This window comes from Bacteroides stercorirosoris, assembly GCF_900142015.1.
Taxonomy (GTDB): Bacteria; Bacteroidota; Bacteroidia; order Bacteroidales; family Bacteroidaceae; genus Bacteroides; species Bacteroides stercorirosoris.
The window spans coordinates 173,015-230,685 of sequence record NZ_FQZN01000001.1; the positions used below are offsets into that span (position 1 = coordinate 173,015).

Sequence of the window (57,671 nt, forward strand, 5' to 3'; positions counted from 1 at the left end):
CAATGAGAATACTACTTATCAATACCACAGAGAAGATAGGCGGTCCAGCCATAGCCGCCAGCCGCCTCATGGAAGCCCTTAAGAATAACGGTATCAAGGCCAAACTGCTGGTGCGCGACAAACAAACCGAACAGATCACCGTCGTGCAACTGAACCACAACCTGCGCATGGTGTGGAAATTCGTATGGGAACGGATTGTCATCTGGAAAGCCAACCACTTCAACAAAAAGCACCTCTTCGCCGTAGACATCGCCAATACGGGCACGGACATCACCACCCTGCCGGAGTTCCAGCAAGCGGACGTCATACACCTCCACTGGATAAACCAAGGGATGCTTTCTTTGAAGAACATCGAAAAGATTCTTGCCTCGGGCAAGCCCGTGGTATGGACCATGCACGATATGTGGCCCTGCACCGGTATCTGCCACTACTCCGGCGGCTGCACGCACTACGAAGAAGAATGCCATCATTGCCCCTTCATCCACAACGGAAGCCGGAAGCGGGACCTCTCCCACCGCATCTTCCTCAAAAAACAAAAGCTCTATGAAGGGCGGCACATCAACTTTGTAGCCTGTAGCCATTGGCTTGAAGAGCGTGCCCGGAAAAGCGCCCTGTTCAGCGGACACAACATCACAAGCATCCCCAACCCCATCAATACCAACCTCTTCAAGCCGCATAACAAGAAAGCTGCCCGCGAGAAGTGCATGCTTCCGCAGGACAGCAAACTTATCTTGTTCGGCTCGATGAAGATTATGGACAGCCGGAAGGGAGTTGAATATATGATTAAAGCCTGCAAACTGCTGGCAGAAAAGCATCCGGAGCTGAAAGACCAACTGGGACTTGTCGTCTTCGGCAACCAGTCGCAACAGTTACAAAACATGCTGCCTTTCAAGGTCTATCCGCTCGATTTCGTCAGCAACGAACACCAGTTGGTGGATATCTACAACGCAGTAGACCTCTTCGTCACCTCATCCCTGGAAGAGAACCTGCCGAATACCATCATGGAAGCCATGTCCTGCGGCATTCCCTGCGTAGGTTTCAACGTGGGCGGCATACCGGAAATGATAGACCATCTGCACAACGGCTATGTGGCCCGGTACAAGTCGGTCGAAGACTTTGCCAACGGCATCCACTGGATTCTGACCGAACCCGAATACGCCACCCTCGCCGAACAAGCGTGCCGGAAAGCCGTCACCAACTATTCCGAGAGGGCCATTGCCAAGAGATACATCGACGTTTATAACAAAATAACCGGAAGACATGCATAACCGTCCCACCCCGAAGTTCAGCATCATTACCGTGACTTACAATGCCGAGGCCACGCTGGAAGACACGATACTGAGTGTCATCTCCCAAACCTACCACCACGTGGAGTATATCATCGTAGACGGTGCCTCCCGTGACCGCACCCTCGCCATTGCCGAACGATACCGCGACCGCATCACCCTGCTCGTCAGCGAACCGGACAAGGGACTCTACGACGCCATGAACAAGGGCATCCGGCTGGCTACGGGCGATTATCTTTGTTTCCTCAATGCCGGCGACAGTTTCCACGAAGACGATACGCTGCAACAGATGGTGCACACCCTGGGTATCGGTGAACTGCCTGACGTCATTTACGGTGAAACCGCCCTGGTCGACAAGGAACGGCACTTCCTGCGTATGCGCCGCCTCTCCGCTCCCGAAGTGCTGACGTGGAAGAGCTTCAAGCAAGGCATGCTCGTCTGTCACCAGGCGTTCTTTGCCAAACGCAGCCTTGCCATGCCCTATGACCTGCGCTACCGTTTCTCCGCCGACTTCGACTGGTGCATCCGCATCATGAAAAAAGCGCAGACGCTGCACAACACGCATCTCACGCTTATCGACTATCTGGAGGAGGGTATGACCACACAGAACCAAAAGGCATCCCTGCGGGAACGCTTCCGGATTATGGCACAGCATTACGGGCTGGCAAGCACCGTAGCGCATCATGCATGGTTTGTGCTGCGGGCGGTATTGAAGAAGTAAAACTTTGCCAGCAGAGCCCATACTTTCCATCCGATAACAGACGAGTTTTTGCCATAGGCTTGGCATGTTTTTGCCATCGCTTTGGCAAAGTCTTGCCATGCCTATGGCACAGTTGTGCCAATTCGATGGCAAAAGCGTGCCAATGCGATGGCACAACATGGCAAAAGTATCGCTTGTAGTTCGCTCTAACAGTGGCGGTTAACGAAGAAGCTCTTTCGTCAGTTCCTTCACCCCTTCCGAGGCGCCTTTCTGAATGACATGTATCTGCCTCATGGAGTGGGTATCCACAGGTTTCGGGTCAATCAGATAAACCTCTGCCGTCCGCGGCACATAATTCAGAAGACCCGCTGCCGGATACACGTTCAGCGAAGTGCCTATAATCACGAAGATATCCGCCTTCTCCACATAGTTGACGGCTGTCTCTATCTCCGGCACAGCCTCACCGAACCATACTATGAACGGACGCAACTGACTGCCGTCGCCTGCCTTGTCGCCCATCTTCACTTCATATTCCTCCGGCTTCAATTCCCTGACGTAACGGGGATTATAAGGGTCACGAGTGGAACAGACTTTCGTCAGCTCTCCATGCAGATGGATGACGTGCGTGCTTCCGGCACGCTCATGCAGATTATCCACATTCTGCGTAACCACCGTCACGTTGAAGTCCTTCTCCAATTCGGCAAGTCCGATGTGCCCCGCATTCGGCTCTACATCGAGCAACTGCTTGCGGCGTTCATTATAGAAGTTAATAACCAGCTCCGGGTCGCGTACATATCCCTCGGCACTGGCAACCTGCATCACCGGATATTTGTCCCACAGTCCGCCCGCATCACGAAACGTACTGATACCACTCTCGGCACTCATTCCGGCACCGGACAAAATGACCAAGTTCTTCATACCAAGTCTCCTTTCTATTCTATTATTACAGTTAGTTTCTTACAAAAATACGGAAGATTACCGAAGTTGCCGCAGATATAAGAAAATTTAAATCTAAAAAGCATAAATCATTCGAATAAAACACTTACTTTTGCGACTTGTAATTTTGCAACTGGCTGAAAGATAAATCACTTTCAGCCTCAACCCAAAAGATATATGGACAAATTTAGTTACGCTATCGGCCTTGGAATAGGTCAGAATTTATCAAGCATGGGTGCTAAAGGCATCGAAGTAGATGACTTTGCACAAGCTATCAAAGACGTATTGGAAGGAAACAAAACCGCTATTTCGCACGCAGAAGCCCGCGACATAGTGAACAAATACTTCGCAGAACTGGAAGAGAAAATGAACGCCGCCAGCATAGAGCAAGGCAAGAAATATCTGGAAGAGAACAAGAAACGCCCAGGCGTTGTCACCCTGCCCAGCGGCCTGCAATACGAAGTCATCAACGAAGGCAACGCAGGAAAGCATGCAACAGCCACCGACCAGGTGAAATGCCACTACGAAGGCACGCTGATTGACGGAACCCTGTTCGACAGCTCCATCAAGCGCGGACAACCCGCCGTATTCGGTGTGAACCAAGTGATTCCCGGCTGGGTGGAAGCCTTGCAGCTGATGCCCGAAGGCGCCAAATGGAAACTCTACATTCCTTCCGACCTGGCTTACGGCGCACAAGGCGCAGGCGAAATGATTCCGCCTCACAGCACACTGGTATTCGAAGTAGAATTGCTCGAAATATTATCCCAAAAATAAAAATAAACAGTAAAAGCAAAATGAAAAAAGTAACATTTATCATGGCTCTCGCAGTAGGCGCAGGTTTAGCTTCCTGTACTGCACAAAGCCCGAAAGCAAATCTGAAAACAGATGTAGATTCATTATCTTACGCCATCGGTATGGCTCGTACCGAAGGTCTGACTCAGTATCTGATGCAACAAGGCGTTGACACCACTCAGATGGCTGAATTCATCAAAGGTTTCAACGAAGGCGCTGCCAAAACCAGCAAGAAAGACGTTGCTTACATGACCGGTATGCAAATCGGCCAGATGGTAGGCAAGCAATGGGTAGAAGGTTTCAACCAACAGATTTTCGGTAACGACTCTACTCAAAGCATCAGCCGCGAAAACCTGTTGGCAGGTTTCATCGCAGGTATAACGGACAAGACCAACGTGATGAGCAAAGAAGCTGCAACAGCTTACATGCGCGAAGGCATGGAAACCATCAAGGAAAAAGCCCTGGCCGTTAAATACGCTGACAACAAAGCTGCCGGTGAGAAGTTCCTTGCTGAAAACAAGACTAAAGAAGGCGTTGTAACTACTCCGAGCGGTCTGCAATACAAAATCATCACCAAAGGTACAGGTGAAATTCCTGCCGACACCAGCAAAGTGAAAGTAAACTATAAAGGTACTTTGATTGACGGCACTGAGTTCGACAGCTCTTACAAGCGTAACGAACCGACTACTTTCCGCGCCAACCAGGTTATCAAAGGTTGGACGGAAGCTCTCACCATGATGCCTGTAGGTTCTAAGTGGGAAGTCTATATTCCTCAGGAACTGGGTTACGGTGGCAGAGAAACAGGCGGTCAGATCAAACCGTTCTCAGCTTTGGTGTTCGAAGTAGAACTCGTTAGCATCGAGAAATAACAACCGGCTGAAGATTTACCTTCAACCTCACGAACTTGGCGGACGAACAGATGTGAACAAAAACATCTGCTTCGTCCGCTTCTTTTTTACTTATTCCTTATTTTTTCCTCCTTTTATATAGAGAAATTAAAATAAAGTCCTATATTTGCTTACTATTTGATAAAAACAAGAACTTACACTAATTGATATTATGGAAAAAATAGACAATCTTGACCGGCAAATTCTGGAGATAATCTCCCAGAATGCCCGCATTCCTTTCAAAGATGTAGCTGCTGAGTGTGGCGTATCACGTGCTGCCATTCACCAACGTGTGCAACGTTTGATTGATTTAGGCGTAATTGTCGGTTCCGGTTATCATGTGAACCCAAAGTCTCTGGGCTACAGAACCTGCACGTATGTAGGTATTAAGCTGGAGAAAGGTTCCATGTATAAATCAGTGGTTGCCGAGATGGAGAAAGTACCGGAAATTGTGGAATGTCACTTCACTACGGGTCCTTACACAATGCTGACGAAAGTATATGCACGGGATAACGAGCACCTGATGGACTTGCTGAACAACAAGATGCAGGAAATTCCGGGTGTGACCGCTACTGAAACGTTGATTTCGCTGGAACAAAGCATCAAGAAGGAAATTCCTATTTGTCCGGAGAAATAACAGATAATTTATGGAGTTTCTAAACGAATATCATCTTTCGGGACTGTTCATCGGCATTTGTACATTCCTCATCATCGGATTGTTTCATCCCGTTGTTGTGAAGGCCGAGTACTATTGGGGTACCAAATGCTGGTGGATTTTTCTCTTGCTGGGCATCGGAGGCGTTGCAGCTTCACTTTGTGTGGAGAATATCCTGATTGCTTCACTTTTAGGCGTTTTTGCTTTCTCTTCGTTCTGGACGATCAAAGAAGTTTTCGAACAAGAGGACCGCGTAAAGAAAGGATGGTTCCCGAAGAACCCCAAACGCACGTATAAGTTCTAAAAAAACAAAGGAACGAACAACATATTTTACCCGAAAGGTTTGCATATTTCAATAGAATATATTATTTTTGTGCCCGCTATCCGATAAGGATAACACCGGACTTGTAGCTCAGTTGGTTAGAGCAACAGACTCATAATCTGGAGGTCCCTGGTTCAAGCCCAGGCTGGTCCACAAAGTAAGAGGCTCATTCCTAAAGGAATAGAGCCTCTTACTTTGTATTTATCCGATTTATTCATACTTCCATTTCTCTTGATTTCTTTTTACACCGTCACTTTACTTAAAAAAATGAGATGATAGAAAAAGTTCATTTTATGACTTGCTTATCATTCTAAACTTATTATATTTGCCCCATAATCTAAAAAAAACGGTAGGTGATACTAGAAAAGCAACATATTGATTTTGAACAGATTTATCTTTCTTATTTTTCAAAGATGAAGCGTTTTGCCCGGGAATATGTCTTGTCGGATGAAGATGCGGAGAATATAGTGCAAGATGTTTTTCTTGATTTCTGGGAGAAAAAAGGACTATTGCCATTACCTATCAATATCCTGGCCTATTTATTTACTTCTATAAAAAACCGATGCATCGACTTTCTCCGGCATAAAATAGTGCAGAAAGAAGTCGAAGATAAGATGCAAGAAGAGTATAGATTGACCCTACAAATGAAATATTATTCTTTAGGGGAATTAGATGAGGGGATTTTTGAAAAAGACGATGTAGAACAATTGCTTTCTAAAGTAATGAATTCACTCCCTGAAAGATGTAGGGAGATATTCCTGAAAAGTAAACTGGAAGGCAAAAAACAAAAAGAAATAGCAGAAGAGATGAATATTTCAATTAATACAGTTGAAACTCAGATGGGGATTGCCTATAAGAAACTGCGAAATGAATTAAAAGATTACTTTCCTCTCTTTATCTTCCTGTATTATTTGTAAGCGGAATAAAAAAAATGATTTTCTCTTAGCGGATTCTTTTTCTACATCCGTCTATATTATGAATTAAGTCATAAAAAGATGGATGAACGTATACTAAAATATTTCCAAAACGGTCTGGAAGCCAATGAGAGATTGCTACTTCTTCGTGAGATAGAAAAAAACGAGGAATTGAAAAAGCAGTTTGCCGAGTATCAGAATATGCAGGCATTACTGAATCTATCTTCTCACGCAGAAGATAAGGAAGAAGGGAAAACAGGCTATCAGCATTTCCAGAAGCGGATAAGAAGCAAAAAAATGCATATTTGGTTAGTGAAAACGATGAAATATGCAGCAGCAATACTCATCTTAATTATAAGTACATATCAGTTATCCGTTTGGCACATGTCACATCAGCTGCAAGATGACCTCCAAGCGCAAACCAATACTTTATATGTACCGGCGGGGCAACGTGCCTGCATAACTCTACAAGATGGTACTATTGTATGGCTAAATGCCCAGTCCACCTTGATTTATCCCTCACATTTTTATGGAAAAGAGAGAACTGTTTCCATTACAGGTGAAGCTTTCTTTGAAGTATCCAAAGACAAAGAAAAACCTTTCATTGTGACTGCTCAAGATGCAAAAATACGAGTATTAGGAACAAAGTTCAACGTGTACAGCTATCCGGATACGAAACAAATAAAGACAAGTCTGATTGAAGGTGCTGTTCAAGTATTCTACAAGAGTAAGCAAGTGATATTAAGACCTAATGAAGAAAGTATCGCACAAGATGGAAAGTTGACAGTCAGCAATATAAAAAATCCTGATATGCTGTTGTGGCGAAACGGCATTTACAGTTTTAACAATGAACGCTTGACCGAGATTGTTCGCAAATTGGAATTATATTATGATGTCACAATCAATATCGTAAATCCCAAATTACAAGATATTTGCTATACCTGTAAGTTCCGTCAAAGGGATGGAATAGAAAAGATATTATATACCATTCAGAAAATACATCATTTTAAGATTGAAATAAATAAAGAGAAGAATGTGATCACCTTGAAATAATACAATTGTTTAACCTTTAATACATTATCCATATGAAAACATAGAATTATATTAAAAAAGGCGACAAGTGCACCACCACTTGTCGCCCGGAGAAAGTAAACACCAGAAAACATTTTTTTAGTATTCACTCTAAATACAAAGATATGAAAATAAATCCTTTGTTATCACTCTTTATTGTCCAAAATCAAAGCTTTAAAGATTATTTTAGAATTATGAGAATCTCTTTATTCTTGCTATTCGCCTGTGCATTCCAGTTACTGGCAGTAAATACGGAAGCACAAAATTCAATCATTTCCTTTCCTTCTAATTCTATATCTGTAGGTCAGTTAATAGAAGAAATAGAAAAGCAAACAGATTATTTAGTAGTATATAGCAATCGCGAAATAGATACCAATCGTCAGGTTACTATACAAAACAAATCTGCTAAGGTATCTTCGTATTTGAAAGAAACGTTGGCAGAAGTAGGAATTGGCTATAAATTCGAAAACGATTATATCATTTTATCGAAAAATAATAGCCTGTTGGACCGGATGCAACAACAGGAAAAAATAACAGGAATAGTGACTGACGCAAAAGGAGAGCCGGTTATAGGCGCAAATGTCAGTGTAGTAGGTAAATCAATAGGTACGATTACAGATATAAATGGCAAATTTGCCATTCAGGCTTCACAAGGAAACACTCTTCAGATTTCATTTATCGGTTATAAAGCTCAAACCACAAAAGTCACCGGTAAGCATATTGCCATTGTTCTACAAGAAGACATGGAAATGCTTGACGAAGTGGTTGTAATCGGCTATGGAACCGTGAAAAAATCAGATCTGACAGGTTCGGTATCCTCCATTTCACAGAAGAATATAAAGGACCAACCGATGACACGACTGGATCAAGCTTTAAGCGGAAGAATCCCCGGCGTTGTTGTCATAACAAATTCCGGTGCACCGGAGCAGAGTACCCAAATCCGTATACGCGGTGCAAACTCTATTTATGGTGGCAACTCCCCACTTTATATTGTGGACGGAGTACCTAACACAGACTTATTCAACAATCTGGCTCCAAATGACATACAATCAATAGAAGTCTTGAAAGATGCTTCGGCAACTGCGATTTATGGTTCTCGCGGTGCAAACGGAGTAATATTAGTTACGACCAAAAGAGGAGCTGAGGGCAAGACAAATATCCACATGGAAACGGAACAATCAATATCTACTATTGCTAAAAAGCTGGATTTATTAAGTGCAAGCGAGTATGCTGAATTTTACAATGAATATCGTCGGGAAAAAGGGGCAACTCAAGACTTCTTTTCTCAAGATGAAATCACCCAGTGGAAAAAGAATGGTGGTACGGATTGGCAGGATTTAATGTTTAGGACAGCTCATACCCAGAACTACAAGCTATCCATTTCAGGAGGTATTCCGAAACTTCAATATTTAGTATCTATGAATATGATGGACATAGAAGGTATTTTGAAGGAATCGAAAAGCCAGAAATTCAGTTTAAGGTCCAACATAACTGCTGACATCACTAATTGGTTGAAGATGAACTTAGATGTGAATGCCGTGAGACGAAAAACAAATAAAAACGGTCCGCGTGGTGGGGTTGGAACCATTATAGCAGATGCGATTACCTATAGCCCTACCTTGAAATTGAAAGATGAAGAAGGAAACTGGCTGAGAGATAATATCAACTCAACCAAAGATAATCCTTATGGTCGATTAACTCAGGACTTGGATGAAAGTTTCACCAATTACCTGGCTGCAAATCTACAGTTTATGGTGCAACTGCCTGTTAAAGGCTTGAGTATGAATTTCCAGGGTGCCGCTCATTACAAAGACTACAAGAATCGTTGGATGAAATCCAATGCAAACGATTTACGTGCTCAGAACAATTCTGCAAACAATAATCAGAACGACAGTTTTGACTGGTATAATGTAAATCAAATAAACTATGTGAGAGAATGGAAAGACCATAAGTTGAACCTCATGGGAGCAATGGAGTTATCACAATCAACAACTACAGGGTTGTCTAATGAAGTCGCCAATCTAAGAACAGAATCCGTTGAATTCTGGAATTTGAGTTTAGGAAATATGAACCTGTTCAGCAATTCATTCTCACGCTCTTCATTGGTTTCATTTATGGGACGTGCTATGTATCAGTTCAAGGATAGGTATCTGCTGACCGCGACTATCAGACGGGATGGCTCTTCCAAATTCCAAGGTAAGAATAAATGGGGGAATTTTCCATCAGTTGCCGTTGCCTGGAGAATGTCAGAAGAATCTTTTATAAAGAATCTCAATATCTTCGATGTCCTGAAACTGAGAATGAGCTGGGGTAATACCGGTAACCAAGCTATTGGTGCTTATTCTACTTTAGGACTTTTAGCTGAATCAAAGTATGGTTGGGGAGGTACAAGTGATTACCCCGGATACGGAGTTTCCGGACCTGCCACTCCCAACCTGACATGGGAAAAAACCACTCAATATGATTTAGGTTTAGATATGGCATTTGCAAATAACAGAATTCTGGCAAATATAGACGTATATCAAAAGAATACGACGGGCTTATTGCTGAAGAAACCTATACCTTACTATGATGGCGGAGGAACCACTTGGGTAAATCTTGGTGAAGTGAAAAACAGAGGTCTTGAGTTCTCCTTAACCGGAATCCCCATTCAAAGCAAGAATTTAGTATGGGAAAGTACATTCAATGTATCCTACTCAAAGAATGAAGTCGTCAGCTTAGGAGATGAAACGAGGTTGCATCCGGGAACAAAATTAGACCAAGCTTCTCTCAATACAGCCGTACTGCAAGTAGGAAAACCGCTAGGTAGCATCTACGGATACATTTGGGAAGGTTTATGGCGCACTGACGAAGCAGACGAAGCAGCTAAATGGGGACAAAAACCAGGAGATAATAAATTTAAAGAGAAGAACGTGAATTACAAATTGGAATCTGATGATGCAGATATTATCGGGCAGGCATTTCCTGATGTAATATTAGGATGGAGCAATACTATCAAATGGAAGAATTTAGATTTCAACTTATTCTTCCAGGGTTCACTAGGAGCTGACCGTTTGAATTTATCACGCTATCTCACCAATGAAGGTATCAGTGATTCACGTTTCATCACCTCTAAAGAAGGTTATTATAACAGATGGACCCCCGAAAACCAAAATACAAAGATACCGAATCCGTTTAGTTCAACAATCAATTCCAGATTTGAAACTGCCCAATATCTCGAAAAGGCTGATTATCTAAGATTAAAGAATGTAAGCATTGCATATACAATTCCCAGAGCAAAAACAAAATTTGCAGATGTCAGAATCTCTCTGAGTGCTCAAAATTTATTTACGATCACTTCTTACACAGGATATGATCCGGAAGGAACAATGGATATCACAAGCAATGGAGGTAATAGTGACATTAATGCAGGCGTTGATGGCGGTTCATACCCATTGCCAAGAACATTTACTTTGGGGCTTGGATTCTCATTTTAGTTTAACCAATAAAATAGATGTAAAATGAAAAATATATTGATTTATAGCATATTATTATTTGCTTTATGCTCTTGTGACAATTTCCTGGAAGAAGACCCTCGTGGCAAGCTTACTCCTTCTTCTTTCTTCTCAAGTCCGGAAGATTTGGATATGGCTATAACTGGAATGTATAACAAATATTACCAGACTAACGCCCGCGTCTTCAGAGCTATTTATGTGTGGTGTGCAGATGATGTGACAGCGCATAGTGGTGGTAATAAGTCGCGTTTCTCGGAATATGACCGGTTTAATTTCAATTCAGGAAACACTGATATTCTTGAAATGTATCAACTCTATTATCAGACAATCAAAGCTTGTAATTATGTGATTAATAATGCAGAAAGAACACCGGTTGAGAAATCTTTTCTGGAGCCGAGACTGGGACAAGCCTATTTCCTGAGAGCATTAAACTATTTTATGCTTGTACGTATTTGGGGACGTATACCTCTGGTTACAGAGAATGAGATAGATTACAATACCCCCAAAGCAGATGTGCAGAAAATATATGAATTAATAGAATCGGATGCATTAACGGCAGAAAGAATGTTGCCGGATAATCATAAGATAGCACCCTATTTTCAGAACGGAATCAATGTAGCCCCTAATAAAGGTGCTGCTAAAGCTTTATTAGCCTCTGTATATATGACAGAAGCAGGCTGGCCTCTGAAAAAGGGAGCAGAATATTACGATAAGGCAGCTGCAAAATATAAAGAAATTATTGAGAATGAAGCTACTTATGGTTATATATTAGAGCCGGATATACGCACATTGACTAAAGAACCGGAGGCTAATTACTCCAAAGAAATAGTATTCGGAGAGTTCCATAACAAAACAAAAAACTATTTCTCTGGTCCTAAAAGCGAATTACCCGAGGAGTCTGGTGGATGGTGTGATTATATGGTTGAATTGGAATTTTTCAGAAGTATGCCGGAAGGAATACGCAAAGATGCTTGGTTCTTGACTAAAGTGACGATGACCGGACAGGAACGTAATCCGGAAACAGGACGTTATCCTTTACTGGATTGGGACGACCCTGCAACCAATCAGAAACATCCTTATTGGAAGAAGAACATAGAAAGCTCAGACTGGGTATTTAATTATGATGACGGGTATTACGAAACTAAAGGAATTTCAAGTGCAAGCGGGAAAACCAGAATGATATTTAGATATGCTGATATTCTGCTACTGTATGCTGAGGCGGTTGCTTATGGAAGCAAGAATATGGATGATTTAGCATTTGACTGCATGTGGAGAGTACAAAAAAGAGCAGGAGTACCACTCATCTCAAAGGATGTGACTAAGGAATACTTCCAAAAAGCTGTTTTGGATGAGAGACGGTGGGAAACCGCAGGTATGGAACATAGCTGTATGGGGCGTTTCTTCACCATGCAAAGACATGAGATTCTTCATTTGCAAAAGAATTATAGAGATGCAGCCGAGCTTTCTTTAAATCCCAATTTAACATTAAGCGAAGAATTCTATTATTTCCCGATACCAGACAATGAACTCCTGATAGTTCCTGGACTAAAAGATTGATTCTACTTTTCTAATATGAGGGTTTTAAGAGTTTGCGTTTCTTTTGAAACCCTCTTTTATTTATAAAACATTTAATATGAGACACTTCAGTGTAATATTAGTATTATGCTTGTCCCTTTCTATGGTTCAAGCTCAACAAACCTCTTTTGTAAATCCTTTCATTGGTACTTCCGATGATCATGGACAAACTGATCCATCCGCAACCATTCCGTTTGGAATGATTAAACCGGGACCGGAAACGATGCCCCGTGGAAACGGAGGTTATGATTATCAAGCACAGCAGTTAAAGGGATTCTCACAGACCAGAATGTCTGGAGTAGGCTGCATAGGTGTCGGAGGAAATCTGTTGATAACACCTTTTGTCGGAACATCATGCAAGCCCCTAAAGATGGATAAAGCTTCGGAAGTAGCAGTTCCCGGATATTACAGCATAACTTTAGATAATCAGCTTAAAGTTGAAATTACTACAGGCAGAACTGCCGCTATCTATCGCTTTACTTATCCGTCTACAGAAGCAGCAGGCATAAAAATAGATTTTAAACATTCTTACGGTAAACATATCGCCGAAGAGCATAATATTGTAGGAAACAATGCAGTAAGGGGATTCGTACGTTCCGCCTGCACTTGTGATTTAGGTAGTTACAAATTTTATTATTATATTGAGAAAGATAAATCTGCCTGTAAACCGGAAGACAACGATTCTGAATTGCTATGGAAGTTCCAGACAGAGCCTAACGAACAAATTATACTAAAAATAGGATTATCCTCCGTCAGTGCAGAAGAAGCCGAAGCGAATCTCAAACAAGAGTGCTCGGACCTGTCTTTCGAGCAAGTACGCGCCAAAGCGCGTGCCAACTGGGAAAATTTATTGGGGCACATACAAGTAGAGACTTCTGATGAAGACTTAAAGACATCATTTTATACACGGCTCTACCATGCTTGCCAAACTCCTTTCACAATCAATGATTATTCCGGCAGTTACAGGGGAAGTGATGGAAAAGTATATAAAGGCCAGCAGTTACCCTATTATCATGGTTGGTCTATTTGGGACACCTACCGAACAAAATACCCTCTGCTGTCTATTGTTTGTCCCACGGAATACAAACAGATGATTTCCTCACTTGCAGGATTATACAAACAAGGTAAGCCCCGCTCCGCAACGAAAACGGAACCATTTTTGACAACACGTACAGAACACTCTATTATCACTATTTTAGATGCATTGCAAAAGGGGATGTTTGATGGTTCTCTCGACGAACTACTCCCATTGATGCTGAAAGAGGCGGAAGATATCTCCAACGATTCACCGGACAAAGCATTAGAACGAGGATATGATTTCTGGGGAGTTTCCGAACTCGCAGGGAAAATAGGTAATAAAGAGTTAAAAAAAGAGTTCTCTTTACGTTCTAAAGACTACAGACCGATATGGTTACAGAAATTTAAGAACATTGGCCCTACTTCAGATATAATGCACGGCGACGGTTTGTATGAAGGTACTATATGGCAATACCGTTGGTTCGTACCTCATGATTTCGACTGGGTAATTTCGACTTTGGGCAGCAAGAAAAAGGTTTTGAACGAATTAGATTATTTCTTTGAGAATAACTTATTCAACATGGGTAACCAGCCTGATATACACGTTCCATTTCTATATTATTACCTTGAAGAACCATGGAAAACGCAAAAGTTAGTCCGTCAGATATTACTTGAACCTACCACAAATTATTACGGGACACATGAAAAGTGGGAAAAACCTTATATTGGTAAAATCTTCACTACCACTCCACGGGGATATTTGAAAGAAATGGACGACGATGCAGGAACCATGTCTTCCTGGTTTGTGCTGTCCTCTATAGGATTATTTCCGGTCTGCCCGGGTGTACCCTATTATTGGATAAGTGCTCCGGTCTTTGATGCGGTCACATTACACCCAACCTCTCAACAGGAATTTAAAATCCATGTAAATCGCCCTGATGCAGAGTGCATCTATATTCAAAAAGCAGTTTTAAACGGCAAAACTTTAAATAGAAGCTGGTTAAGTTATGAAGAAATCATGCAAGGCGGAGATTTGACTCTGGAGTTAGGAAAGTCTCCCAATAAACGTTGGGGAAATAATACTGATTTTGTAAAGTCACTATTTAAAAAATAAATTAAATGAAAATAAAGGAATGTTTTTGGTGGGTATTTGCTATAATTGGAGTATGCTTTCTGAGCATAAGATGTAGTAATATTGAACAGGATTATTGCTGTTATGTGAATCCTTTTATTGGCAATGCCGATAATGGCCATACATTTCCGGGAGCTTGTGTACCATTCGGAATGATACAAGTAAGCCCGGAAAGTGGAAATGGTTCGTGGAGATATTGCTCCGGCTTTAATATTGAGGATGACTCTATCATGGGATTTTCTCAAAACCATCTGAATGGTACGGGATGTCCTGACTTAGGAGATATATTAATTCTGCCATTTTGTGGTGATATACAAAATGGCAAATATAAAAGTCGATATGATAAAGAGCATCAAAAAGCTTATCCAGGATATTATTCGGTGTTTTTATCTGATTTTGAGGTGGAAGTAGAGTTGACTGCGACACAGCGTACAGCAATGCATCGTTATACTTTCAGAAAAGAAGGATCGGCACACATTCTGGTAGACCTTCAAAGTGGAATTGTAAGTAAGGATGAACAGCTACGAACTCATGTGATAGATGCAGAAATGCAACTTTTAGATCAACATAGCATCGCCGGAAAGAACAGGGTAAAGATGTGGGTAGAAAGAGAGTTCTTCTATGTTATCAAATTCGACAAACCCTATATGGCTGTTGAGGAACTTCAACCCCAGGAAGGGGAAAAAGCCAAACGCCTTCTTCTTTCATTCGATTTAAAACAAGGAGAAAGCGTTCAAGTAAAAGTTGGCCTGTCTACTGTCAGTATAGAAGGCGCACAGGAAGCATTGGAAAAAGAAAATCCGGACTGGAACTTTGAGAAAGTGAAGACTCAAGCTGCCGAAGCCTGGAACAATTTATTATCACGTATAGACGTATCGGGCACAGAAGAGCAAAAAGTAAATTTTTACACTTCCATTTACCACTTGTGTATTCAACCCAATAATATAACCGATGTGGATGGAAGATACAAAGGTCCTAATGACAGCATCCTCCATTCTCCCATAGGAGAATACTATTCTACCTTATCTTTATGGGATACTTATCGTGCCGCTCATCCGCTATATACTCTTTTAGTGCCAGAGAAAGTCAATGGATTTGTCAATTCAATGTTATCTCATTGTGATATACAGGGTTATTTGCCTATATGGGCTTTATGGGGCAAAGAAAACCATTGTATGATTGGCAACCATGCTATACCCGTTATTGTAGAGGCATATCTGAAAGGGTATAAAGGTTTTGACCCGGAAAGAGCTTACGAAGCAATCAGAAAATCATCATTAGAGTCCCATCCGAAGTCTGATTGGGAAACATACAATCAGTATGGATATTATCCTTTCGATCTTATTCCTGAAGAATCGGTTTCCAGAACTTTAGAAAGTTGCTATGATGACTATTGCGTGGCGCAGATGGCAAAAGCATTAGGAAAAAAGGAAGATTATGATTTCTTTTCCAAAAGAGCTCGCGCATATACATCCCTATTTGATCCGGCAACAAAACTAATGCGAGGAAAAGATTCACAAAGCAAATGGAGAGATCCTTTTGATCCTTTCAGATTATCACATGCCGGGACTTCCGGAGGGGATTATACCGAAGGCAATGCATGGCAGTATGTATGGCATGTGCAACACGATGTAGATTCTTTGATTGAGATGATGGGAGGAAATAAAGCATTTGCAGCAAAACTCGATTCACTTTTCTGGCTTGAGAACAAGACTGTAAATACAGGTTTTGTATCGGATGTGACTGGGCTTATAGGACAATATGCTCATGGTAATGAACCCAGCCATCATGTAGCTTACCTATATAACTATGCAGGAGAACCCTGGAAAACACAAGAACTTGTCCGCGAAATCTTTGATCGCTTTTATTTGCCCGTTCCCGACGGATTATGCGGGAATGATGATTGTGGGCAGATGTCCGCATGGTATTTATTCTCAGCCATGGGATTTTATCCCGTAGACCCTATCAGTGGAGAATATATTATTGGTGCTCCTCAATTGAAAGAAATGGTGTTACGTATGGAAGCCGGAAAGAATTTCACCATTCGTGCTGAAAACTTATCAAAAGAAAATAAATATGTAAAGGCAGTCTTCTTGAATGGAAAAGAGTTAAAACGCTTCAGAATCTTTCATCATGAAATCACAGACGGAGGTATTTTAGAATTTATCATGACGGACAATCCGTCAGAAACATTTAAATAACTGATTATGAGAACATATATATTATCAATTCTTTTTTCCCTTTCTTGTTCTTTAGTATGGAGTAAAGAATATAATGCATCTTTCTTTGGCATAAAGTCTGATGGAGTAACGTTGAATACTAATTCTATCCAGACCGGCATCGATTATATTCATAAAGAAGGAGGAGGCGTTTTAGTTTTTAATGTCGGCCGTTATTTAACAGGTAGCATTGAACTCAAATCGAATGTAGCGATACAATTGAAGGAAGGGGCAGTGCTGGTAGGCTCTCTGAACCCATACGACTATAATACGGAAGGGCCTTGTTACAGTATGATTCGAGCTATAAGTCAAAAGAATATAGCTATTTATGGAAAAGGAGTAATTGACGCACAAGGACGCCAAGTATCATATAACATAATCGACCAGGTGCATAAAGGTTTTATCAAAGATCCTCTGGAAAACGACAGGCCGCGTAGACCGCGAGGGATTCATTTCAGGCAATGCCAGGGTATAACTATAGAAGGAATCACTATAAAAAACACCTGTGACTGGACACAGGAATACGAAGAGTGCGACTCGCTATGGGTGAGGGGAATTACAGTCGACAATAAAGCATATTGGAATAACGATGGCATTGATATCGTCGATTGCCGGAACGTAGTAATAGAAAATTCCTTCTTCGACGCTTCGGACGATGCAGTCTGCCTGAAATCCCATAAAGCCGAGGCTGCATGTCGGAACGTAGTGATTCGTAATTGTACCATGCGTTCAAGTGCTAACGGAATAAAATTAGGCACTATGACAGTTGGAGGATATGAAAATATCCGGATTATAAACAATAAGATTTATGATACTTATCGTTCAGCATTAACGATAGCCACTCCTGACGGAGGATATGTCCGAAACATAGTAGTGGATAGTTTGCAAGCTTATAATACAGGAAATGCTATATTCCTTCGGATAGGCAACCGTACACATTCAGATAAAGTCGGTTCTATGGATTCCGTTCTTATTTTTAATTTGTATGTGGAAATTCCCGAAGGGAAACCGGATGCAGGATATGAGTATGAGGGACCAATAGAACATATGCCCAGAAATATATCTCCGGCAAGTATCATTGGACTGAAAGGGCACCCCATAACACACGTGACTCTGAAAAATGTGGTAATCAATCACCCGGGAGCAGGAAAACCGGAAATAGCAAAGGTCGGCATTACTCCGGAAGAATTAGATAAAGTTCCTGAGTTGGCAGATTCATATCCTGAATTTTCATGTTTCAAAGAACTCCCGGCGTGGGGTCTCTATCTCCGACATGTTGAAGGGATTGCTTTAGAGAACGTTACATTTATTGCCCGAAAAAGAGATTATAGACCGGCTATAGTACTGGATGACGCACACCATGTCAACATGAGTAAAATGACAATCCAGGAAGCCGTAAAAAAGAAGCAACAGATACATGTATATCAATCTACTAATATCACTAAATAGAAACTACAATGAAACAATTACTAATAACTTTACTATTATTTTGGAGTATCAATGTTTTTGCACAGCAAACATATGATATTGTTATAGTGGGAGGAACGCCCGGCGGATTGACCACAGCACTTGCAGCTGCCAAGCTTGGAAAAACGTCTGTTATTCTGGAACGTACACAGCATATCGGAGGCCTGCCTTCCAATGGGCTGGGAGCAACGGATATTGTAACCCGGGCAGCTACAACAGGATTATTCAGAGAGTTCACTTGCCGCATCAAAGACTATTACAAAAAGAAATATGGTGTGACTTCCACACAATATCAGAGATGTGATGATGGTTTCCGTTTCGAACCTTCAGTAGCAGAACAAGTATTTACTGACTGGCTGGGAGAATATAAAGGTCTAATCACTGTTTTAACAATGCGGCAATTTGATTCCAGCCCCCGCAATCTAAAAAAAGTAGATGACAAGATTGTGCAAATCAATATACTGAATCGTGATAAAAATACTCAAGAAGAGTATCGAGGCAAGATTTTCATTGATGCAACCTATGAGGGAGATCTGGCAGCAGCAGCCGGAGTGCCTTTTAGAGTAGGGCGAGAAGGTAAAAATGAATTTGAAGAACCCGGAGCAGGCAGTGTTTACAAATACTGGCATGGTCCGGAAATGGATGCTTCCACATTTATTGGAGATAACGCTGTCCAAGCCTACAACTACCGGTTGTGCCTGACCAGGAATCCAAATAATAAAGTCCCCATAACAAAGCCCCAAAATTATGACCGCAATGAATATGCATCTATTATCGATGATGTTTGGACGGGACGCCACACCCAAGCCGAGATGGTGAATGTTACTCCGGAAATGTTAGAAGCCAATAGAAACCACATAGCTAAAGGCAATCCTACTATGATTCCCGGTGACAAATGGGGACTTGGAAAAGTAGTAAACCTGGTTGAGATTCCAAATGAAAAAACAGATGCCAATAACCAGCATGCTGCCTTTGTCTCGTCAGATCTGCCCGAAGAGAACTGGGCATGGCCTACAGCTGGTTGGGCATGGCGTGACAAATTTGCAACAAGACTAAGGGAATATACAGAGGGATTGCTCTGGTTTGCCCAAAACGATAAAGAATTACCCGATCATTTCCGGAAAGCGGCTCGCGAATGGGGGTATGCAAAAGATGAATACACAGATAACGGGCATTTTCCCAGACAAGTATATGTGCGTGAAGGACGTCGATTCGAAGGACTTCACTTTTTCATAGCAAGTGATGCGATGCCTGTAAAAGGTGGTGGAAGACCTCCTGTGTACTTATCAAGTATCACAGCCAGCCATTATGGATTTGATTCACATGCCACCCATAAACGGGAACCCGGCATGGTGCACCTGAATGGTTTTCTGGGCTATCCGACATCACCTTACACTGTTCCTTATGGAGTGATTGTTCCCAAAGATGTAGATAATTTATTGTTTCCGGTCCCTATCTCCGGTTCTCACATCGGTTTCTCTACACTTAGGATGGAGCCATGCTGGATGGCTATGGGACAAGCTGCCGGTGTAGCGTCTTCGGTTGCAATAGATGAAAAGGTAAAAGTCAAGAACATCAATATATCTATGATGCAAGATGTCTTGCTTGAGCAAGGTACTACTCTGATTTATTATAAAGATGTCTCATTGGATGATAAAGATTTCTCAATGGTTCAATACATGGGACTTCGAGGCTTTTTGCCCGAATGGGAAGCAAGATTAGACGAAGCGATAGAGGAACAGACTTTAAGTTACTGGAAGCGCTTGTCTAAATTGAATATAAAAGTCCAGTCGGGAGTTTCTACGCGAAGGGAAGTTTTGAATGAGTTATATGTAAAGATGAAAAAATAATGATTTGATACTATGTTAAAAAGAAAATTACTATATGCTTTGTCGGCTCTATTCCTCTGTTGGACCGGTGTCCGGGGACAAGATTACTCTATAATGGATTTTGGGGCAAAACCTGATGGAGTAACTTTGAACACGCACACCATCCAATATGCGATTGATTATGTCCACACGGCAGGAGGAGGAAAACTCATTTTTGATACCGGAAACTATTTGACCGGCACTATATATTTAAAATCCAATGTTACTTTGCACTTAGCGCAAGGAGCTGTTTTATTGGGTTCATGTAATGCCTTAGATTATAAAAAGGATGAATATATACAACGGACAGCCTTGCTTTTTGCCGTACAGCAAGATAATATCGGTGTGACAGGCGAAGGAACAATTGATGGCAGAGGATTTATAGTAGCGAACAATCTGATTTCACACATCCAGAGAGGACTGATAGATGATCCGTTGCACATGGACAGGCCTGATGAAACAAACCGTCCCCACAATATTTATTTCAGAGAATGCCGGAATGTACGGATTGAAGGGATACGGATGCACGATCCGGCAAGTTGGAATCAAGCCTACGACCAGTGCCGACAAGTCATTATAGACAATATAAATGTTGATTGCAAATCTTACTGGAATAATGACGGGATAGATATCGTAGATTGCGATAGCGTCAGAATCAGCAATTCCTTTTTCGATGCCGCCGATGATGGTATCTGTTTCAAATCACATGAACCATCGCAAATCTGCCAGAATGTGGTAGTTGATAATTGCATCATACGTTCAAGTGCCAGTGGCTTAAAATTCGGAACAGCATCAAAAGGAGGTTTTCGTGACTTTATCATCAAGAATCTTACGGTTTATAACACCTACCGTTCCGCCGTAACATTCGCCACCGTGGACGGAGGCATCATCGAGAACATATTTGTCGATAGCGTACGTGCCGTGAATGTGGGAAATGCATTCTACCTGCGAATAGGAGACCGCTGGAATTCCGGGCAGAAGCCGCTTATGAAGAATGTCACTCTTTCAAACTTCAATGTAAAGTTGGCAAACTCTAAGCCTGATGCGGGCTATCCATATGAAGGTCCGGTAGAGCATCTGCCCCGTAACATTTCTCCTGCAAGCATTATCGGTTTACCTGAAGATCGAATTCAAGGGATTACTCTCAAAAATATAGATATAGAATCTCCGGGAGGAGGCAATCCCTTCTATGCCAAATGCGGATTGACCGCAAAAGAACTGGAAGGAATACCTGAGATGAAAACAGCTTATCCGGAGTTCTCACAATTCAAAGAACTTCCTGCTTGGGGAATCTTCATACGTCATGCAGATGATATCCGGCTGGATAATGTGAAATTGAAAGTCCACTCTTTTGATTACAGACCTGCTATTGTAACGTCGGATGTAAAAGGAGTTATTTTAGAGAGAGTAGATGTACAACCTACCCCCAATGACAAAAGAGAACAGTTTTTTATGTACAAAACATCTAATGTCACAAAATAGATATGCTGAAAAGAATATTGGTCCTAGCTATTATATGTTGGGCTGTAACACTTGCCCATTCTCAGGAAGTATTGTCCGAATGGGAAAATCCTGAAGTAAACAGTATAAATACGGAACCGGCTCATGCCTCTTATATACCTTATCGATCTGTAGCAGAGGCAGAACGAAGAGTATCTTCTATGGTACACTCTCTGAACGGAGAGTGGAAATTTAAATATATCTCCGGAATATATGCCTTACCAGCCGCTTTTTATAGTACGAACTATAATGATGGTTCATGGGATTATATTCAAGTCCCTGGCAACTGGCAGCTACAAGGAGAATATGATCCGCCTGTTTTTACGAATGTGAAATACCCTTTTGAACCTAATCCACCCTATATTCCCCGAGAATCCAATCCGATAGGCCTGTACCGTCGGAACTTTGTTGTTCCGGCTGATTGGAAAGATGAAGAAATCTTTCTGCACTTTGCCGGAGTACAATCTGCCATGTATGTCTGGGTGAACGGGGAAAAAGTGGGATATCATGAAGACGGAATGTTGCCGGCAGAGTTTAACATCAGCAAATATTTGCAGAAGGGTGAAAATCAGTTGACTGTCCAGGTTCTAAATTGGTCTGACGGCAGTTACTTAGAAGACTTGGATTATTGGAGATTAAGCGGCATCTATCGTGATGTCTTTTTGTTTGCACTTCCTAAAGTCCACATCAGGGATTTCTCTATTTCCCCCAACCTGGATATGGAGTATAAGGATGCAGAATTGAATGCAGTCGTTTCCATAAAGAATGAGACAAGAGAACTCGTCAGAGATGGTTGTTTGCGTGTTTCTTTAAAAGAAACATCCGGCAAATTGATATGGACAAGACAGTTTTCGTTCAGTGTAGCCTCGGGGGAAGAACAAGAAATCTCATTCTCAGAGAAAGTATCTTCTCCTTTAAAGTGGACGGCAGAAACACCTGATTTATATCGCTTGGACATAGAACTATCAAGAAAGTATGGAACCGTTCAACAGGTTATTAGCCAGAAGATAGGATTCAGAAAAGTAGAAATTAAAAATGGACTGTTGCTGTTGAACGGACAACCTATAAAAATAAAAGGAGTCAACAGGCATGAGTTCGATCCCTACACCGGACGATACATTACACGCGAGATGATGGAGCGTGATATAAAACTGATGAAATTATTTAATATAAATGCAGTGAGAACATCTCATTATCCCAATCATCCAGATTGGTATGACTTGTGTGACGAATATGGGCTGTATGTAATGAATGAAGCCAATGTAGAGAGTCATGGCCTGTGGGCAAAAGGATTCCATGTCGGAGAAAGGGATGAGTGGAAAAGTGCCATTATCGAAAGGAATGTGAATATGGTGGAAAGGGATAAGAATCACCCTTCTGTCATCTTCTGGTCTATGGGAAATGAATCCGGTTGGGGGAAGAACTTTGACAAGGCCTATGAAGAGATAAAAAGGTGTGATCCAGAAAAACGTCCGGTTCATTATGAGGCAAAGAATCCTGCTTATACTAAAGTACTTTCAAGGTATGACTTCATTTCCAATATGTACAATCCGCTTAATGAGATTATCAGGCAGTATAATGAGGATCAGTCACGTCCTATGTTGATATGTGAATATGCCCACTCTATGGGAAACGGTTTAGGCAATTTCAGAAAGTTCTGGAATTTATTTTATAAATATCCACGTATGCACGGAGGATTTACCTGGGATTGGGTAGACCAGGGATTACGCCTGAAAGACAAAGATGGAAAGGAATATTGGGAAGTAATGAATTATAGCGACGGGGCTAATTCAAATGACGGTTTGGTGAACCCTGACCGGGAAGTCCAACCGGAGATATATGAGTTGAAAAAGGTCTATCAAAATTTCAACGTAGAGAATATAGATATAAACGAAGGCCTTGTTTCAATATCAAACACAAACTACTTTATAGATACAAAGGGGATTACTTTGTGTTGGACATTATTAGAAAATGGAGTCCCTATAGAGCGTGATACCATTACTACTTTGAATATAGCACCCCAAAGCAAGCAATTGATAGAATTGAATTTCTCCAGGAAAAATTTGAAAGCGGGAAATGAATATCATGTAAACTTTAGTTTTTATGATACGAAAAAACGGAACTACTCTGATGGTAGTGTAGAGATAGCTTCAGAACAATTAGCTTTAGACTTGTTTCCCGAACCATTCGTAGAGAAAGGGATCAGCACCGTTTCCCCCCTTCGGGTGGAAAGGGAAAATGGGCTCACAGTTACAGGAAAAGATTTTCATATACATTTTGATAAACTCACAGGAGCAATGTCACAGTTCGTTTACAGAGGAAGTGGTTTGCTTAAATCTCCCCTACTACCATGCTTCTGGCGGGTTCCGACCGACAACGACGAAGGACGTAACAACTCTTATGCAAGTTCGTGGCGCAAAGCAGGACTAGATGATTATAAGATAAAACCGAAGCAACTGGATTTCGTGGTTCTGCCTACCGGATATGTACAAGTCTATACCAATAATCTATTGGACTGCAAAGAAGGCAATATCCTGCAAAAGGCAAATTATACGGTTTCTCCCGAAGGTGAAGTTATCATTGATGTGGTCTTCCATGTAAATGTAGATGTCCTGTCATTGGCAAGAGTCGGGATGGAGTGTGCTTTACCCGTTGAATGGCAAAATCTTACCTGGTTTGGAAAAGGGCCTCATGAAAGCTATGATGACAGAAAAGAATCTGCTTACGTCGGTATCTACAAGGGGACGGTCGGCGAACAGTTCTTTTCACATATCATGCCCCAAGAGAATGGAAACAAAACAGATAACCGCTGGCTAGAAATATACGATGATTCCGGAAGCGGAATACGCATAACCGGAAAGCCACTCTTTAATTTTAATATTCAGAATTACTCCGATAAAGATTTGGAGCGTAGTAAGATAGAACATACATTAATTCGTGGTGAAAAGAACTGGTTGCATATTGATTATAAGCAGATGGGGCTTGGAGGAGACGACAGTTGGTCGCCCAGAGTCCATAAAGAGTTCTTGTTAAAGAATAAAGTATACCACTATACATATACCTTAAGACCTCTCTGATTGTAGGGCTCTCATTTATGAAAATAAGGTTGTAACTTTTATCTAGTTACAACCTTATATTATAGTCCCAAACCTGGAATTTCCAGATTATAAATCTACCCCCTTATTTCGACTCCAGATATAGCACCTCCACCTCCGTCACATTATCATGGAACCACTCGTCCAGCTTAGCTTCCACTTTATCTTTTATCTGAGGTGTGATATACTTCTTCACCTTCTTATAAGCATAAACGGCAGCAAAGCCCTTTCCTACCATAAAAATTTGTCCCAAAACATCTTCTATGCTGGTAGGGAATACAATCGCTACCAGAGCAATCATGATATTGGTTCGCTCACTCTCGGGAGTCGTATCGGCAGTCATCACATAATAGGCTGTCAGTACGGGACGACCGGCGGCACGGCCACCTTTCTTTATATACTCTTCTACTTTAATACGGATTTCATCCATTGAAAAATTCAGTTTCATAGCTCTTCTTTTTTTCTTATTAGACGCAAAAGGATGAACTTTGGTTGCAGTAAATTGCATTTTTTTCAGCAAATAGCCTTATTTTTATCTCCGGATTCACCGATTCATACCCGGAACTCATCGGCTTTTCTACCGTAAATCACCCGCAAGGGCTATTCAGGGACGGATAATTCACTTACCTTTGAGCCATCAATCCATAATAACGGAATATTAATCAATAACGATAAAAACAATGGAAAAGAAACAAAATTTCCTGTCTCATGCAGGGTTATCAGGCAAAGTACTGGTTGCTTCTCTCTTCATCATCTCCGGAATATTGCTGTTCGCCCGCAATGTGGGGTGGATGAGTTACGAGATATTCGACATTGTGGTGTCCTGGCACACTCTCCTTATTATATTAGGTATTTATACAATGACGCACCGCCATTATATAAGCGGACTTATCCTTACACTGGTAGGAGCCTACTTCCTGATTGGAGGATTATCATGGTTGCCGGAGAACTCGCAGGCTTTCGTCTGGCCTGTCGCACTGATAGTGGCAGGTATATTGTTCTTTGTAAAGGCACGCCACCGGGAGCGTTGGATGAAAGACCACATGCACGGAGATTATCATGACTGGGCAAAGGGAAGAGGAAGACACATGCACATGAATATGGGCATGAACAACCAAGAACAACAATGCGAGTCCGATGACGGTTATCTGCGCTCAGACAATAGTTTCGGAGGTGTACGCCACGTTGTGTTAGACGAATTGTTCAAGGGAGCCAGCATCCGAACTTCATGCGGAGGAACGACCATCGACTTGCGCCACACGCACATCGCTCCCGGAGAAACCTATATTGACATTGAATGTAATTTGGGTGGCATAGAACTGTATATCCCTTCGGATTGGAAAGTTATAACCAAATGCAACGCATTCTTCGGAGGCTGTGAGGACAAACGCTGGCAAAGCGCAAACATTAATCAAGAGTGTATATTAGTAATCCGTGGAAAAATATCTTTTGGCGGTTTAGAGATAAAAGACTAACAATATGAGAGCACATCCAATAATAGATTATCCTTACCGTTGGCTTCCGGTGCTTGTGCTGGTATTGGTTCTGGCAATTATCCAGGCGGCTCTGTCGTGGTGGTATGCCGGGGCGGACTGGCTTCCGGCACTGGTAGACGGAGTCACGACTATCGGATGGTTGGCAGCTTTGACATACCTGGCATGGTTTGTGGTAGGTTATGTATCCATGTATCAAACAAATTTCATCACGATTGTGATAGGAGTATTGCTATGGATTGCAGGAAGTTTCATGGTTTGCGACATCATGGCAAAGATAGTGGGAATACCTTATATATCTTTCGCTTCTACACTGCCTTTCCGGCTTCTGTTTGGCATACCGGCATGGATAGCTGTCATACTGTGGTATCACCTGCTGGTAGTGAAGGACTCGATGACACAGGAAGAGGAATTCATTGCACCACCACAGGAGGTAGTGGCAGAACCGGAACAGCAAGAAGAAATAATTGACCGCATCACGATAAAAGACGGCTCACGGATAAACATCATCAAAGTAGATGAATTGTTATACATTCAGGCTTGCGGAGATTATACCACTTTGGTCACCCCGTCCGGAGAGTACATCAAAGAGCAAACCATGAAATATCTTGAGGCCCATCTGCCTGCTGATAATTTTGTACGCATTCATCGTTCTACGATTGTGAACGTAACACAGATATCACGGGTTGAGTTGTTCGGCAAAGAAACGTACCAGGTATCATTGAAGAATGGAGTGAAATTGCGGGTAAGTCTGACGGGGTACAGATTGCTGAAAGAAAGATTGGGGATATAAAAGTATCTCCATTCGCCTCCTCCGGGGAGATACTCTCTATATACAAATGTATCCGTCATTCTGAGCGCAGTCGAAGAATCTACTCTCCTTTATAAAGCTGCGCTATGCTATCAGGAGAAGAGATTCTTCGACTGCGCTCAGAATGACAGATACATTCAGTTAATAGAAGGAATTATTTCTTCTTTTCGTCCTTCTTAGGCTCTTCCTTCTTAGCTTCCGGTTTGTCTTCCTTCCCTTCCGGATGGATAATTCCCTTCACCGTCTCACCGATAGGCAGTTTATCCAATACGCCAAGGCTCGGAGCTACCGTCTTCACCAATGAACTCAGAAAGTTGCTTGTGCTTCCGTTTCCACCGTCGAAGACTGTGATGTTTCCTAAATTCATATGTTCGAAAGCCTTCACCTGCTCGCCGGCAATTTCCTTCCACTGGTCTACCATCTTATACTGGATGGCAATAGCCGGGTTAGACTCTGCCGCACGCACCATTGCCTCGAAACCTTCCGCCTCTGCAAGCAACGATTTCTTCTTACCTTCCGCCTCAGCTTCCAGTTTCATCTGAATGGCCCGTGCTTCAGCTTCGGCCTGTGCCAGAGTTGCCTTTGCGCGTGCTTCGGCTTCACGAATCACCTTTTCGGCAACAGCATCCGCCTGAAGAATCGCTTCCTGTTTGGCCACTTCGGCAGGCACAATCTTTTCCGCTTTCAAAGAAGACTCCACCTTGCGGGCTTTAGCCTCTTCCACTTCCTTTTGTGCAACCTCCCGTGCTGTCTGTACGGCAGCCTCCGAACGTGCTTTGGCTTCACCGGACTGTTTATCGGCATCGGCACGTGTCACGGCCAGTTCGGCATCAGACTGCGCAACCGCTTTCTGCGCCTCGTTTCGTCCGATGGCAGCTTTCTTTCCGGCTTCTGCCTGCTTGATTTCCATGTCAGAGTTCAATTCGGCGATGCGGCTCTCCTTCTCCGTGTTGGCTTGCTCGATTCTGATATTCTTCTCAGCCTCAGCTTTTGCCACTTGCGACTCTTTCTCCGCATTAGCCACAGCCACCTGCGAAATTCTATCCTTATCGGCATTAGCCACCGAAATCTCCTGCAACTTCTTTGTTTCGGCAATGGCTATATCCTGGTCTTTGCGCGTTTCGGCAACTTTTGTTTCACGTTCCTTAATCTGAGTGGCAATCTTGATGGCACCCAGCTTTTCCTGTTCTTCGATGTTTGCCTGAGCCTCGTTCAGCGCCTTGCTTTCGGCTTCTTTACCCAGATTGACGATATAGTTGGCAGCATCACGAATATCACTGATATTGATATTCATCAGATACAAACCGAATTTGCGGAGTTCAGTATCGATGTTATCCTTTACTTTGGAAAGGAATTTATCGCGGTCGGAGTTCAGTTCTTCAATCGTCATGTCGGCAATAACCAGACGCATCTGACCATACACAACATCCGTAATCAGGTTCTGTTTGTCGTCTATCGTCAGCCCCAGCATACGTTCGGCAGCGTTCTGCATCACGTCGGCATCGGTGCTGATGGCAACCGTGATAGTGGTCGGCACATCCACACGGATGTTTTGTGCAGACAGGGCACCGGTCAACTTACAGTCTATCTGCATGGGTTTCATCGACAGGAATTCATATCCCTGGATGATGGGCCACACGAAGGCAGCACCACCATGATACAACTTGGCAGACTTCTTCTCGCCTCCCGTCTTACCATACACTACCAATACTTCGTCACTCTTACACTTACGATAGCGGGAGAGGATACCAACAAAGGTAAGCAAAATAACCGCCACGAGTATGGCAGCCATAATCATCATTTCTTGTGTCATAAATCTATGTTTTTGAGTTTTGTTTATTGGATATACAATGTTCCATCCTTATAGATGGAGATAATAGTTTTGTCACCTGTCTGATAAGTCTTGCCGGCTTCAGACACCACGTCTACCTCGCGCATGGCACCGTCGCGGCTTACCTGTACGATATACTTGCCGTCTCCCTGCTTGAAGTAGATGGTGCATTCACGTCCCACAAGCTGTTCCGTCTTTTCCGTCTTGTTGACCTGCTGCAACTGATAGGCTTTCTTATAGAGAAACCACACCGCAAATACGAAAAACAGACCAATCAGGATAGCGATGCTATAACTCTGAATGTCAGTATTTCCAATCAGATACATGTACCAGCCGAAGCCGATGCCGAAATGCGTAAGTCCTTTGAAAGATACCACACTGCTGATGTCGGTATCTACATCCACATCCGCATCAAGGTCTCCGAAGAAGATAGAGAGGATAAACTGTATCACAAAAATACCAGTTGTGACAAGGGCGATAATCAGGAATATATTAGTACTCATAGGAATTTGGATTACTGTGCCTTACGATATATTTAGATATATTATTCCAAATATACACATTTGCAGGACATGCACAAAGAAACAGTTTCTTATTTAACAAAATTTTCTTGAAGGGAATGCAACATTGCGTCCGATTATTTGTTACGTTTACAGCCGCTATGATGAAACATCTGCACTATACACTCCTGTTCGTGTGCCTTTTCTTAGGATTGCTGGCAATCCTGCATGAGGAACAAACGGATTTTCGGATAACCACCGGAAGCCCGGCAGAGGTTTCCGTCAAGTCTGCAAAGGTTTCTATCGAGCCCGCAAAGGCAGAATGTTCCTTTTCCGCTTCGCCCAACAGCCTTTCATCCATTGCCCACCGTCCGCTTCTCAGCGACGAAAGCAATGAACGTAAAATCAGCGGTATCCTTTTCACGGAAAGCCCGTACAATCAGGCCAATGCTCCTTCAAAGCTATTGAAACTTAAAGTCTATCCGCCAACCGGGCAGACACAGCATTTGTTCCCCGTACACCTGACGGAGGAACGGAGTCCCAACCTGTTTTTCACTCCCAGCGCCATCCGCTATCATTACGGGTACTACGTCTATGCGTTGGAGCGTATATTGATTTAACGCCGCCACACCACGTACTATCAATCTTTTCACCGGAGATGTGCCGTTGCACGTCTCAGGCCAGTCCATTGTTTATTCACTTCTAAACTTAATGTAATAATTATGCTCGATTTATTAGTAGCCACCCTCGAAATGATGGGGCTCACCTTCGTAATCGGCTTCTTTGTAGCGTTCGTCATCAAGATGATTGCCGTTGCTGCCGATACATTCGACTTTTACAGTTCGCACCAGAAAGAACTGGACCGCCTGCGCCGCTTGCGCAAACTACGTCAGAAAGTGGAACTCATGATACGGGACATCCCCCTGGAAGAAAACAGTCTATACAGCGATAAGCGCGAAGAGTTCAGCCGGGGCATCAACCGGGAACTCACCGACTATCGCGGATACTATCACGGTGTGAGCACCGGAGTGTCCCAAGGCAACCTGATGGATTATTATTATCCCGAAGACACACACATGATGTATCTGCGCGAACAGGAAGAAATCATCTATCAAAACAAGAATAAGAAACAGTCTAATAAATCTACCGGTAAGTCAAAATAAGGATATTATGGAAAATATAGATTTCGCAACCCTGTTCCAGGGATTTGGAACGATGATGGAAAGTGGTTGGCTGCTTGCGTCAACCCGTATGTTTTTAGTGGCTTTGGGACTTCTGCTTATATACCTGGGATGGAAAGGCATACTCGAACCGATGGTAATGATACCGATGGGGCTGGGCATGGTTGCCATCAACTGCGGAACGCTGCTGATGCCGGACGGCACGCTGGGCAACCTCTTCCTCGACCCGATGCTCTCGGACACGGACGACCTGATGAACACCATGCAGATAGACTTTCTGCAACCCGTCTATACGCTGACGTTCAGCAACGGGTTGATAGCGTGTTTTGTGTTTATGGGTATAGGTACGCTGCTGGACGTAGGATTCTTGTTGCAGAAACCTTTCGTCAGCCTGTTTCTGGCGCTGTGCGCAGAGTTGGGCACTTTCCTGACAGTGCCCATTGCTTCGGCTCTGGGACTGACACTGAAAGAGAGTGCTTCCGTGGCAATGGTGGGAGGTGCGGACGGACCTATGGTTCTGTTTACGTCGCTGGCGCTTGCCAAGCACCTGTTTGTGCCTATCACGGTGGTAGCTTATTTGTATCTGGGATTGACGTATGGCGGCTACCCGTATCTGGTGAAATTGCTAGTGCCGAAACGCCTGCGTGCCATCAAGATGACGTCGAAGAAAGCTCCGAAGAATTATGATGCCAAAGTGAAACTGGCGTTCTCGGCTGTGCTTTGCGCGGTGCTGTGCTTCCTGTTTCCGGTGGCTTCGCCGTTGTTCTTCTCCCTGTTCCTGGGGGTAGCGGTTCGTGAGTCGGGAATGAAGCATATCTATGATTTTGTTAGCGGGCCTCTGCTGTATGGGTCTACGTTCATGCTCGGTTTGCTGCTGGGCGTACTTTGCGATGCGCATTTGTTGCTCGACCCGAAGATACTGAAACTGTTGGTATTGGGTGTCATAGCACTGTTGTTCTCCGGTATAGGAGGCATTATGGGCGGATATATCATGTACTTCATCAAGAAAGGGAATTATAATCCGGTGATAGGGATTGCGGCTGTCAGTTGCGTACCCACTACGGCAAAGGTGGCACAGAAGCTGGTAAGTAAAGATAATCCGGATTCGTTCATCCTGGGGGATGCTCTGGGGGCTAATATTTCGGGAGTGATTACGTCGGCTATCATTACGGGTATTTACATTACGATTATTCCATATCTGTAGCGGAAATGAATCAATACAGATACGGTCTATCCTACACTGCCTCCTCATGCCAACCTGCAATTATCTGCCCCCCGATATACCAAGATGAGACAATTATCCTTACCTTTGACTTTACATATACAAGCAGACCGGAAACAGCCGGAAAGGATTGAAAACGACATTCAACATAACTCAATAACTAATTACCATGAAAAAGCCCGATTTGAACCTAAAGCGAGCGTCATTATTAACCTCATCGCTCCTATGCAGTGCCTTATTAATAGCCGCCCCGCTTCGGAAAGAACTGAACGAAGGATGGCAATTCAAGCAGGCACGCCTCAGCAACTGGTATCCCGCCACCGTGCCCGGAGTAGTACACACCGACTTGCTGAACAACAAAATCATCGGAAACAGTTCAACGACCAGTACAACGTCACCCCCCAGGTAGTGGCAGAGTATGCACCCGAAAGTTTCTACTGGCCTTCGTCCCCCTTCGCCCGATTTGACGGTGGCAGCGACAACTTCGCCCGTGCGGTCTTCATCGCCACCGGAGACGTGGACAGTTCGTTCAGCGACAATTATTTTGATATTCTTCCCGGCGGTTCCGTCAAGGTAGAAGTCTATACGGACTTGCCGCAGGACAGGTTTGAAAAACAGCTGAAAGTGGTTTCTCTGAGTGATGAATATTAGTAGTATCAAAAATAAGTTTGTGTGTATGTGGGCAAATGATTACTCGCCCACATACACACAAACTTATTTCTGACAGACCTCCTTTCTATATGATAAGGTCTGCATATTACTCAAGGCAATAACTATCGGGTAGCCTTCAAAGCCTCTTCCAAGTCAATCCCCAAAGCTTTGGCCACACCTGCGCCATAAGCCGGATCTGCTTTATAGCAATTGCGCACATGGCGTTGTTTGATGAAGAGTTCGGCATCACCCATGGCGCGGGCAGTGTTTTCAAACAACAGTTGTTGCTCGTCCGCAGGCATCAGTCGGAACAAATCGCCCGGCTGGCTGTAGTAATCATCATCATATTCACGCTCGTTGTAGTTATAGACGTCGCCATGAACCTTCAAAGGCGGTTCTTTCTTCTCGGGAGAATCCTGCCATTCGCCATAACTGTTCGGTTCATAACTTTTGGCTGAACCATAGTTACCATCTACGCGCATGGCACCGTCGCGATGGTAGGCATGGAACGGACAACGGGGCTTGTTCACCGGAATTTGTTCTGAGTTTACACCCAAGCGATAACGTTGGGCATCGCCATAAGAGAAGAGGCGGCCTTGCAGCATCTTGTCGGGAGAGAAGCCGATACCTTCTACAATATTCTGGGGGTTGAAGGCAGCTTGTTCCACTTCAGCGAAGTAGTTTTCGGGATTACGGTTCAGTTCCAGGATACCTACATCCTGCAATGGAAAATCTTTATGCGGCCAAACCTTCGTCAGGTCGAATGGATTGATGCGGTAATGATCCGCTTCTTCCTCGGTCATTAATTGAATCTGGAACTTCCACTTCGGGAAATCGCCTTTCTCAATGCTCTCGTACAAATCCCGCTGATGTGATTCGCGGTCTTTGGCAATGATGGCTTCGGCTTCCTGGTCGGTCAGGTTTTTAATGCCTTGCAGGGTGCGCAGGTGGAACTTCACCCAGATGCGTTTGTTATCGGCATTGATGAAGCTATAGGTATGACTACCGAAACCGTGCATGTGGCGATAGGAATAAGGAATGCCACGGGGGCTCATGGTGATGGTCACTTGATGGAGAGATTCGGGCAGAAGGGTCCAGAAGTCCCAGTTATTGTTCGGACTGCGCATATTGGTGCGCGGGTCGCGCTTGACGGCGTGGTTCAAGTCGGGAAATTTCAACGGGTCACGCAGGAAGAATACGGGGGTATTATTTCCTACCAGGTCCCAGTTGCCTTCTTCGGTATAGAACTTCATTGCAAAACCACGGATGTCACGCTCGGCATCGGCAGCCCCGCGCTCACCGGCCACGGTAGAGAAACGGACAAAGCACTCCGTCTGCTTGCCTACTTCGCTGAAGATGGCGGCACGGGTGTACTTCGTAATGTCATGTGTCACGGTAAACGTGCCGTATGCACCGGAGCCTTTGGCATGCATACGTCTTTCGGGAATCACTTCACGGTCAAAGTGGGCGAGTTTCTCAAGAAACCAGGGGTCTTGCATCATGACCGGACCACGTTGTCCGGCTGTCTGGGTGTTCTGATTGTCGGCGATTGGTCGACCATTAGCAGCGGTTAGTTTTTTCTCTTCCATGGGATTTTGTTTAATGAATGAATTATTATGTAACAAAAGTAGTTCTTCTTAGGTTTACCTCCAACCGACAAAATCTATACACTGATAGACAAAATCTATGTATCTCACAAATATAGGTAATTCCTTGGGAATTCGTACCTTTGCAATCCCTAAAAGAATGGTATGAAACATCTATTTTATCTTTTAATAACCTTCTGGTTCATCCCCCTCGCAGCACAACAAAGCCAGACTGCCCGCCACATGGAAAATCTCGGTTTCGTAAACATTGCCGAAGCGGACAGCACCATTGCCATCGACCTGATGTATACACGTGCCGATAACTTCACCGGACGGGTGTTATACGAAGATTTGCACGAGGCCTATCTGCACCCCGACGCCCTGAAAGGACTGCTACGGGCACAGCAGGAATTAAAGAAGCGGCATCCCCGCTACCGCCTGATTGTTTACGACGCCGCCCGCCCCATGAGCGTACAGCAAAAGATGTGGAACGTGGTGAAAGGCACTTCCAAATATATCTACGTCTCCAACCCGGCACGTGGCGGCGGACTGCATAACTACGGTCTGGCAGTAGACATCAGCATACTGGATGAAGCGGGAGTCCCTCTGCCGATGGGCACGAAAGTAGACCATCTGGGTCCCGAAGCCCATATCACGAACGAAGCCGCCCTGGTGCAAAGCGGAAAAATGACGAAACAGGAACAAGAGAACCGCCAACTGTTGCGCACCATTATGCGTGCCGCAGGTTTCCGCACTCTGCCCAGTGAATGGTGGCACTTCAACTGGTGCAGCCGCCAGGAAGCCAAACAAAAATACAGGGTTATACCGTAAAATCCCCTATATTCCTTATATTTGTGCAGAGAAACCAGGTAAAAACTCATACCGGAACAACTATGAAACAAGCTCTCAAACTTATACTCTCCACCCTGTTCGGTGCATGCATCGGTTTCGGGGCAGTGATGCTTTGCATTACATTCTTTACGGAAACCACACTCAGTGAATTCTTCGGCAACATGGGGAATGTACAGCTAAGCAGATTATTGCTCTCCTGTATCCTGTCGTTGGTATGCCTCATACTTGCTGTCTTCGTACAAATCATCCTGCACGAAGGCGGACATCTGATTTTCGGGCTTGCTACCGGCTACCGGTTCGTCTCTTTCCGTGTGGGCAGCCTTACCCTGATAAAAGAAGGTGGAAAGTTCCGCTTCAAACGCTTCTCCATCTCCGGCACAGGCGGCCAATGCCTGCTTTCCCCACCGGATAAGCCTTACGAACAAATGCCTTACTTCTGGTACAATGCAGGCGGGGTACTGATGAATCTGTTGACGGGAATCATCGCACTTATTCTTTGGATTTCGTACCCTGAATTGCCGTTACCCCTGCATCTATTCCTCCTATTCTCCTTTATCTGCGGTTTCTTCCTGGCGCTGATGAACGGCATCCCATTGAAAATGTCGGGCATCACGAATGATGCCTACAACCTGATATTGATGCACCGCGACCTGAATACCCGGAAGTACCTGGCCCTTCAATTAGCCGTCAACGCTGAAGTTCAGAAAGGCATGAGACTGAAAGATATGCCGGACGAATGGTTCCCGAACGATGAAGTGACAGACTATAAGAATATCATGCAAGTTGCCGTAAAATTACTCTATATCTCGCGCTATGTCGACCGGAAAGAGTTCAAGACAGCGCAGGTCCTTTTCAGCGAGATAGAACAACACAAAGAAGAAATTGTAGGATTATACGTAAAAGAAATCGAATGCGAACTCTTGTTCCTCGAACTGATAGGCGAACGAAGACAAGAAGAAGTGGAGCGACTTTATACAGACAGGACAAAGAGATACATCCAGCGATACAAGACCATGATGTCCTCCAAACAACGCCTGCTGTGTGCACTTGCCTTGTATTGGGAGAACCGGCCGGAGCGTGCGAAGGAGATTTATGAGAAGGTAGTCCGTAAGCGGGACAAGTATCTGCTGCAAGGTGAAGTCAACTCTGATTTGGATATCATGGAGACGATACTTCGGGAAGCACAAATACAGGTTTAAGTGAAGCCATTATTATTTTCTTTGCATTATTACTTTATAATAATTATCTTTGCATAATCATCATAAAGTAAAGAAGCCATGCCAATCATCCGAAACCCTTTCATTATAAACGGATACATATCCCCCGCCTATTTCTGTGACAGGAAAGCGGAGAGCGAGATACTTATCCGCCAAATGACCAATGGTAATAATATCGCGTTAATCTCAACGCGAAGAATGGGTAAGACAGGATTGATACGTCATTGCTTCCAGAGTAAAGAAATTCAAAAGGCATATTACACATTCTTTATTGACATATATGCAACTAAATCTCTGCGTGAGTTTGTGTTTGCCCTTAGTAAAGAAATTATTGAGTCATTAAAATCCTCGGGCAAGAAAGCGATACAGACTTTCTGGGAAACGATGAAGTCGCTGCAAGCCAGTCTGACATTCGACTTTAATGGTAACCCTTCATTCAATTTAGGCTTGGGAGACATCCAGTCTCCGGATGCTACATTGGATGAAATATTTCATTATCTGGAACAGGCCAACAAGCCCTGTATCGTAGCCATTGACGAATTCCAGCAAATTACCAATTATGCAGAAGACAATGTAGAAGCTATCCTGCGTACTTATGTGCAACATTGCAACAATGCCCATTTCATCTTTGCCGGAAGCCAGAGGCACATTATGGGTAATATATTCCTGACAGCATCACGTCCCTTTTATCAGAGCGTATCGATGATGCATCTGGAAAGCATCCCTTTAGAAGAATACATCAAATTTGCTCAGAAACATTTCAAAGAAGCAAATAAGACTATATCCAAAGAAGCCATCGAACACATATACAAATATTTCGATGGTATAACCTGGTACATGCAGAAAGTACTGCATACCCTGTATGACATGACACCTGTCAATCAGGTTGCCGATATTTCGATGGTAGAGGAAGCCATCTGTCAAATCATAGGCTCGTTTCAATATACCTACTCCGAGACCCTTTTCCGGATGCCCGAGAAACAAAAAGAACTGCTCATTGCTATTACCAAAGAAGGGAAAGCAAGTGCCATTACCTCCGGTGCATTCATCAAGAAATATAGATTGCCATCTTCCAGCTCTGTACAATCGGCATTAAAAGGACTGTTGGAAAAGGATTTTGTCACACAAGAGGCGGGAGCTTATCAGATTTACGACCGTTTCTTCGGATTATGGCTTCAAAGAAACTACTAAACGATAAGGTTTATGAAACTGAATGACGAAACCCTTCGTTTTATACACGAACACTGCAAGGATGATGTACGCAACCTGGCTCTGCAAGCGCCGAAATATCCCGGTGTGGATATGCCTGTCGCACTGACACAGATAGCAGGCAGACAGGCGGCGGCAGAGAAAATACCATCCTGGTATGCAGAAGAAGGCATTCTATATCCCCGCCACTTGTCCTTAGAGCAATGTTCCTCGGAAGCTACGGCACGATACAAAGCATCTATCATTCCGGAGTTTTCCTCCGGCACACTGGCCGACTTAACCGGAGGGTTCGGCATAGACTGTGCTTTTCTTTCTCCGAAATTCCATCATGTCACCTATGTGGAACGGCAGGAGGTTCTTTGCGAAATTGCTTCGCATAACTTTCCGCTACTGGCTCTGAAGCATATCCGGATAGAAAACAAAGACGCCATCCGGCATCTGCAAGAAATGTCTTCCGCCGACTGGATATTCATTGACCCCGCCCGTCGAGACGGACATGGCGGTAAGACCGTCGCCATTGCCGACTGTGAACCGAATGTAGCCGAACTGGAATCCCTGCTGCTCGAAAAGGCGCAGCACGTAATGGTGAAACTCTCCCCCATGCTCGACTTGTCTTTGGCTATTCAGGATTTAAAGTACGTACAGGAAGCACATATTGTTTCTGTAAACAATGAATGCAAAGAACTCTTACTCATCTTAGGACACAATACTGTTGCCGCAGAGAATATTCCCATCCATTGCATCAATCTGCAAATGAAGGATGGGAGAAATACAGAGCCAACCGGACAGTTCTTCACTTTCACCCGCGAACAGGAACAATCAAGCTCCAATGAATATACCGATACTTTAGATAAATATCTATATGAGCCCAATGCGTCCATCCTCAAAGCAGGGGCTTTCCGCAATGTAGCCTGTATATATAAGGTGAAGAAACTGCATCCCAACAGTCACCTCTATACTTCCGGTGAACCGATAAAGAACTTCCCCGGAAGAAGCTTCCGGATAACGGGTATATGTACATTGAATAAGAAAGAACTAAAAAGCGTATTAGGAGATCTGAAGAAAGCCAATATCACGGTTCGTAACTTTCCAAGTTCAGTAGCGGAACTCCGTAAACGTATCAAATTGAGCGAAGGCGGAGAAGTTTATCTGTTCGCTACGACCTTGATCAATGAACAGAAAGTTCTGATCCGTTGCGAGAAAATATAAATGCCTTGTAACAGGTATTTTCCTTTTTAATGTAACCTCAGCAAAACAAGATGTAACATCCGGAAGAAATCTGTAACATAGGCTTAACTATCTGAAATACGATTCTTCTTCCAAATCCTCTTTTCTGCCTATTTTTGTAATCGTCATCCACAATGACAAAACAGAAGTCTATTAATAACAATAAAAAGCGCACTAATACCATGAAAAGAAAACTTCAGTTGCTCACCGGAATCGGATGCCTGTGTCTGTGCTTCCTTTCCTGTTCACAACCTCCCTACAAAAACCCGGCACTAAGCCCGGAAGAGCGTGCCAATGATCTGGTAGGCCGACTCACACTGGAAGAGAAAGCCGCCCTGATGCAAAACACATCTCCCGCCATTCCCCGACTGGGCATAAAAGCCTATGACTGGTGGAACGAAGCGCTGCACGGCGTAGGACGCGCCGGACTGGCAACCGTATTCCCGCAAGCCATCGGTATGGGAGCTTCTTTCAACAATGAACTGCTTTACGATGTATTCACCGCAATTTCGGATGAAGCACGCGCCAAGAATACCGAATTCAGCAAAGAAGGCGGATTGAAGCGTTATCAAGGGCTCACCATGTGGACACCTAACATCAACATCTTCCGTGATCCGCGTTGGGGACGGGGGCAAGAAACTTACGGAGAAGACCCTTACCTCACCAGCCAGATGGGTATGGCAGTGGTACGCGGTCTGCAAGGTCCTGAGGGGGAAAAATATGACAAGTTGCATGCCTGCGCCAAGCACTATGCCGTACATTCCGGTCCGGAATGGAACCGCCATAGTTTCAATGCCGAAAACATCGACCCGCGTGATCTTTGGGAAACCTATCTGCCTGCTTTTAAAGACCTGGTTCAAAAAGCGCATGTGAAAGAAGTGATGTGTGCCTACAACCGTTTTGAAGGTGAACCCTGTTGCGGAAGCAACCGCCTACTAATGCACATTCTGCGTGACGAATGGGGATATAAAGAAATCGTAGTATCGGATTGCTGGGCAATCAGCGACTTCTACAACAAAGGTGCCCATGAAACCGATCCCGACAAACAACACGCTTCCGCCAAGGCCGTACTCTCCGGAACAGATATAGAATGCGGAGATAGCTACGGATCACTGCCCGAAGCTGTGAAGGAAGGGTTGATTGACGAGAAACAGATAGACATCTCTCTGAAGCGCCTGATGAAAGCCCGCTTTGAGTTGGGCGAGATGGACGAACCTTCGCAAGTGTCCTGGGCACAGATTCCTTACAGCGTGGTAGATAGTAAAGAACATCGTGAACTGGCACTCCGCATGGCACGCGAGAGCCTTGTATTGTTGCAAAACAATCAGAGTTTACTGCCTTTAAATAAAAACCTGAAAGTGGCCGTGGTAGGACCTAATGCCAATGACTCCGTAATGCAATGGGGCAACTACAATGGTTTCCCCTCACATACCATCACTCTATTGGAGGGTATCCGCGAATATCTGCCCGAATCACAGATCATCTATGAACCCGGATGCGACCTGACCTCCGATGTTACTTTGCAAAGCGTATTCCAGCAATGTAGCATGGATGGCAAACAAGGTTTCAGTGCCAAATACTGGAATAATACGAAACAGGAAGGAACACCGGATGCAACCAATCACATCAGCACCCCCTTCCACTTCATCACCACCGATGCCACGACCTTTGCAGCCGGCATCAACCTGCAAGATTTCTCTGCCAGCTACGAATCCGTATTCCGCCCCGTCAAGAGTGAAGACATCGCCTTCCGCTTCCAGACTCAAGGGATAACGAAACTCTCCATTAACGGTAAGGAAGTGGCTGCAGGCATGAACTTCAAGAACAATGCAAAAGTCTACACCCTCCAGGCAGAAGCTGGAAAGGAATATCATATCAAGATTGATTTTACTTTCCGCAACCGTGATGCCGCACTCGATTTTGACATGGGGCGTGAAGTCCCCGTTGATCTGAAGCAAACAGTAAACAAGGTAAAAGAGGCGGATGTCATCATCTTTGCCGGAGGTATATCCCCGGCAGTGGAAGGTGAGGAAATGCATGTCAACATTCCCGGCTTCAAGGGAGGTGACCGCGAAACCATCGAACTTCCATCTATCCAAAGCCGTTTGCTTGCCGAATTGAAGAAAGCAGGAAAGAAGATCGTATTCGTCAACTTCTCCGGTTCCGCTATCGCTCTGACTCCCGAATCGAAAACATGCGATGCTATCCTGCAAGCATGGTATCCCGGTCAAGCCGGTGGTACGGCTATCGCCAATGTCCTCTTCGGAGATTATAACCCGGCAGGACGTCTTCCAGTCACTTTCTATAAGAGTACGAGCCAACTGCCCGGCTTTGAAGATTATTCCATGAAGGAACGCACGTACCGGTACATGACAGAAGCTCCGCTCTTCCCCTTCGGGCATGGTTTGAGTTATACCACATTCCGTTACGGAGACGCTTCATTGAATACACAGGAAGTAAAAGATGGAGAACAAACCATCCTGACCATCCCCGTGAGCAATGTAGGTGAATACGACGGGGAAGAAGTGGTACAGGTGTATCTGCGTCGTCCGGGCGACAAAGAAGGTCCGTCGCACGCACTCCGTGCCTTTAAGCGTGCGAACATCGCCAAAGGGGCAACCAGCAATGTGACCGTATCATTAAGCAAAGAAGATTTCGAATGGTTTGATACGGAAACCAATACAATGCGCCCGATAGAAGGTGATTATGAAATACTTTATGGTGGTACGTCGGAGCTGAAACAGTTGAAGGCGATACCAGTCATTGTTAAATGATAATTTAACTGCGTAATCTTGAAAATCATATAATATAAAACGTTCCTTTATGAAGAACTTATTTTACCTCCTCCTTTGCCTCATCGCCGGGACATCGTGCAGCCAGGCAGACCCGACAAAGCCCTGGGATAAAGGTGCCTTTGAAACACAGAAATACCGGAATCTCCTCGCCGAGATGGGCTACAAACAGGCAGATATTGATGCCAAGCTCAAATCCGTCTTTGACGGTGTATTCTACGGTCCCGACAAAGTATATTTTGAAGTAGGCGACTCTATGGCTTACATCAGTGACATCAAAAACCATGATGTCCGCACCGAAGGTATGTCTTACGGATTAATGATTGCAGTCCAGTTCGACCGTAAAGATATCTTCGACCGCCTTTGGCGATGGGGCACAAAGTACATGCAGCATCAAGACGGTCCGTTGAAAGGATACTTCGCCTGGAGCTGCGAGACAGACGGTACCCGTAACTCCCAAGGCCCCGCCTCCGACGGAGAACTTTACTATGTAACCGCCCTCATCTTCGCCTCCAACCGTTGGGGAAACGACACCGGCATCAACTACCTTGCCGAAGCTCGGAATATCCTGAACTGTTCCATGGAGAAAGATGGTACAGACCGAGTAATGCCTTTTATCAATGTAGAGCATAAGCTCATCACCTTCGTCCCCGACATACGGGGCGGCCTTTTCACCGATCCATCTTACCACGTACCCGCTTTCTATGAAGTATGGGCACGCTGGGCCGATGATGGCAGAGCCGACTTCTGGCGTGAATGTGCCGAATGCAGTCGTGAATACCTGCATAAAAGCATCCACCCCGTAACCGGTCTGAACCCCGATTACAACAACTATGACGGCAGCCTGCTGGGCAATAACCGCATTATTGGTGATGCTTTCCGCTTCGATTCTTGGCGTGTACCGATGAATATTGCTTTAGATTACTCCTGGGCATGTGCCGACAAAGAGTGGCAACAGGAATACGGCAACAAAATCCAGAACTTTCTCTACAGCCAGGGTATTGATACTTTCGTAGACCAGTACAACATAGACGGTACACAGGTAAAAGATACCCTCCGAGCCGGAGAACACAAGGCGTTAAGACACTCTTTAGGCTTAGTAGCCACTTCTGCCGTCGCCTCACTGATGTGCACTCACGAGAAAAGCCGTGAGTTCGTAGACAAGTTGTGGAACGCAAAACACGAGCCGTATGAAGACGGATACTTCGATGCTTACTATGACGGGCTGCTCCGCCTCTTCGCTTTTATGCACCTGAGTGGAAACTACCGCATCATCTTCCCTGAAAAGTAAACTTAGAGCATAACCCTAAAAAAAGAAACAGTAGATTCAGGATTTACATCCTATTCTACTGTTTCTTCACTAATTAACTAATCCTAAAAACATCCTACCATATAATTGCAGAGATTTGGTAAAAAGATAGTTATTTCAGTTGAGGGAAACCATCCCTCCAGATAATCTTTCGTTGTGAAAGGAACCAGGTTCTGCCGAAATCCTCATTGCCCTGATAGAAGAGGTAGGTCTGCCCATCTTTATCTTTGAAGATATGCGGATGACCCGATTCGCAATAGTTCCAGGCCCCCGGATCTCCATTCGCCAGGAAAGGTTTATTCGAAACTTTCCTCCAGTGGATACCATCTGTACTGGTTGCCAGTCCTATCTGCTGCGGACGATTATTATAAGCCCCTGCATAGAACATATATAGCGTACCATTCATCTCTACTACTGAAGGAGCCTCTATACAAGTTTCTTCCCACGGCCATTCGGGAACCAAGATGGCACGGTCACAGGCCTCCGTCCATGTTTCCCGATTGAAATTTGTACCTGCAGGAGCAGTAGCCACACCTACAATCTGTTTCACATAGTCGGGTGTACGGGTAGCATAATAAAGAAAATACTTTCCTTTTGCAAATATGACTTCCGCATCAATGGCCCGTCCACAATTCCAGTCACCCGCTTTAGGGGCAAAAATAGGATTGGTAGCATTACGTGTGAAGTTCACGCCATCCACCGACCATGCATGACAGATCGCATCTTTCTTGTCATTACCATACGTTTGATAGAATAGATGGATCGTATCGTTACGTACCAGTGCACCCGGTGCACACAAGCCCTTAGCCTCATAGTCGGCAGCCGGAGACAAAGAACCGATAGGCTTCCATTGTGTCAGGTCCGTACTCTCTGCTATACCTATTCCCCAACCCGAATTTCCCTTAGGAGGTACAGAATAATACATCAGGTACTTTCCGTGGAATGGAATCACATGCGGATCTTTCGAGAAAGGCCTGCCTGTACGGGTAGTATCGGCAAACAACATCGGAGAGTCCTGATGTTTAGGCAGCACATTGTACTTTATCGCCCAGTATTCCCATTCATTCCGCAACTTCTTCAGTACATCGGGATGCTGGGAAGCAAGATTATTTTTCTCCGTACGGTCTTTCACAATGTCGTAAAGTTCCCATTCCGTACCTGCTTCATCACGTATTGCTTTCCAGTTACCGTAACGGATGGCACGATTGCCCTGATGCTCCCAATACATATATTCATGCAGGGAGGGCACTTTCTCCGTAATGGCGGGGAACAGACTGGTACCTACCAAAGGATGAATTTTATTTCCACCATGATAGGTTTCAGGATATGCAGCGCCTGTCGCTTCCAGAACAGTAGGCATAATATCCGGCAAATAACCCGGAATAGTGCACAAATTGCCATGCCGGTTGCCTAGTTTCTTGTTCCAGGAGAAAATAAGAGGAGTGGATATACCACCTTCGTAGGAACGACATTTGTATTTCCGGAACGGAGTGTTCGAAGTTTGCGCCCAGGCTCTGCCATAGGACGGCATATTATTGCAGGCAGGATTATTAATATCTTCCTGCTTGCCGCCTCCCAATTCCAGATAAGGTTCGGCACAAGCACCATTGTCTGCAAGGAACAGGATTAAGGTATTATCCAGTTGTTTGGTTTTCTTCAGATAATCGATCACCTTACCTACGTTGTAGTCCACACAGTGTACCTGTGCTGCATACACAGCCATGCGATAGGCGGATTCATCCTTTTCTTTCTCTGTCAGTTCATCCCAGGAACGGTTTTCCCATTCGGCGAAACCAACATTCTTATCGATAATACCCATCTTCTGCATCCGGTTGTAACGCTCCTGGCGTATCTTATCCCAACCCTTGGAACGGTAAAGTTTGGTAAACTTCTGAATGTCTTCCTCTTTTGCCTGCAAGGGCCAATGCGGAGCATTGAAAGCCAGATACAGGAAGAATGGTTTGTCATCCTTCTGTTCACCAACAAACTGAAGGGCATGATCGGTGAAAGCATCCGTGGTATAGTAAGGAGATTCAGGTGCAGGCAAATGTTCATTATCCAGCGTCAGACCACGTCCACCTTCCGGACGTAAGTAACTGGCAGCACCTGCCAGAATACCGTAGAAGCGTTCGAAACCTCTTTGCAAAGGCCATTTCTCTTGCCCATGCATACCCAAGTGCCACTTACCTGCCATATAGGTATGATAGCCGTTTTCTTTCAGCACTTCGGCAATGGTGACACAATTACGATTCAGATAACCCTGATAGCCTTCGGAGCCCCAATCATTGATATCCCGTTGCGTTTCTTTCTTAAACGTTCCCGGATCCTCGGACATCTGACCGATACCTGCCTGGTGCTGATAAAGTCCGGTCATCAGACTGGCACGCGCCGGACAAGAACGGGATGTATTATAGAACTGGGTAAAGCGAACCCCTGTAGATGCCAACTTATCGAGATTCGGGGTCATAATCTCACCCCCATAACAACCGATGTCGGAATAGCCCATGTCGTCTACCAGAAAGATAACGACATTTGGCTTCTCTTGCGCCCAACAAAGGGGAGCAATCATTAATGGGGTCAAAGCAATAATACTCTTTCTCATAAAGCCTATATTTTGAAATTATTTTATGATAATCTGCAGTCTTTTTCCTGTAAATGATAACTCATAAGCCTGTTATTGTAAGATTCAGGCGTCTAAAATATAAATTATCACTTGCAATACCAAACATATAATACCCCAAAACCTCTACATTACTCCCCAATAACTCTTTCCCTTATTCCTTTCAACATCTCCCTAAGACTTCATGCAAAAGATGGCATCTTTTACAACAAAACATACCATCTTTTGCATCAGCGGAATAAGGCATAAGAACCAAAGGGTTACGGCTGAAACCTCTGTGCTTCATCCGGTCCGGGCACAGCATATGCAGGGTCAATAGCGCGGATATAAACATCCCCGTCTTTCCCTGTCTTTACTTCCAGAGGAACAATCGTGGTTCCCTGCTCATTAATGGTCTGAGCAGTCTCACTTAAATCGCGATTCTGAATGCCCAATTTGGATACAGGTGCGATATTCCCGTTAAAGAATGCCGTGCACCACCATTGGCCCTTCTTATCCTGGAACGGAGTTCCATGTCCCAGGAAACGGCCGGCAAAACGACGTTCACTGTAAGGACCGGTTATCCGGTCGGCTGTGCAATAATACAGATTATAAGACCCCTTACGGGAATCATCCGTAGACCATGCCGTACCGAAAAGTACATACTTTTTTCCTATCTTCCGTATAGTTGCACCTTCGTGCCCGATGCTGTGGTCGGAAGGATCAATATGTACAGGTTTTGCTGCCAATCCCTGAAAATCAGGTTTCAGAGGGGCAATCTCGGTATTGCTCCACGTCAGATACCAAGTGCCATCATCATCACGAAAAAGAGAAGGATCGTGCTTGTCTCTCATATCATCTCCCATAGGGAAAGCGAAAGAATCATTCTTATCCGCATGATCGGCAATAATAAGATTGGCACCATTGCCTACAGGTTCGGGTGAGGTATGTACAAATACCCATTTGCCATCTACCCGGTACATTTCGGGAGCCCAAAGCAACCAGTTTTTCTTAGATTTATTCTGGAAAGCATCCGGGAATTGCTGGGCCCAATATCCCTTTTCCAACGAAAAGGGTTCGCCCAGATATTCCCATTCAGCAAGATCCGGGCTACGCCATACGCGAATCTGATAACCGACTATACTTGGTTTCAAGCCCATCTTCCGGGAAACATGGTCCAGTCCCAGATTATAGGGATCTCCGGCTTCACGGGTATCTCCATACGTAGGTGTGGTACCAGTCAGATAATAGAAACCATCCTCACACAAGTAGATATATGGATCTCGTATCCACCCGTCTTTCAGATAGACTGCCCGGTTATGCTGCTTCACAGCTTTCCGGATTTCTTTCTTATCCTGGGCTTTCGCAAAAAACGATACGCTTATCAGGAGTATGAAACAAAAGAATAATCGGTTTCTCATCATCAGGGTTTCTTTTTATCGGATGGATGTTACTTTGCAGAGGTTGTTACTATTCCCGACGGTTTATTCAGACGGGCCGTTGTAGGAAGCGGAGTTCCGAAATCGGGATAGTCGTTCTCGAGCCATACAAACTTCTGGGCACGTGGTGAACGGGTATCTCCAGCACCTTCAGGATCTACCTGTGTATCGCGTGCATGATACAGGATATACCATTCCGTACCATCGGGAGAGGGGAAGAAGCTATTGTGTCCTGTACCGTATACGCCGTTCTCAGGTGACTGTTTGAATACAGGTTGCTGGGATTTGGACCATGACTTCGGATCCAACATATCGCTGTCAGTGCTTGCCGTCAGCATACCCAGAGCATAATACGGAGTCCATACACCACTGGCGGAATAAGCTATATGAACATACTTACCTTTAGGACTCAGCAGGGGTTGAGGACCTTCATTTACAAAAATATCGTAAGAAGGATTCCAGCCGTTCTCGTTCTTATGATGTCTTTCCCACTCCAATTCCGGTTTGGAAATCAGAACTCTCTCGGAGCCCAGTGTCCAGGGGTTCTCCATACGGGCAATATAGATACACTGAGTTTCGGTATCCACACGGCGGGTTTGCCAACCGGACCATACCATATACAATTCACCTTTATTCTGGAATACAGAACCGTCGATAGCCCAGTTGTTATCCTTGTCCGTACTGATACGGCCTTTCATTACAAACTCTCCATCAAAAGGATCTCTGTTTACATTCTCCAACACATACATCTGGTGATTGTCCGTATTGCCATCATCGGCGGCATAATAGATATACCATTTGCCATCGATATTATGGATTTCAGGTGCCCAAAGATGATATTTATTAGAAAGTTCGGTAGGAATCCAGACAGTCTTCCGGGGAGCATTCTTCACATCGGTAACGTCTGTAGTCTTCCAGAGTACCAGACTATCTTGCACGGTATGCATATAGTAGTAAGTACCTTCATGGAACAGAGCCCAGGGATCAGGACCTTTCTGGAACAAAGGGTTCACATACGTAGTTGCCAGAGAATCAACCTCTGCCAATCCGTCCTTTTTCACTTTAGTGTTTCCGCACGAGGTTACAGTAAACAGTGCCGCAGTTCCCAGCACTATTGCTAAACAGTTCTTGATCTTCATTTTATATTGATTAGAGTTAAACATATTATCTAAAATTATATCAACCTGCACCTACTCTGATTATCGGCATAGGAGCATTCAGGGAAGTCCCTTTGGTATTCAATTCCCGTTTATAAATATTCCCGTTATCGCAGAGTATATAAAGTACATTCATTGCTTCTTCGCCCCAAGCTATAGAGACAGGTTTTGCATTTCCCGGTAAAGGCAGGATAGCTTCGCTCCTTCCATTATAATCACATACCTGAATGCCCGAGGCCGTAGCCAAATAGGTTCTTCCATAATCATCACAGACGGCTGATGTCACTTCCGCTCCATCACACTGATCCGGCAAATGAATGTAGAAGAATTCCTGACCATAAAGCAGACTTTTATCATTCCGGTCCACTTTATAACTGTAGCCACGCCGGGTATCATATCCAAAAGCATACAGCCAATTATTATTTCCACTCAATGCCAGTGTGCAGATACTTTTCAGGTTATTTTCTTTTTCCAGCAATTCATATCCGGCAGACAAATACCATATAGTAGAAAAATGATCTCCTTCATGTTGTTTTCCCACAACATAATATCCGCCATCTCTTAAAGGAACAGCATGAGAGACATGCATTTTACTCTTTATGCTTTTCTTTATACGCCCACAACTATCAGTTACCTCAAAGCCTTTACGGGGAATATATACCAACATTTCATGCGCTTTACCCACAGCAATGATTTTCTTATCCGAAACAGACCGTAATGTATTCCCCTTAAGCAGGATTGTCGCATCACTTGATGCAAGTAAAACGTTTCCGCTATGATCGGAGACTAATAAAGAATTCGCTTCAATGTCAGTATATACCAACTCAAAGTTTCTGTCTTCCACCAGAATCTGATTCAACATGAAATTACGTGTCTTTCTTCGGGGAGCCGGTTCATTCTGCGGATATCCTTTCCAAAGAAAACGCATGGCATCTGGAAATATCAATGTTACATTATCATCGCAATGCTCTGCGTTCTCAATAAACTTATAAGAGAAATCATAACCAGCAAAGTCCATTGCCCGTACCATCTCCTGATTTGCACTCCACCAGTCACCAAAGGATGTCCACATGTCGTGTGTTCCACTTTGAAAATAAAACCGGATAGGCTTAGGCTCGTACTTCTGTACCAGTGTAGCATTTGCATAAGAACCCCTCAATCCTGTAAACGAACCGCAAGAACTATATACACGGGAAAACGAACCGGTATTCCAAGCTACATTAAAAGCACAGGCAGCCCCAGAACTGCAACCTGTTATCATCCGGTCGTTTCTACTCTGCGACAGGATGATGCTCTTCCCTGTTTCAGTCTTCAGAGACTCAACAAAAGGCAAAAGCTCTTCTAACAGGAACTGTCCGAAACGTGGTGAAGGAGTATCATACTCATAAGTCCGGTTGGAACGTGGACTATCGGAATCAAAATCACCAACAACCCATCCGGGTGAAGCGGCAACCAATATCATTACAGGAATCTCCTTACTTTCTATCAGATTGGAAACTACCGTATCAGCCCTGTAGAACAAACCATCCTGAAAGACACAAACACATGCAGGAGACCGACCATCGTATTGAGCCGGAACATATACATCTACATCTCTTATGGTACCAGGGAACAGCTTAGAGTCGGCAAACCGCGTATAAATATGTTCGCCATATTCAACTCCTGCCTTCCTTTTACTGTCAGCAGTCAATACATGCCCGGCCTGAGCATGACACATGCAACAGAAAAAAGACAAAAAGCATATTAATAGTCCTCGTTCCATAAACCTTTATTTGTTTTACCAAGCTCTGTATTTATCCATCGGATTGGTCACATTCCAACGGAAATATTCATATGCAGTATGAACGGATGCACGCTGAAAAGCAGGCATCTCATAAAGCAAACGTCCACCTTCACCTACCAATTCCACTTTAACCGTCTTCGAACGGTCTATCGCTTTCAGTACTTCAGGAAACACGAAGGTGCGCGTATCACGTTCTTCCACTGTTTTACCACCATCTGTTACGTCGGAATATTCTATCTCCAAAGGAAGTTCATACGTAATGTCGTCCAGAATAAACCGGATAAGATTCATCTTGAAAGGCTTTCCGGCAGGATATTTATAGCTGACTTTAAAGGCCGACTGAATATTATTCTCTTTACTTTCCTGATTATAGAAGGCGAGCATCACCGATGCACCATTCGCCTCATAGTTATAAGGTCCATACCACACTTTGTGTGATACCCCCGGATAGAAAGTTTCAACTACCGGAAAATGGAATAAAGAATAGAACTCCACTTTGCCGGGCAGTAGTCTTACAGCATAATCCAGATCGGAATAAACCACAGCACCTCCCTGTCCATAATCTGCTTTTTTAAAATGTCTGTCCAAGTTCTTTTCTATTGCTGCACGCTTAGCATTATCTTGGATATCATAAAACAAAGTGATACCGTAAATCACGCTGTCACAGAACTGATAAGAAACTCCTGAAAAGATACTTTTACTATAAAAAGGTCGTACAGTACTTTCTGCCATATTCTCATTTTGACCAGCCAATTCTATCTCCGAAACAGTACTTAGTCGAAAGCCGAAAGGGATGACCTCACGTGCACCGTAATCTTCCAGATCGGGCAAGTTTAGCATCAAATTCTTCTGGTTATTGTAGAGGGTACTCAATAACCCGTACTGCTTCTCGGGAGCACCCTTCAGTTCAACAGTTTGCCCAGTAGCAGCCAAATATTCATCTACTTGTTTCAGACGGGGTTGTTGTGCAAAAACCTGAACGACACCAACCCACAATAGCATTGTTACGATATAATATTTCATAGCCTGTTCCTTTTTTATTCTTTTTCCAAACCTTGTGTACGCGCATAACGCTCTATCATCTCTTGCCGTTTTTCCATCGGCCACTGTTCTATGACATCAATATCCCACTCGCCGAAAGCATCCATAAAGCGGTGCATAGGTTCGAGTATGGAAGCCTGATTCCACGGAAGCTGCTGGCGTACACTATGTCCACGATTGGATTGCGGGTTGAAGCATTCCGTAAGCAAACCTCTGTAACGGTATCTCATGTCTCCATTCAGATCCATAATGGAAAGAGTATTGTTTTGAATCAGCTTTGCCATTTCCAGGAAATGCGTATCTCTCGTCATGAGGTATAAGCGATAGTACTGAAAGGAAGAGAAAGCCAGTCCGTTGTCTATTGCAGAGTGTCCGGTAGCAATCAGGGTTTGCCCTACAATACTTACATCCTTTGGGAAATCAGTCAATGTATCGTTAATGGCCATCGGTACGTGATAAGCAAACATAAAGGTTTCCGTATAGCGGGCAGCCTGTATGGCGGCTTCCTTCCACTTGGCATCACTTGTAACGTCATAAAGTGCCAGGAAAGCATAAATAGCCATTTGTCCGGACTCACGGTCTTTTACATTGGGATTGTCAATAACTCCACCTACATAAAGGTAATCATGGTGGATAAAGTCATAACTAAATTCACCTGCTTTCAAGGCTGTATCCAAATAGCGTTTGTCCTGGGTAACCGAGTAGAGTTCAATCAGGAAGCGGATGATATTAGTAGTTGTATATTTACTGTCATGAGTCGGCTTTCCGGTTCTCCAGTCATAACGGAGATAAAAGCTACCGTCCTTTTCCTGATTCCGTACCAGCCAATCAGCGTACTTTTTGCAATAGGAGAGCCATTCGGGTTTATTAATTCCATGCTTTTTCATGATATTCCATGCACCCATCATGCCTTCCATACCACCGGCAGCAACACGCATATAAGCTTCATAATCACGCCAGGTTGCTTTCCGATCTACATAGGCATCTGCCCAAGGACTTACAAGGCCACTTTCCTGTTGTGAGTTATTCACCCAGAAGTCAACAACTTCCGATGCTTTGCGTACATATTCCTGATTGTCAATTTCCAACCCTTTCCGCAAAAGGAAATAGGCATTTGAAATCTGGAAACCGATAAAGCCCATCTGATAGTTATAAGCACGGGCTATTCCATTAGGCAGATAGATAGAGAAAGGCCAGCCCGGTGCACCATTCAGGTTCAGCAGGTAAGCATCAAGCACCTCAATGCTGGCTTCATAAGCATCTTTCACATCTACTTTATGTACGACAGGGGTATATTTATTCCACGCCTGTTTCCATACTGTTTCCACCAGTTCGGGGAAATCTTTTGTCTGGTTAAAACCGAAAATCAGGCTATATGTATGTTTCACTCCAGCTTTCACAGGATGACTGCGATAGGCAAAGCCTTTTCTTTTCTGTTCGGGGAGGCGCCCTACATAGGTGGTTTCGCCCTCAATTCCCGGGAAGACAAAAAGAATAGAGTGTGAATCGGTTTCTGTGAAACCCAGGCTACCGAATTGCATACGTTCATCCACTATACGGTTTACTCCATTTTCACCATAGAAAGTTTCAGGATCAGCATTCAGGTGTACCATGTCAATAGCTAATCCGGAAGCCTTCTCACGGGCAGATACCAATGGCAAAGGTAAACGGTCTTCGCGGAAATAAAAGTAATTATCAGTGTAGTCACTGGCAAGAGAACCACGTCTAAGGCTCAGGTTGTTCCTGTACCAGATACCCGGAACAAAGAATTCAAAATCTTCAATCTGCGTTTTACGTTGCAGAGTCAATCCGAAATAAGAGTTGAAGTAGTCGTCTCCTTTTCCAATCTTTTCAATCGTTACCTCCCTATCCATGCGGAAATGATTCTCTGTATCGGGGGCAAACACATCTTTTACATGAAATACGGTTCCATGAGATGACTTTAACTTTGCGATGCAAGCCAACGACCCTTTTTCTTCCTTTACAGAAGAATAGTAACCGTTCAGCGTTTCTGCATTCACTTCCAATGTAACTACATAAGGAGCATTTAAACTCAAATAATGGGCGTTACCAGTTTGCAGGCTCAGGCGTTTTCCATCTTTGACTACAGACAGGCTGGCATCACCACTTTGCAATGTATATGCTTTTTCTGCTGCCAGGGAAAACTGGATGAACGAAAGGAAACTGATGAGTATAAATAGATATTTCATGTTTCAGATATTATCAGGAATACAATAAATTTAACTTGAAAAGACTCTGCCGGTTTATGCCGGCAGAGCCTTTATATCAAAACATAGTGTTTACTCTACCGGCAGGTTTTCGATCTTCTTAATTGTTGAGAAGAGGAAATATTCGTTCATTCCCTCTAACTCAATAGCTACACGATAGAAAGCATAAGTACGATAGTTGTCGATGAAATTTTCCTTCTTACGATACTCAGACAACGGGATATACACCTGCAATGTCGTATCATCGATGTATTCTACATCACTGCTACGTGTACACTTAATACCACTGTTAACCAAAGAACTTGTGCTTAACCAGATACGAGTTTTTACAATCTTCGGAGCAGCTTTCACCGTGTTGGTCATCTTTTCAATATTGAAAGTAGCAACGATATTACCGTTTTTCAGTTCAGCATTCAAGTTCTTCAACTTGTAGTACGGACGCACTTCAAAGTCTTGTGTAACGTTCGAGTTAAAATGATAGGTAATAGAGTCATAGCCCTTACCTGCACCTAATGATTCAAAATCAGGGAGTTCAAAAGGTAGAGCCTTGTTTACTAATGTCATTTTATACTCTGCATCAAAGAAGAGTTGTTGGTAATGTCCTTCATCGTTGGTACGTATACCCGTACCACCACCGTCGACTTTACCATAGCCTTTTTGAAAAACTCTTAACAGTCCTCTATTTGAGTCAAAAGGAAAATTTTCTCCGTCACATTTCAACTGACCGCTGAAAACATAAGACGGGGCATCGTAATTATCATATTCGCAGGATGTCATAGTAAATCCCAATATGACAAATGTTGCTGCAATTATAGATTTTATTTTCATTGTTTTTAAGCTTTAGTTGATAAATTAATGATTAGGATTCTTTTCAATGTTCGGGTTACCTTCATTCATCGGATATGATGGTCTGTGCTGCTTTAAATTCATAGCCATCAGCAGTAGGAAGAGCCAGACCTGCCTGAAGATCAACAGAAGTACCTCTGAATGAACTTCCCGGATACAGTACCGTACCAGCCAAACGAGGATCACGTCCTGCAAAAATATCTTCCGGTTTATCGTACAGATTATATTTGCAAGTAGATGTATACACATTCATATCTTCGATCACTTCATCACCTACATAAGCGTCCATCTCTTTCACTTCATGTGTGTTTAGCATTTCATAATCATTCACAAGATTCAAGACAGGATTAACCTGACAACCTGCTTTATTATTCGAAGCACGTACCAATTTGCGCGTAAGGGCACGGGTAGTAAAGTTATTCTTCACATTCACTCCATCATAAGCCTTACAGAAAATCAATTCTGGATTATCTTCCGGTTTAGCAATAAATGCTTCTGCATAGTTAGTTGCTAAATCAGCTTGTTTTTGATAAAGTTGATAACCCATAGCTTCCAGTTCGGCACAAGCATCCAGGCAAGCTTTCAAATAACCTTCTGCCTTACTTCTTTCAATACCCGTAGCACCACTTGACAAATTCAAAGTTTTGGTAGCACTTTTATCATAGTTGTATGCTAAAGTTCCGGCATACAGAGCTGCACGGCACTTCAGGGCCATAGCTGCACCTTTGGTAGCACGAGTCTTAACACGGGCAGTTCCAAAATCTTCTTTTATGGCATCCATTTCACTGATAATAAAGTCATAAATTTCAGATTCCTTATTTCTGGGCACAGCCAATGGCGTCGGATCCTCCATATATTCTGTTACTTCAGTAACCAAAGGCACGCCACCGTATTGAACAACCATCTTAAAATAAGTATAGGCTCTAAAATAACGCGCTTCTGCTTGAAAATACTTCAACTTATCAACGGCAATTGAACCGGCAGATACCGTATTCAAATTACGGATATGAAGATTTAATTCACGGATAAAGGCATAATCATAAAAGTTTCTGTAATCAGTTCCTACATTTCCTGCAAAGTTCCAGTACTGACTATTATTGGACGCTTCATCCCAACGAGTAAGATCATAAGAATCTCCATCGGTACCAAAATCTTGCCAGTACTTCATACGACCATAAAAATTGGCCGCAATACTGTTAAGGCCAGTTTCTGATGTATAGGCCTGATTTTCCGTAAAAGCCATCTTGTCCTCTTGTTCCAACCAACTATCACAAGAAGAGAAAAGCAATAAGCCTAATAATAACGCTATTGATAATCTATTTTTTTTCATGTTACATTCAATTAAAAGGTTACGTTTACTCCAACTGTGTACACTTTGTGTTGCGGATAGTCGAATCCGGTAACAGAAGAGATTTCAGGGTCGAAACCAAAGTCATTCAAGCTATCCCAGCAAAGCAGGTTAGAACCTTCAAAGTAAACTCTAAGCTTTTGTATCAAAGCCTTCTTTGTCCACTTAATCGGCAATGTATAACCTACCACTAAGTTACGCAGACGTAAATAGTTGATTTCCTTTGCATAAAAATCATTCCAGTCTCTGATAGAAGGATTGTTACTGCGAACAGCAGGGAACTTACCACGTTTCCAAGGAGATTTTGTATCGAAGATATCTTCGTGTTGCCAAGAATCTATCACATTGTATACATATCCCATCTGGTCAGTGCCAATACCATACTTCACATGCCAGTCGCCAATAAATGTGTTCATGAAACCACCGGCAAAATCGGCTGCAAAGTCAATGCCCTTATATTCGAAGCCCAAGTTAATACCCATTGAAAGTAAGGGGTTCTTGTTAGCATTACCGCTATCCCAATCATAATCAGTAGCTGCATAACCCAAAGGACGCTTATCATAGTCATCAATCAAGCCATCACCATTAACATCCTTGAAAATCAAGTCACCCGGACGTAAGTTCACGTTGTTAGCACCATCAATGTTCACCGGATAGTTATCAATTTCTTCCTGAGTCTGGAACACACCGATAGTTTCCCACATCCATACGGCACCATTTTTCACATTAGACCAACGGTTAGTCTGTGCCCAACGATATTGATCCCATCCGTTCAAGAAAACTTCACCATAGTTATTTATTGTCTTCTGACGAGCTAAAGTCAGGTTAACACCTACAAAATAATTGAAGTCATTAACGCGATCATTCCATCTCACCATACCATCAATACCACTAACCTGATCGGAGTTCAAATTCTGTTTTTGTACACTATAACCTGCCTCATAAGGGTAGATAATGTCAGTTGGGGTAGCAGGGATACCACTTCTTTTTCTCTTAAAAAAGTCCACTTCCAGTTTCAAGCGATCGTTCAGGAAACCCATATCGAAACCGACATTCATCATAGAAATCTTCATCCAAGAAAGTCCAGTTTGAGGAATTCCTTTGTAAGCAGTGCCTGTAGTATAAGCATCTGGAGCATTCCCCAAAGGATTATTGCTTATGATAGCTCCTCCATTGTTAAATGCATAACCAGGCAAGTAAGCAAAGTCCGGATAACTGCTATTAAAGTTTCTAGCCATGTCATCGCCCATTTCACCATAAGAAGCTCTCAACTTAATGCTGGAAATCCAATCAGCCACCTTAGAGTCTTTGTAAAATTCTTCTTCAGACAGACGCCATGCACCGGAAACTGACGGGAAGAAGCCCCATTGATTACCCGGTAAGAAACGCCAGGAAGCATCATAACGACCGGCAAAATCAATGATATACTTTTCTTTATAAGAATAGCCTGCACGGAAAATGAAACTGGCTGTAGTAATGGTACGTACTGAATTACTTACAGTATTATTAGCATTCGTTGTAATATTTTCTACAAACGGATTTTCTACTGGACTCTGAGCCACAGTCAAATATTTCCGGTCTTCTTTAAAGAATTCAAAACCTGCGACGGCTGTCACATGATGATCCTTGGCAAAAATATGATCGTAATTCAAGGTAAACTGCCCCATCATTTCAACTTTATGATTTCTTACATCTCCACGATAAGTATCAGTTTTTGTAGATGCTACTTTGTACTCCTGTGTGGCAGGGTCATACCTATATTCATTCCAACTCTTCTCATTATCTGTCTGATGAAGAGTTTCGTAATAATAAGACAGCAAACCTTTAGCTGTTAATCCTGGAAGCGGTGTCTTATATTCCAAATTTGCACTAAGCTGAATAGTACGGAAGTCTTTCTGGTGCTTACCAGCATTGTCAATAGTATAAGCAGCCATATTACGAGCACCGTCATGAGTCGGGGTAATATAATTCAGATAATCCGGATTATCGTTAGCATACGGGCGCATAGTCGGAATCAAATTAAAGATAGAATTACGCATCTGGAAGTAATCGTCTCCACCAGGAAGTGCTGGATTGACATTTTGCTCTATTTTACCCAATGTCTGAAAACCTACCTTGAATTTATCGGTCAACTGCATATTAAAGTTAGCCTGTAAGTTCGTACGGTTATAGTTGTATTCTTTGAACACGGCATCCTGATCAATATGTCCTACCGAAATGTAATAATCTGTCTTCTCTGTGCCACCGCTGATATTAGCATTTACATAATACTGAGGAGCAGCATTGCTTACAAAATTATCCTTCCAATCATATCCACGATAATCTTCACCTGTAGCCGGATTATAATATCCTGTCCGCCATTTCTCCAAATCAGCCTTAGCATTAGCAATATTATCAGCTCCAGTCAGGTTTCCATCAT

Annotated in this window: 43 protein-coding genes, 1 tRNA gene and 2 pseudogenes (2 of these 46 running past the window's edge); 31 read left to right on the top strand and 15 right to left on the bottom strand. The window is 43.6% G+C overall.

Features of this window, described 5'->3' with window-relative positions; all coding sequences use genetic code 11:
- The 3 genes in view from BUC01_RS00565 to BUC01_RS00575 are tightly spaced (each overlapping or abutting the next) and all read left to right on the top strand, a layout consistent with a single transcriptional unit that may run on beyond the window.
- Positions 1-6, top strand: partial view of a glycosyltransferase gene (locus tag BUC01_RS00565; RefSeq protein WP_025830553.1) — the end only. 1,272 nt of this gene lie to the left of the window's left edge; the window shows 6 of its 1,278 coding nt (coding positions 1,273-1,278); the start codon falls outside the window, past its left edge; the stop codon is at positions 4-6.
- Positions 3-1,268 carry a glycosyltransferase family 4 protein gene (locus BUC01_RS00570; RefSeq protein WP_025830552.1) on the top strand — a complete coding sequence of 422 codons (1,266 nt, stop codon included), beginning with the start codon at positions 3-5 and terminating at the stop codon, positions 1,266-1,268. The genes BUC01_RS00565 and BUC01_RS00570 overlap by 4 nt, the downstream gene beginning before the upstream one ends.
- Positions 1,261-2,007: a glycosyltransferase family 2 protein gene (locus tag BUC01_RS00575; RefSeq protein ID WP_073312409.1), complete on the top strand. Its 747-nt coding sequence runs from the start codon at positions 1,261-1,263 to the stop codon at positions 2,005-2,007. The genes BUC01_RS00570 and BUC01_RS00575 overlap by 8 nt, the downstream gene beginning before the upstream one ends.
- Positions 2,008-2,205: 198 nt before the next feature.
- Here the strand turns inward: BUC01_RS00575 and BUC01_RS00580 are convergent, their stop codons facing one another.
- Positions 2,206-2,904 (bottom strand): NAD-dependent deacylase, encoded by a 699-nt coding sequence (locus BUC01_RS00580; protein ID WP_025830551.1) that lies wholly within the window; start codon positions 2,902-2,904, stop codon positions 2,206-2,208.
- A gap of 195 nt (positions 2,905-3,099) precedes the next feature.
- Between BUC01_RS00580 and BUC01_RS00585 the strand changes: the two genes are divergently transcribed.
- From BUC01_RS00585 to lacZ, 15 genes are all read left to right on the top strand, one after another.
- Complete coding sequence (locus tag BUC01_RS00585) at positions 3,100-3,696, top strand: BamJ family beta-barrel-assembly machinery protein (RefSeq protein WP_025830550.1); 597 nt, start codon at positions 3,100-3,102, stop codon at positions 3,694-3,696.
- A 20-nt stretch (positions 3,697-3,716) separates the two neighbouring features.
- Complete coding sequence (locus tag BUC01_RS00590) at positions 3,717-4,583, top strand: BamJ family beta-barrel-assembly machinery protein (RefSeq protein WP_073312411.1); 867 nt, start codon at positions 3,717-3,719, stop codon at positions 4,581-4,583.
- Positions 4,584-4,773: 190 nt separating this feature from the next.
- Positions 4,774-5,238, top strand: coding sequence for an Lrp/AsnC family transcriptional regulator (locus tag BUC01_RS00595; protein ID WP_009130276.1), 465 nt, complete (start codon positions 4,774-4,776; stop codon positions 5,236-5,238).
- Between the two features lie 10 nt (positions 5,239-5,248).
- The gene (locus BUC01_RS00600) at positions 5,249-5,560 is read left to right on the top strand and encodes a DUF4491 family protein (protein WP_025830549.1); all 312 of its coding nucleotides are present in this window, start codon (positions 5,249-5,251) and stop codon (positions 5,558-5,560) included.
- Between the two features lie 97 nt (positions 5,561-5,657).
- Positions 5,658-5,731: transfer RNA gene (locus BUC01_RS00605), tRNA-Ile, on the top strand.
- Positions 5,732-5,931: 200 nt separating this feature from the next.
- Positions 5,932-6,495, top strand: coding sequence for an RNA polymerase sigma-70 factor (locus BUC01_RS00610; RefSeq protein WP_073312413.1), 564 nt, complete (start codon positions 5,932-5,934; stop codon positions 6,493-6,495).
- A 78-nt stretch (positions 6,496-6,573) separates the two neighbouring features.
- Entirely contained in the window at positions 6,574-7,545 is a 972-nt protein-coding gene (locus tag BUC01_RS00615; protein ID WP_025830548.1) for a FecR family protein, read from the top strand.
- A gap of 143 nt (positions 7,546-7,688) precedes the next feature.
- Entirely contained in the window at positions 7,689-11,039 is a 3,351-nt protein-coding gene (locus BUC01_RS00620) for a SusC/RagA family TonB-linked outer membrane protein (protein ID WP_081795736.1), read from the top strand.
- Positions 11,040-11,063: 24 nt separating this feature from the next.
- Positions 11,064-12,614 carry a RagB/SusD family nutrient uptake outer membrane protein gene (locus BUC01_RS00625; RefSeq protein ID WP_025830546.1) on the top strand — a complete coding sequence of 517 codons (1,551 nt, stop codon included), beginning with the start codon at positions 11,064-11,066 and terminating at the stop codon, positions 12,612-12,614.
- A 43-nt stretch (positions 12,615-12,657) separates the two neighbouring features.
- A complete protein-coding gene (locus tag BUC01_RS00630; protein ID WP_243462225.1) occupies positions 12,658-14,763 on the top strand; it encodes a GH92 family glycosyl hydrolase in 2,106 nt (701 codons plus the stop codon).
- A gap of 5 nt (positions 14,764-14,768) precedes the next feature.
- A complete protein-coding gene (locus tag BUC01_RS00635) occupies positions 14,769-16,982 on the top strand; it encodes a GH92 family glycosyl hydrolase (RefSeq protein ID WP_073312415.1) in 2,214 nt (737 codons plus the stop codon).
- A gap of 6 nt (positions 16,983-16,988) precedes the next feature.
- Complete coding sequence (locus BUC01_RS00640) at positions 16,989-18,449, top strand: glycoside hydrolase family 28 protein (protein WP_073312417.1); 1,461 nt, start codon at positions 16,989-16,991, stop codon at positions 18,447-18,449.
- Positions 18,450-18,457: 8 nt separating this feature from the next.
- Entirely contained in the window at positions 18,458-20,317 is a 1,860-nt protein-coding gene (locus tag BUC01_RS00645) for an FAD-dependent oxidoreductase (protein WP_073312419.1), read from the top strand.
- A 12-nt stretch (positions 20,318-20,329) separates the two neighbouring features.
- Positions 20,330-21,817, top strand: coding sequence for a glycoside hydrolase family 28 protein (locus BUC01_RS00650; protein WP_025830544.1), 1,488 nt, complete (start codon positions 20,330-20,332; stop codon positions 21,815-21,817).
- A gap of 2 nt (positions 21,818-21,819) precedes the next feature.
- Entirely contained in the window at positions 21,820-24,912 is a 3,093-nt protein-coding gene (gene lacZ / locus BUC01_RS00655) for a beta-galactosidase, LacZ type (RefSeq protein ID WP_073312421.1), read from the top strand.
- A 103-nt stretch (positions 24,913-25,015) separates the two neighbouring features.
- Here lacZ and BUC01_RS00660 read toward each other — a convergent pair whose 3' ends face one another.
- A complete protein-coding gene (locus BUC01_RS00660; protein ID WP_025830543.1) occupies positions 25,016-25,378 on the bottom strand; it encodes a hypothetical protein in 363 nt (120 codons plus the stop codon).
- A 232-nt stretch (positions 25,379-25,610) separates the two neighbouring features.
- On the opposite strand from BUC01_RS00660, the gene BUC01_RS00665 reads away from it, so the two are divergent.
- Both BUC01_RS00665 and BUC01_RS00670 read left to right on the top strand, forming a co-directional pair.
- On the top strand, positions 25,611-26,405 hold the full coding sequence (locus BUC01_RS00665; RefSeq protein ID WP_025830542.1) for a LiaF transmembrane domain-containing protein: 795 nt from the start codon (positions 25,611-25,613) through the stop codon (positions 26,403-26,405).
- A 4-nt stretch (positions 26,406-26,409) separates the two neighbouring features.
- Complete coding sequence (locus BUC01_RS00670; RefSeq protein WP_025830541.1) at positions 26,410-27,216, top strand: LytTR family DNA-binding domain-containing protein; 807 nt, start codon at positions 26,410-26,412, stop codon at positions 27,214-27,216.
- A 172-nt stretch (positions 27,217-27,388) separates the two neighbouring features.
- Here the strand turns inward: BUC01_RS00670 and BUC01_RS00675 are convergent, their stop codons facing one another.
- Together BUC01_RS00675 and BUC01_RS00680 are read right to left on the bottom strand one after the other, a co-directional pair.
- Complete coding sequence (locus BUC01_RS00675; protein WP_025830540.1) at positions 27,389-29,047, bottom strand: flotillin family protein; 1,659 nt, start codon at positions 29,045-29,047, stop codon at positions 27,389-27,391.
- A gap of 23 nt (positions 29,048-29,070) precedes the next feature.
- Positions 29,071-29,568, bottom strand: coding sequence for a hypothetical protein (locus tag BUC01_RS00680; protein ID WP_025830539.1), 498 nt, complete (start codon positions 29,566-29,568; stop codon positions 29,071-29,073).
- Between the two features lie 158 nt (positions 29,569-29,726).
- Between BUC01_RS00680 and BUC01_RS00685 the strand changes: the two genes are divergently transcribed.
- The 5 genes and pseudogenes from BUC01_RS00685 to BUC01_RS25660 all read left to right on the top strand — a co-directional run bounded on the left by BUC01_RS00685 (position 29,727) and on the right by BUC01_RS25660 (position 32,619).
- Positions 29,727-30,185, top strand: a complete 459-nt coding sequence (locus BUC01_RS00685) for a hypothetical protein (RefSeq protein WP_025830538.1) — start codon at positions 29,727-29,729, stop codon at positions 30,183-30,185.
- A gap of 102 nt (positions 30,186-30,287) precedes the next feature.
- Complete coding sequence (locus BUC01_RS00690) at positions 30,288-30,728, top strand: hypothetical protein (protein WP_025830537.1); 441 nt, start codon at positions 30,288-30,290, stop codon at positions 30,726-30,728.
- A gap of 7 nt (positions 30,729-30,735) precedes the next feature.
- Positions 30,736-31,950, top strand: a complete 1,215-nt coding sequence (locus BUC01_RS00695; protein WP_025830536.1) for a sodium ion-translocating decarboxylase subunit beta — start codon at positions 30,736-30,738, stop codon at positions 31,948-31,950.
- A gap of 187 nt (positions 31,951-32,137) precedes the next feature.
- Positions 32,138-32,335 (top strand): annotated as a pseudogene (locus BUC01_RS26145) (glycosyl hydrolase 2 galactose-binding domain-containing protein); the annotation flags it as partial.
- Positions 32,245-32,619, top strand: coding sequence for a glycoside hydrolase family 2 protein (locus BUC01_RS25660; protein WP_025830535.1), 375 nt, complete (start codon positions 32,245-32,247; stop codon positions 32,617-32,619). The pseudogene BUC01_RS26145 and the gene BUC01_RS25660, both read left to right, overlap by 91 nt.
- A gap of 122 nt (positions 32,620-32,741) precedes the next feature.
- On the opposite strand, the gene BUC01_RS00710 is transcribed toward BUC01_RS25660, so the two are convergent.
- Positions 32,742-34,208: a catalase gene (locus BUC01_RS00710; RefSeq protein WP_025830534.1), complete on the bottom strand. Its 1,467-nt coding sequence runs from the start codon at positions 34,206-34,208 to the stop codon at positions 32,742-32,744.
- A gap of 162 nt (positions 34,209-34,370) precedes the next feature.
- Between BUC01_RS00710 and BUC01_RS00715 the strand changes: the two genes are divergently transcribed.
- From BUC01_RS00715 to BUC01_RS00740, 6 genes are all read left to right on the top strand, one after another.
- Positions 34,371-35,036, top strand: coding sequence for a M15 family metallopeptidase (locus BUC01_RS00715; RefSeq protein WP_025830533.1), 666 nt, complete (start codon positions 34,371-34,373; stop codon positions 35,034-35,036).
- Positions 35,037-35,098: 62 nt separating this feature from the next.
- Entirely contained in the window at positions 35,099-36,256 is a 1,158-nt protein-coding gene (locus tag BUC01_RS00720; protein WP_021967504.1) for a zinc metalloprotease, read from the top strand.
- Between the two features lie 78 nt (positions 36,257-36,334).
- The gene (locus tag BUC01_RS00725; RefSeq protein ID WP_007660834.1) at positions 36,335-37,465 is read left to right on the top strand and encodes an AAA family ATPase; all 1,131 of its coding nucleotides are present in this window, start codon (positions 36,335-36,337) and stop codon (positions 37,463-37,465) included.
- Positions 37,466-37,477: 12 nt separating this feature from the next.
- Positions 37,478-38,692 carry a THUMP-like domain-containing protein gene (locus tag BUC01_RS00730; protein ID WP_025830532.1) on the top strand — a complete coding sequence of 405 codons (1,215 nt, stop codon included), beginning with the start codon at positions 37,478-37,480 and terminating at the stop codon, positions 38,690-38,692.
- 200 nt (positions 38,693-38,892) lie between these two features.
- Positions 38,893-41,484, top strand: a complete 2,592-nt coding sequence (gene xyl3A, locus BUC01_RS00735; protein ID WP_073312427.1) for a xylan 1,4-beta-xylosidase — start codon at positions 38,893-38,895, stop codon at positions 41,482-41,484.
- Positions 41,485-41,533: 49 nt separating this feature from the next.
- Positions 41,534-42,793, top strand: coding sequence for a family 8 glycosyl hydrolase (locus BUC01_RS00740; protein WP_007660840.1), 1,260 nt, complete (start codon positions 41,534-41,536; stop codon positions 42,791-42,793).
- Between the two features lie 130 nt (positions 42,794-42,923).
- Here BUC01_RS00740 and BUC01_RS25705 read toward each other — a convergent pair whose 3' ends face one another.
- The 10 genes and pseudogenes from BUC01_RS25705 to BUC01_RS00785 form a co-directional block, all read right to left on the bottom strand.
- The gene (locus BUC01_RS25705; RefSeq protein WP_044532670.1) at positions 42,924-43,856 is read right to left on the bottom strand and encodes a family 43 glycosylhydrolase; all 933 of its coding nucleotides are present in this window, start codon (positions 43,854-43,856) and stop codon (positions 42,924-42,926) included.
- Positions 43,830-45,380 (bottom strand): annotated as a pseudogene (locus tag BUC01_RS25710) (arylsulfatase); the annotation flags it as partial. The gene BUC01_RS25705 and the pseudogene BUC01_RS25710, both read right to left, overlap by 27 nt.
- A 311-nt stretch (positions 45,381-45,691) precedes the next feature.
- The gene (locus BUC01_RS00750) at positions 45,692-46,834 is read right to left on the bottom strand and encodes a family 43 glycosylhydrolase (protein WP_083595416.1); all 1,143 of its coding nucleotides are present in this window, start codon (positions 46,832-46,834) and stop codon (positions 45,692-45,694) included.
- Positions 46,835-46,860: 26 nt separating this feature from the next.
- Complete coding sequence (locus BUC01_RS00755; protein ID WP_025830530.1) at positions 46,861-47,988, bottom strand: glycoside hydrolase family 43 protein; 1,128 nt, start codon at positions 47,986-47,988, stop codon at positions 46,861-46,863.
- Between the two features lie 40 nt (positions 47,989-48,028).
- Positions 48,029-49,768: an alpha/beta hydrolase-fold protein gene (locus BUC01_RS00760; RefSeq protein WP_073312429.1), complete on the bottom strand. Its 1,740-nt coding sequence runs from the start codon at positions 49,766-49,768 to the stop codon at positions 48,029-48,031.
- Between the two features lie 15 nt (positions 49,769-49,783).
- Positions 49,784-50,812 carry a hypothetical protein gene (locus tag BUC01_RS00765; RefSeq protein WP_073312431.1) on the bottom strand — a complete coding sequence of 343 codons (1,029 nt, stop codon included), beginning with the start codon at positions 50,810-50,812 and terminating at the stop codon, positions 49,784-49,786.
- Positions 50,813-50,826: 14 nt separating this feature from the next.
- Entirely contained in the window at positions 50,827-53,040 is a 2,214-nt protein-coding gene (locus BUC01_RS00770; RefSeq protein ID WP_073312433.1) for a glycoside hydrolase family 76 protein, read from the bottom strand.
- 90 nt (positions 53,041-53,130) lie between these two features.
- Positions 53,131-53,886: a DUF3823 domain-containing protein gene (locus BUC01_RS00775; RefSeq protein ID WP_007660846.1), complete on the bottom strand. Its 756-nt coding sequence runs from the start codon at positions 53,884-53,886 to the stop codon at positions 53,131-53,133.
- Positions 53,887-53,947: 61 nt separating this feature from the next.
- Positions 53,948-55,234 carry a RagB/SusD family nutrient uptake outer membrane protein gene (locus BUC01_RS00780; RefSeq protein ID WP_243462214.1) on the bottom strand — a complete coding sequence of 429 codons (1,287 nt, stop codon included), beginning with the start codon at positions 55,232-55,234 and terminating at the stop codon, positions 53,948-53,950.
- Between the two features lie 11 nt (positions 55,235-55,245).
- On the bottom strand, positions 55,246-57,671 hold the 3' portion of the coding sequence (locus BUC01_RS00785) for a SusC/RagA family TonB-linked outer membrane protein (protein WP_007660848.1). Its footprint extends 829 nt past the window's final position; the window shows 2,426 of its 3,255 coding nt (coding positions 830-3,255); its start codon lies beyond the right edge, outside the window; its stop codon occupies positions 55,246-55,248.

What these genes read in the sequence shown, in the direction of transcription:
- BUC01_RS00570 (WP_025830552.1), top strand. Translation starts at nt 3, where the DNA reads ATGAGAATACTACTTATCAATACCACAGAGAAGATAGGCGGTCCAGCC.
- BUC01_RS00575 (WP_073312409.1), top strand. Translation starts at nt 1,261, where the DNA reads ATGCATAACCGTCCCACCCCGAAGTTCAGCATCATTACCGTGACTTAC.
- BUC01_RS00580 (WP_025830551.1), bottom strand. Translation starts at nt 2,904, where the DNA reads ATGAAGAACTTGGTCATTTTGTCCGGTGCCGGAATGAGTGCCGAGAGT.
- BUC01_RS00585 (WP_025830550.1), top strand. Translation starts at nt 3,100, where the DNA reads ATGGACAAATTTAGTTACGCTATCGGCCTTGGAATAGGTCAGAATTTA.
- BUC01_RS00590 (WP_073312411.1), top strand. Translation starts at nt 3,717, where the DNA reads ATGAAAAAAGTAACATTTATCATGGCTCTCGCAGTAGGCGCAGGTTTA.
- BUC01_RS00595 (WP_009130276.1), top strand. Translation starts at nt 4,774, where the DNA reads ATGGAAAAAATAGACAATCTTGACCGGCAAATTCTGGAGATAATCTCC.
- BUC01_RS00600 (WP_025830549.1), top strand. Translation starts at nt 5,249, where the DNA reads ATGGAGTTTCTAAACGAATATCATCTTTCGGGACTGTTCATCGGCATT.
- BUC01_RS00615 (WP_025830548.1), top strand. Translation starts at nt 6,574, where the DNA reads ATGGATGAACGTATACTAAAATATTTCCAAAACGGTCTGGAAGCCAAT.
- BUC01_RS00620 (WP_081795736.1), top strand. Translation starts at nt 7,689, where the DNA reads ATGAAAATAAATCCTTTGTTATCACTCTTTATTGTCCAAAATCAAAGC.
- BUC01_RS00625 (WP_025830546.1), top strand. Translation starts at nt 11,064, where the DNA reads ATGAAAAATATATTGATTTATAGCATATTATTATTTGCTTTATGCTCT.
- BUC01_RS00635 (WP_073312415.1), top strand. Translation starts at nt 14,769, where the DNA reads ATGAAAATAAAGGAATGTTTTTGGTGGGTATTTGCTATAATTGGAGTA.
- BUC01_RS00640 (WP_073312417.1), top strand. Translation starts at nt 16,989, where the DNA reads ATGAGAACATATATATTATCAATTCTTTTTTCCCTTTCTTGTTCTTTA.
- BUC01_RS00645 (WP_073312419.1), top strand. Translation starts at nt 18,458, where the DNA reads ATGAAACAATTACTAATAACTTTACTATTATTTTGGAGTATCAATGTT.
- BUC01_RS00650 (WP_025830544.1), top strand. Translation starts at nt 20,330, where the DNA reads ATGTTAAAAAGAAAATTACTATATGCTTTGTCGGCTCTATTCCTCTGT.
- lacZ (WP_073312421.1), top strand. Translation starts at nt 21,820, where the DNA reads ATGCTGAAAAGAATATTGGTCCTAGCTATTATATGTTGGGCTGTAACA.
- BUC01_RS00660 (WP_025830543.1), bottom strand. Translation starts at nt 25,378, where the DNA reads ATGAAACTGAATTTTTCAATGGATGAAATCCGTATTAAAGTAGAAGAG.
- BUC01_RS00665 (WP_025830542.1), top strand. Translation starts at nt 25,611, where the DNA reads ATGGAAAAGAAACAAAATTTCCTGTCTCATGCAGGGTTATCAGGCAAA.
- BUC01_RS00670 (WP_025830541.1), top strand. Translation starts at nt 26,410, where the DNA reads ATGAGAGCACATCCAATAATAGATTATCCTTACCGTTGGCTTCCGGTG.
- BUC01_RS00675 (WP_025830540.1), bottom strand. Translation starts at nt 29,047, where the DNA reads ATGACACAAGAAATGATGATTATGGCTGCCATACTCGTGGCGGTTATT.
- BUC01_RS00680 (WP_025830539.1), bottom strand. Translation starts at nt 29,568, where the DNA reads ATGAGTACTAATATATTCCTGATTATCGCCCTTGTCACAACTGGTATT.
- BUC01_RS00685 (WP_025830538.1), top strand. Translation starts at nt 29,727, where the DNA reads ATGATGAAACATCTGCACTATACACTCCTGTTCGTGTGCCTTTTCTTA.
- BUC01_RS00690 (WP_025830537.1), top strand. Translation starts at nt 30,288, where the DNA reads ATGCTCGATTTATTAGTAGCCACCCTCGAAATGATGGGGCTCACCTTC.
- BUC01_RS00695 (WP_025830536.1), top strand. Translation starts at nt 30,736, where the DNA reads ATGGAAAATATAGATTTCGCAACCCTGTTCCAGGGATTTGGAACGATG.
- BUC01_RS25660 (WP_025830535.1), top strand. Translation starts at nt 32,245, where the DNA reads ATGGCAATTCAAGCAGGCACGCCTCAGCAACTGGTATCCCGCCACCGT.
- BUC01_RS00710 (WP_025830534.1), bottom strand. Translation starts at nt 34,208, where the DNA reads ATGGAAGAGAAAAAACTAACCGCTGCTAATGGTCGACCAATCGCCGAC.
- BUC01_RS00715 (WP_025830533.1), top strand. Translation starts at nt 34,371, where the DNA reads ATGAAACATCTATTTTATCTTTTAATAACCTTCTGGTTCATCCCCCTC.
- BUC01_RS00720 (WP_021967504.1), top strand. Translation starts at nt 35,099, where the DNA reads ATGAAACAAGCTCTCAAACTTATACTCTCCACCCTGTTCGGTGCATGC.
- BUC01_RS00725 (WP_007660834.1), top strand. Translation starts at nt 36,335, where the DNA reads ATGCCAATCATCCGAAACCCTTTCATTATAAACGGATACATATCCCCC.
- BUC01_RS00730 (WP_025830532.1), top strand. Translation starts at nt 37,478, where the DNA reads ATGAAACTGAATGACGAAACCCTTCGTTTTATACACGAACACTGCAAG.
- xyl3A (WP_073312427.1), top strand. Translation starts at nt 38,893, where the DNA reads ATGAAAAGAAAACTTCAGTTGCTCACCGGAATCGGATGCCTGTGTCTG.
- BUC01_RS00740 (WP_007660840.1), top strand. Translation starts at nt 41,534, where the DNA reads ATGAAGAACTTATTTTACCTCCTCCTTTGCCTCATCGCCGGGACATCG.
- BUC01_RS00750 (WP_083595416.1), bottom strand. Translation starts at nt 46,834, where the DNA reads ATGATGAGAAACCGATTATTCTTTTGTTTCATACTCCTGATAAGCGTA.
- BUC01_RS00755 (WP_025830530.1), bottom strand. Translation starts at nt 47,988, where the DNA reads ATGAAGATCAAGAACTGTTTAGCAATAGTGCTGGGAACTGCGGCACTG.
- BUC01_RS00760 (WP_073312429.1), bottom strand. Translation starts at nt 49,768, where the DNA reads ATGGAACGAGGACTATTAATATGCTTTTTGTCTTTTTTCTGTTGCATG.
- BUC01_RS00765 (WP_073312431.1), bottom strand. Translation starts at nt 50,812, where the DNA reads ATGAAATATTATATCGTAACAATGCTATTGTGGGTTGGTGTCGTTCAG.
- BUC01_RS00770 (WP_073312433.1), bottom strand. Translation starts at nt 53,040, where the DNA reads ATGAAATATCTATTTATACTCATCAGTTTCCTTTCGTTCATCCAGTTT.
- BUC01_RS00775 (WP_007660846.1), bottom strand. Translation starts at nt 53,886, where the DNA reads ATGAAAATAAAATCTATAATTGCAGCAACATTTGTCATATTGGGATTT.
- BUC01_RS00780 (WP_243462214.1), bottom strand. Translation starts at nt 55,234, where the DNA reads ATGAAAAAAAATAGATTATCAATAGCGTTATTATTAGGCTTATTGCTT.